The 55,872-nt window shown below is 52.1% G+C and carries 59 protein-coding genes and 4 riboswitches (2 of these 63 cut by a window edge); of the genes, 25 read left to right on the top strand and 34 right to left on the bottom strand.

The window, feature by feature from the left end; all coding sequences use genetic code 11:
• On the top strand, positions 1-595 hold the 3' portion of the coding sequence (locus NSQ80_RS06165) for an alpha/beta hydrolase (protein WP_260069814.1). Its footprint begins 356 nt before the window's first position; only the last 595 of its 951 coding nucleotides appear in the window; its start codon lies beyond the left edge, outside the window; its stop codon occupies positions 593-595.
• Between the two features lie 81 nt (positions 596-676).
• Here NSQ80_RS06165 and NSQ80_RS06160 read toward each other — a convergent pair whose 3' ends face one another.
• On the bottom strand, positions 677-2,488 hold the full coding sequence (locus tag NSQ80_RS06160; RefSeq protein WP_339301797.1) for a B12-binding domain-containing radical SAM protein: 1,812 nt from the start codon (positions 2,486-2,488) through the stop codon (positions 677-679).
• A 12-nt stretch (positions 2,489-2,500) separates the two neighbouring features.
• Positions 2,501-4,333, bottom strand: coding sequence for a DNA helicase RecQ (gene recQ, locus NSQ80_RS06155; protein WP_009226108.1), 1,833 nt, complete (start codon positions 4,331-4,333; stop codon positions 2,501-2,503).
• 189 nt (positions 4,334-4,522) lie between these two features.
• On the opposite strand from recQ, the gene NSQ80_RS06150 reads away from it, so the two are divergent.
• The 3 genes from NSQ80_RS06150 (at position 4,523) to rlmD (ending at position 6,753) form a co-directional block, all read left to right on the top strand.
• Positions 4,523-4,780 carry a hypothetical protein gene (locus tag NSQ80_RS06150; protein WP_339301795.1) on the top strand — a complete coding sequence of 86 codons (258 nt, stop codon included), beginning with the start codon at positions 4,523-4,525 and terminating at the stop codon, positions 4,778-4,780.
• Between the two features lie 223 nt (positions 4,781-5,003).
• On the top strand, positions 5,004-5,315 hold the full coding sequence (locus NSQ80_RS06145) for a CLC_0170 family protein (RefSeq protein ID WP_009226106.1): 312 nt from the start codon (positions 5,004-5,006) through the stop codon (positions 5,313-5,315).
• The gene (rlmD, locus tag NSQ80_RS06140; protein WP_339301793.1) at positions 5,302-6,753 is read left to right on the top strand and encodes a 23S rRNA (uracil(1939)-C(5))-methyltransferase RlmD; all 1,452 of its coding nucleotides are present in this window, start codon (positions 5,302-5,304) and stop codon (positions 6,751-6,753) included. Before NSQ80_RS06145 ends, rlmD begins: the two co-directional genes overlap by 14 nt.
• A gap of 711 nt (positions 6,754-7,464) precedes the next feature.
• Here rlmD and NSQ80_RS06135 read toward each other — a convergent pair.
• The 3 genes from NSQ80_RS06135 to NSQ80_RS06125 form a co-directional block, all read right to left on the bottom strand.
• Positions 7,465-8,472, bottom strand: a complete 1,008-nt coding sequence (locus NSQ80_RS06135; RefSeq protein ID WP_323076082.1) for an HD-GYP domain-containing protein — start codon at positions 8,470-8,472, stop codon at positions 7,465-7,467.
• 9 nt (positions 8,473-8,481) lie between these two features.
• Positions 8,482-10,347 carry a FapA family protein gene (locus tag NSQ80_RS06130; protein ID WP_323076081.1) on the bottom strand — a complete coding sequence of 622 codons (1,866 nt, stop codon included), beginning with the start codon at positions 10,345-10,347 and terminating at the stop codon, positions 8,482-8,484.
• A gap of 179 nt (positions 10,348-10,526) precedes the next feature.
• Positions 10,527-10,682 carry a hypothetical protein gene (locus NSQ80_RS06125; protein WP_339301790.1) on the bottom strand — a complete coding sequence of 52 codons (156 nt, stop codon included), beginning with the start codon at positions 10,680-10,682 and terminating at the stop codon, positions 10,527-10,529.
• 69 nt (positions 10,683-10,751) lie between these two features.
• Positions 10,752-10,837, bottom strand: a riboswitch (cyclic di-GMP riboswitch).
• Between the two features lie 216 nt (positions 10,838-11,053).
• Between NSQ80_RS06125 and NSQ80_RS06120 the strand changes: the two genes are divergently transcribed.
• Positions 11,054-11,296, top strand: coding sequence for a helix-turn-helix transcriptional regulator (locus NSQ80_RS06120; protein WP_323076078.1), 243 nt, complete (start codon positions 11,054-11,056; stop codon positions 11,294-11,296).
• Positions 11,297-11,516: 220 nt separating this feature from the next.
• Here the strand turns inward: NSQ80_RS06120 and NSQ80_RS06115 are convergent, their stop codons facing one another.
• Entirely contained in the window at positions 11,517-11,789 is a 273-nt protein-coding gene (locus NSQ80_RS06115) for a hypothetical protein (protein WP_009226103.1), read from the bottom strand.
• Between the two features lie 479 nt (positions 11,790-12,268).
• On the opposite strand from NSQ80_RS06115, the gene NSQ80_RS06110 reads away from it, so the two are divergent.
• On the top strand, positions 12,269-12,448 hold the full coding sequence (locus NSQ80_RS06110) for a hypothetical protein (RefSeq protein WP_232282331.1): 180 nt from the start codon (positions 12,269-12,271) through the stop codon (positions 12,446-12,448).
• A 28-nt stretch (positions 12,449-12,476) separates the two neighbouring features.
• Here the strand turns inward: NSQ80_RS06110 and NSQ80_RS06105 are convergent, their stop codons facing one another.
• Both NSQ80_RS06105 and NSQ80_RS06100 read right to left on the bottom strand, forming a co-directional pair.
• Positions 12,477-12,785, bottom strand: a complete 309-nt coding sequence (locus NSQ80_RS06105) for an IS3 family transposase (protein WP_157273487.1) — start codon at positions 12,783-12,785, stop codon at positions 12,477-12,479.
• A complete protein-coding gene (locus tag NSQ80_RS06100; RefSeq protein WP_339301788.1) occupies positions 12,782-13,180 on the bottom strand; it encodes a transposase in 399 nt (132 codons plus the stop codon). The genes NSQ80_RS06105 and NSQ80_RS06100 overlap by 4 nt, the downstream gene beginning before the upstream one ends.
• 171 nt (positions 13,181-13,351) lie before the next feature.
• Here NSQ80_RS06100 and NSQ80_RS06095 point away from each other — a divergent pair, with 171 nt between their 5' ends.
• Together NSQ80_RS06095 and NSQ80_RS06090 are read left to right on the top strand one after the other, a co-directional pair.
• Positions 13,352-14,521, top strand: a complete 1,170-nt coding sequence (locus NSQ80_RS06095; RefSeq protein ID WP_036645972.1) for a DUF4317 domain-containing protein — start codon at positions 13,352-13,354, stop codon at positions 14,519-14,521.
• Positions 14,522-14,558: 37 nt separating this feature from the next.
• Positions 14,559-15,125 carry a DUF4256 domain-containing protein gene (locus tag NSQ80_RS06090; RefSeq protein WP_036646008.1) on the top strand — a complete coding sequence of 189 codons (567 nt, stop codon included), beginning with the start codon at positions 14,559-14,561 and terminating at the stop codon, positions 15,123-15,125.
• Positions 15,126-15,206: 81 nt separating this feature from the next.
• On the opposite strand, the gene NSQ80_RS06085 is transcribed toward NSQ80_RS06090, so the two are convergent.
• Entirely contained in the window at positions 15,207-15,710 is a 504-nt protein-coding gene (locus NSQ80_RS06085) for a CarD family transcriptional regulator (RefSeq protein WP_009226099.1), read from the bottom strand.
• Positions 15,711-15,860: 150 nt separating this feature from the next.
• On the opposite strand from NSQ80_RS06085, the gene NSQ80_RS06080 reads away from it, so the two are divergent.
• On the top strand, positions 15,861-16,310 hold the full coding sequence (locus NSQ80_RS06080; protein WP_260069820.1) for a MarR family winged helix-turn-helix transcriptional regulator: 450 nt from the start codon (positions 15,861-15,863) through the stop codon (positions 16,308-16,310).
• Between the two features lie 51 nt (positions 16,311-16,361).
• On the opposite strand, the gene NSQ80_RS06075 is transcribed toward NSQ80_RS06080, so the two are convergent.
• A complete protein-coding gene (locus tag NSQ80_RS06075; RefSeq protein WP_260069821.1) occupies positions 16,362-17,252 on the bottom strand; it encodes a LysR family transcriptional regulator in 891 nt (296 codons plus the stop codon).
• Positions 17,253-17,441: 189 nt separating this feature from the next.
• Here NSQ80_RS06075 and zwf point away from each other — a divergent pair, with 189 nt between their 5' ends.
• The 3 genes from zwf to gndA all read left to right on the top strand — a co-directional run bounded on the left by zwf (position 17,442) and on the right by gndA (position 21,168).
• On the top strand, positions 17,442-18,974 hold the full coding sequence (zwf, locus tag NSQ80_RS06070; RefSeq protein WP_339301785.1) for a glucose-6-phosphate dehydrogenase: 1,533 nt from the start codon (positions 17,442-17,444) through the stop codon (positions 18,972-18,974).
• Between the two features lie 67 nt (positions 18,975-19,041).
• Positions 19,042-19,707: a fructose-6-phosphate aldolase gene (gene fsa / locus NSQ80_RS06065; RefSeq protein WP_323076074.1), complete on the top strand. Its 666-nt coding sequence runs from the start codon at positions 19,042-19,044 to the stop codon at positions 19,705-19,707.
• A 48-nt stretch (positions 19,708-19,755) separates the two neighbouring features.
• Positions 19,756-21,168, top strand: coding sequence for an NADP-dependent phosphogluconate dehydrogenase (gene gndA / locus NSQ80_RS06060; RefSeq protein WP_260069824.1), 1,413 nt, complete (start codon positions 19,756-19,758; stop codon positions 21,166-21,168).
• A gap of 40 nt (positions 21,169-21,208) precedes the next feature.
• Here the strand turns inward: gndA and NSQ80_RS06055 are convergent, their stop codons facing one another.
• Positions 21,209-22,627 carry a DHA2 family efflux MFS transporter permease subunit gene (locus tag NSQ80_RS06055; RefSeq protein WP_339301783.1) on the bottom strand — a complete coding sequence of 473 codons (1,419 nt, stop codon included), beginning with the start codon at positions 22,625-22,627 and terminating at the stop codon, positions 21,209-21,211.
• Positions 22,628-22,784: 157 nt separating this feature from the next.
• Positions 22,785-23,267, bottom strand: a complete 483-nt coding sequence (locus tag NSQ80_RS06050; protein WP_009226092.1) for a MarR family transcriptional regulator — start codon at positions 23,265-23,267, stop codon at positions 22,785-22,787.
• 157 nt (positions 23,268-23,424) lie between these two features.
• Here NSQ80_RS06050 and NSQ80_RS06045 point away from each other — a divergent pair, with 157 nt between their 5' ends.
• On the top strand, positions 23,425-24,099 hold the full coding sequence (locus tag NSQ80_RS06045; protein ID WP_323076072.1) for a uracil-DNA glycosylase: 675 nt from the start codon (positions 23,425-23,427) through the stop codon (positions 24,097-24,099).
• A gap of 158 nt (positions 24,100-24,257) precedes the next feature.
• Positions 24,258-24,938 (top strand): LysM peptidoglycan-binding domain-containing protein, encoded by a 681-nt coding sequence (locus NSQ80_RS06040; protein WP_339301780.1) that lies wholly within the window; start codon positions 24,258-24,260, stop codon positions 24,936-24,938.
• Positions 24,939-25,021: 83 nt separating this feature from the next.
• On the opposite strand, the gene NSQ80_RS06035 is transcribed toward NSQ80_RS06040, so the two are convergent.
• From NSQ80_RS06035 to NSQ80_RS06025, 3 genes are all read right to left on the bottom strand, one after another.
• Positions 25,022-25,765 carry an amino acid ABC transporter ATP-binding protein gene (locus NSQ80_RS06035; protein WP_009226089.1) on the bottom strand — a complete coding sequence of 248 codons (744 nt, stop codon included), beginning with the start codon at positions 25,763-25,765 and terminating at the stop codon, positions 25,022-25,024.
• 18 nt (positions 25,766-25,783) lie between these two features.
• On the bottom strand, positions 25,784-26,497 hold the full coding sequence (locus NSQ80_RS06030; RefSeq protein ID WP_036645970.1) for an amino acid ABC transporter permease: 714 nt from the start codon (positions 26,495-26,497) through the stop codon (positions 25,784-25,786).
• Positions 26,498-26,567: 70 nt separating this feature from the next.
• A complete protein-coding gene (locus tag NSQ80_RS06025) occupies positions 26,568-27,392 on the bottom strand; it encodes a transporter substrate-binding domain-containing protein (RefSeq protein ID WP_009226087.1) in 825 nt (274 codons plus the stop codon).
• A gap of 119 nt (positions 27,393-27,511) precedes the next feature.
• Positions 27,512-27,694: riboswitch (Lysine riboswitch) on the bottom strand.
• 239 nt (positions 27,695-27,933) lie between these two features.
• Between NSQ80_RS06025 and speD the strand changes: the two genes are divergently transcribed.
• Entirely contained in the window at positions 27,934-28,740 is an 807-nt protein-coding gene (speD, locus tag NSQ80_RS06020) for an adenosylmethionine decarboxylase (protein WP_009226086.1), read from the top strand.
• Positions 28,741-28,814: 74 nt separating this feature from the next.
• Here speD and NSQ80_RS06015 read toward each other — a convergent pair whose 3' ends face one another.
• The 5 genes from NSQ80_RS06015 to NSQ80_RS05995 form a co-directional block, all read right to left on the bottom strand.
• Positions 28,815-29,945 (bottom strand): metal ABC transporter substrate-binding protein, encoded by a 1,131-nt coding sequence (locus NSQ80_RS06015; RefSeq protein WP_316009833.1) that lies wholly within the window; start codon positions 29,943-29,945, stop codon positions 28,815-28,817.
• A gap of 25 nt (positions 29,946-29,970) precedes the next feature.
• A complete protein-coding gene (locus tag NSQ80_RS06010; protein WP_260069829.1) occupies positions 29,971-30,864 on the bottom strand; it encodes a metal ABC transporter permease in 894 nt (297 codons plus the stop codon).
• Complete coding sequence (locus NSQ80_RS06005; protein WP_009226083.1) at positions 30,810-31,517, bottom strand: metal ABC transporter ATP-binding protein; 708 nt, start codon at positions 31,515-31,517, stop codon at positions 30,810-30,812. Before NSQ80_RS06005 ends, NSQ80_RS06010 begins: the two co-directional genes overlap by 55 nt.
• An 87-nt stretch (positions 31,518-31,604) precedes the next feature.
• Positions 31,605-31,754 (bottom strand): 50S ribosomal protein L33, encoded by a 150-nt coding sequence (rpmG, locus tag NSQ80_RS06000; RefSeq protein ID WP_009226082.1) that lies wholly within the window; start codon positions 31,752-31,754, stop codon positions 31,605-31,607.
• A 26-nt stretch (positions 31,755-31,780) separates the two neighbouring features.
• Complete coding sequence (locus NSQ80_RS05995; protein WP_339301774.1) at positions 31,781-33,001, bottom strand: GTP-binding protein; 1,221 nt, start codon at positions 32,999-33,001, stop codon at positions 31,781-31,783.
• A 216-nt stretch (positions 33,002-33,217) separates the two neighbouring features.
• Here NSQ80_RS05995 and NSQ80_RS05990 point away from each other — a divergent pair, with 216 nt between their 5' ends.
• The gene (locus NSQ80_RS05990; protein ID WP_009226080.1) at positions 33,218-33,445 is read left to right on the top strand and encodes a hypothetical protein; all 228 of its coding nucleotides are present in this window, start codon (positions 33,218-33,220) and stop codon (positions 33,443-33,445) included.
• Positions 33,446-33,621: 176 nt separating this feature from the next.
• Here the strand turns inward: NSQ80_RS05990 and NSQ80_RS05985 are convergent, their stop codons facing one another.
• The 4 genes from NSQ80_RS05985 to NSQ80_RS05970 all read right to left on the bottom strand — a co-directional run bounded on the left by NSQ80_RS05985 (position 33,622) and on the right by NSQ80_RS05970 (position 36,898).
• Positions 33,622-34,029, bottom strand: a complete 408-nt coding sequence (locus NSQ80_RS05985; RefSeq protein ID WP_009226078.1) for a NusG domain II-containing protein — start codon at positions 34,027-34,029, stop codon at positions 33,622-33,624.
• A gap of 262 nt (positions 34,030-34,291) precedes the next feature.
• Complete coding sequence (locus NSQ80_RS05980; protein WP_009226077.1) at positions 34,292-35,323, bottom strand: ABC transporter substrate-binding protein; 1,032 nt, start codon at positions 35,321-35,323, stop codon at positions 34,292-34,294.
• Between the two features lie 153 nt (positions 35,324-35,476).
• Positions 35,477-36,160: a copper amine oxidase N-terminal domain-containing protein gene (locus NSQ80_RS05975; RefSeq protein WP_260069833.1), complete on the bottom strand. Its 684-nt coding sequence runs from the start codon at positions 36,158-36,160 to the stop codon at positions 35,477-35,479.
• Between the two features lie 57 nt (positions 36,161-36,217).
• Positions 36,218-36,898 carry a hypothetical protein gene (locus NSQ80_RS05970; RefSeq protein WP_339301770.1) on the bottom strand — a complete coding sequence of 227 codons (681 nt, stop codon included), beginning with the start codon at positions 36,896-36,898 and terminating at the stop codon, positions 36,218-36,220.
• Between the two features lie 59 nt (positions 36,899-36,957).
• Between NSQ80_RS05970 and NSQ80_RS05965 the strand changes: the two genes are divergently transcribed.
• From NSQ80_RS05965 to NSQ80_RS05935, 7 genes are all read left to right on the top strand, one after another.
• Positions 36,958-37,503 carry a hypothetical protein gene (locus NSQ80_RS05965; protein WP_260069835.1) on the top strand — a complete coding sequence of 182 codons (546 nt, stop codon included), beginning with the start codon at positions 36,958-36,960 and terminating at the stop codon, positions 37,501-37,503.
• Positions 37,504-37,632: 129 nt separating this feature from the next.
• Entirely contained in the window at positions 37,633-38,106 is a 474-nt protein-coding gene (locus NSQ80_RS05960) for a DinB family protein (protein ID WP_339301768.1), read from the top strand.
• 465 nt (positions 38,107-38,571) lie between these two features.
• Positions 38,572-38,615: riboswitch (PreQ1 riboswitch) on the top strand.
• A 199-nt stretch (positions 38,616-38,814) separates the two neighbouring features.
• Positions 38,815-39,483, top strand: a complete 669-nt coding sequence (gene queC, locus NSQ80_RS05955) for a 7-cyano-7-deazaguanine synthase QueC (protein WP_009226072.1) — start codon at positions 38,815-38,817, stop codon at positions 39,481-39,483.
• Complete coding sequence (gene queD / locus NSQ80_RS05950; RefSeq protein ID WP_009226071.1) at positions 39,480-39,974, top strand: 6-carboxytetrahydropterin synthase QueD; 495 nt, start codon at positions 39,480-39,482, stop codon at positions 39,972-39,974. Before queC ends, queD begins: the two co-directional genes overlap by 4 nt.
• Positions 39,967-40,728, top strand: coding sequence for a 7-carboxy-7-deazaguanine synthase QueE (queE, locus tag NSQ80_RS05945; RefSeq protein WP_009226070.1), 762 nt, complete (start codon positions 39,967-39,969; stop codon positions 40,726-40,728). Before queD ends, queE begins: the two co-directional genes overlap by 8 nt.
• Before the next feature lie 501 nt (positions 40,729-41,229).
• Positions 41,230-41,727: a preQ(1) synthase gene (queF, locus tag NSQ80_RS05940; RefSeq protein WP_009226069.1), complete on the top strand. Its 498-nt coding sequence runs from the start codon at positions 41,230-41,232 to the stop codon at positions 41,725-41,727.
• Between the two features lie 59 nt (positions 41,728-41,786).
• Complete coding sequence (locus NSQ80_RS05935; RefSeq protein WP_009226068.1) at positions 41,787-42,785, top strand: D-glycerate dehydrogenase; 999 nt, start codon at positions 41,787-41,789, stop codon at positions 42,783-42,785.
• Between the two features lie 62 nt (positions 42,786-42,847).
• On the opposite strand, the gene NSQ80_RS05930 is transcribed toward NSQ80_RS05935, so the two are convergent.
• A complete protein-coding gene (locus NSQ80_RS05930) occupies positions 42,848-43,429 on the bottom strand; it encodes a PadR family transcriptional regulator (protein ID WP_009226067.1) in 582 nt (193 codons plus the stop codon).
• Positions 43,430-43,435: 6 nt separating this feature from the next.
• A complete protein-coding gene (locus tag NSQ80_RS05925) occupies positions 43,436-44,959 on the bottom strand; it encodes an MDR family MFS transporter (protein WP_009226066.1) in 1,524 nt (507 codons plus the stop codon).
• Between the two features lie 202 nt (positions 44,960-45,161).
• Here NSQ80_RS05925 and NSQ80_RS05920 point away from each other — a divergent pair, with 202 nt between their 5' ends.
• Positions 45,162-46,247: a Xaa-Pro peptidase family protein gene (locus NSQ80_RS05920; RefSeq protein WP_323076059.1), complete on the top strand. Its 1,086-nt coding sequence runs from the start codon at positions 45,162-45,164 to the stop codon at positions 46,245-46,247.
• 258 nt (positions 46,248-46,505) lie between these two features.
• Entirely contained in the window at positions 46,506-48,197 is a 1,692-nt protein-coding gene (locus NSQ80_RS05915; protein WP_260069839.1) for a HAMP domain-containing methyl-accepting chemotaxis protein, read from the top strand.
• 64 nt (positions 48,198-48,261) lie between these two features.
• On the opposite strand, the gene NSQ80_RS05910 is transcribed toward NSQ80_RS05915, so the two are convergent.
• From NSQ80_RS05910 to NSQ80_RS05875, 8 genes are all read right to left on the bottom strand, one after another.
• Complete coding sequence (locus NSQ80_RS05910; RefSeq protein ID WP_339301763.1) at positions 48,262-49,431, bottom strand: KamA family radical SAM protein; 1,170 nt, start codon at positions 49,429-49,431, stop codon at positions 48,262-48,264.
• Positions 49,432-49,592: 161 nt separating this feature from the next.
• A riboswitch (cyclic di-AMP (ydaO/yuaA leader) is annotated at positions 49,593-49,735 on the bottom strand.
• A 23-nt stretch (positions 49,736-49,758) separates the two neighbouring features.
• Positions 49,759-51,342 (bottom strand): cobyric acid synthase, encoded by a 1,584-nt coding sequence (locus NSQ80_RS05905; RefSeq protein WP_036646002.1) that lies wholly within the window; start codon positions 51,340-51,342, stop codon positions 49,759-49,761.
• A gap of 55 nt (positions 51,343-51,397) precedes the next feature.
• Complete coding sequence (locus tag NSQ80_RS05900) at positions 51,398-51,607, bottom strand: hypothetical protein (RefSeq protein WP_157273486.1); 210 nt, start codon at positions 51,605-51,607, stop codon at positions 51,398-51,400.
• 174 nt (positions 51,608-51,781) lie between these two features.
• Positions 51,782-52,642: an adenosylcobinamide-GDP ribazoletransferase gene (cobS, locus tag NSQ80_RS05895; RefSeq protein ID WP_339301761.1), complete on the bottom strand. Its 861-nt coding sequence runs from the start codon at positions 52,640-52,642 to the stop codon at positions 51,782-51,784.
• Complete coding sequence (gene cobU / locus NSQ80_RS05890; RefSeq protein ID WP_016313048.1) at positions 52,639-53,229, bottom strand: bifunctional adenosylcobinamide kinase/adenosylcobinamide-phosphate guanylyltransferase; 591 nt, start codon at positions 53,227-53,229, stop codon at positions 52,639-52,641. Before cobU ends, cobS begins: the two co-directional genes overlap by 4 nt.
• A complete protein-coding gene (gene cobT / locus NSQ80_RS05885) occupies positions 53,229-54,308 on the bottom strand; it encodes a nicotinate-nucleotide--dimethylbenzimidazole phosphoribosyltransferase (RefSeq protein ID WP_009226059.1) in 1,080 nt (359 codons plus the stop codon). The genes cobU and cobT overlap by 1 nt, the downstream gene beginning before the upstream one ends.
• Before the next feature lie 38 nt (positions 54,309-54,346).
• Positions 54,347-55,138: an ABC transporter ATP-binding protein gene (locus tag NSQ80_RS05880; protein WP_036645964.1), complete on the bottom strand. Its 792-nt coding sequence runs from the start codon at positions 55,136-55,138 to the stop codon at positions 54,347-54,349.
• Positions 55,135-55,872, bottom strand: partial view of an iron ABC transporter permease gene (locus NSQ80_RS05875; RefSeq protein ID WP_028538549.1) — the 3' portion only. The gene runs 312 nt beyond the window's last position; only the last 738 of its 1,050 coding nucleotides appear in the window; the start codon falls outside the window, past its right edge; the stop codon is at positions 55,135-55,137. The genes NSQ80_RS05880 and NSQ80_RS05875 overlap by 4 nt, the downstream gene beginning before the upstream one ends.

Below are 55,872 nucleotides of genomic sequence, written 5' to 3'. Positions count from 1 at the left end.
CTTTCTGACGCAGAAGGTCATGTACCTAGCCCCGGAGCCTTATACTGGATTTATTCTCTCGGGAACAGATGGTCCCCGGGGGCTGCTGGGCCTGGGGCGAAGCCTCGCCCGCTTACAAAGCCTGCTGCAAGGCGAGACCCATCCCAGCCTGCTGATGAACGCGGTGACCTTCGGGAGCTTTAACCGTAACTTCCTCCCGGCGCGGACGCCCTTCGACTGGCTCTCCCGGGACGAGGCCGAGGTGGATAAATACATCGCCGACCCGCACTGCGGCTTCTTGTGCAGCGCCGGCTTCTTTTACGGCTTCTTTGGCCTGCTGCAGGAGATTCACCGCCCGGAGAAGATGCGCTCCATCCCTAAGGATAAGCCGGTTTATATCTTTGGCGGCGACCTCGATCCGGTCGGCCAAAACGGCGCCGGCGTCCGGCGTCTCGCCGGACTGTACCATCAGCTGGGCCTCAAGGACGTTGAGGTGCGGCTGTATCCCGGCGGCCGTCATGAAATGCTGAACGAAATCAACCGCGACGAAGTGATGTCGGATGTGTTGAATTGGCTGGAGTGGCATCTGCCGCCCGAAGCAGCGAACGCAGAATAAACAAATAAAGCGAGCCTGCTGAACCGGCTCCTCGGGAAGAGGAAGCCGGTTTGCAGGCTCGCTTTTTCGTTATTGCTCTCCTCACTTGACCAGGGTGCAATGCTCCGGGGACCAAGCGCTTAAAGGGGCGTGGAAATACACCGGCCGCTCGTCCGCTTCCTGCTGGTAGAGGACAACAAGCAGCGTGCCTTGCGGCTCATCCCCTGCGTTCGCCGGGCTTGCTGGCGCTTCTGACCCTTCCGCTCGCAGTACATCGCCCAGCGCAAACGGCAGCTCTTCGATGCACGCATACTTCTGCAGCTCGCGTTCATCCAGGCCGTATGCCGCAAATTGCTCTGACAAAGCAGCAGGGGCTTCTGCGAGCGCACGGAAATACGCGCTGCGCCGGTCTTTGTCCACCCGGTCCTCCCACCAGATTTTCCGCGGCTTATACTTGTGTCCAAGCAGGTAGTCGAGCTTCATTAAACCAAGCACAACCTCCGGCTCTTTCAAAGTGCGTCCGCTTAGGAACGCGTGAAGCCGAGTGAACAAATCCTCAAGCTGATGGCCGATCCGCTGCCAGCCTTGTTCCTCCCAATAGTCGCCAAACTCCTGGAAGAAGTCAAACGGCGAATCGAACTCGTGAGTGACCAGATACTCCACGGTGTGATCCATGCGGTGCGCATTCCAATACTTCTCCAACACGTCCTCCAGTCGCTTCAGTCGGATCACGTCCTCAAACGGCAGCACGTTATTGCTCAAGATTTCATAAGGCGCATGGTCCATGAACACGTAGTTGTATTTCTCCGCGTCATTCCGCAGCCCGGTTCCGCGCAGCATCTTCAGGAAGCCAAGCTGCAGCTCCTCGGGACGCAAAGCAAACACGTCGTTAAACGTTTTGCGGAACGTGGCATAGTCCTCTTCCGGCAATCCGGCGATCAAATCCAGATGCTGGGCGATTTTGCCGCTTTCCTTGATTTTGGTGACGGTCCGGGTCAGCTTCGTAAAGTTCTGGCGGCGTTTCACCAGCTCGTTGGTTGGATCGTTTGTCGACTGCACGCCAATCTCGAAGCGGAAGATGCCGGGCGGCGCGTTCTCCGCCAAATAGTCCAGCACCTCCGGCCGCATGATGTCCGCCGTGATTTCGAACTGGAACACGCAACCCTGGTGGTTGTTGATCAGAAATTCGAACATCTCCATCGCGTAATTGCGGTTAATGTTAAACGTGCGGTCCAGAAATTTAATGATCTTCGCGCCATGCTCGATGAGGTACAGGATGTCCGACTTCACCCGTTCGATATCGTAATACCGCACGCCCACCTCAATACTTGAGAGGCAAAACTGGCAGCTGAACGGGCAACCGCGGCTGGTCTCGAAATACACGATCCGTTTGCCGAGATTCGGAATATCCTCGGGAAAACGATGCGGCGACGGCAGCGTGTTCAGATCGGATTTTGGCCGAGGCGGATTCAGTACGACCTCTTCTCCTTTGCGATAGGCCGCGCCAAACACGAAGTGGAACTTCTGCTCCCCGGACAGTTCCTGCAGCAAATGGTGGAATGTCTCCTCACCGTCCCCCATGACGATAAAATCCACCTCCGGGATGCGCTCCATCCAGTATTTCGTGTCGTAGCTAACCTCGGGGCCGCCCAGTACAATCTTCACTTCCGGCAGCACTTTCTTCAGCAAGGCCACCACTCGAATCGTCTCTTCGATATTCCAGATATAGCAGGAGAACCCGATGACATCCGGCTTCCGCTTAAACAGATCCGACACGATATTCATCACCGGGTCCTTGATCGTATATTCGGCCAGATCGATGTCAAACTCGTTGCCGCTGTAGGCTTTGAGCAGCCGGATCGCCAGCGAGGTATGAATAAATTTTGCGTTCAGCGTTGCCAATATGACTTTCACATGCTCACAACCCTACTCCATATTTTGAAAAAACTCCAGAAACGGCTTTCCGTACTTACGGTACTTCACTTCGCCGACGCCCTTGATTCTCAGCATATCCGCTTCGCTGGTCGGACAGACCACACTCATCTCGCGCAGCGTCGCATCGTTGAAAATAATATAGGAAGGCACCCGCTCCTTCTCGGCCAAATCGCGGCGGATCAAGCGCAGCTGCTCGAACACCGTCTCGTTGACGGCGGACGGCCCTTCATCATACTTGCGGCGCCGCGAGCTAGATGACGATGAGGACGCGGCGGCAGTCTCCGGCGCACGGAGCATCACCTGATGGCGGCTCTTCAGCACCTCAACCGCCAACGGCTGCAGCCTTACGACCGGGTATTGCCCTTCGGACAAGGCTAAATACCCTTCCGCAATAAACACATTGATCAGTTCAGAAATTTCCTTCTCGGTGCGCGTGCGCAGCATGCCATAGGTAGGCAACTGATTAAAGCCGTACTGCAGCACCTTTTTGTTCTGCGAACCTTTGAGCACCGAAGCGACCAGCGAGACGCCAAACCGCTCCCGCATCCGGTGGATACAGGAGAAGACGATCTGCGCGTCGCGCGTCATGTCGACGAGCTCCCGTTCGTCCCGGCAGGAGCTGCAAACACCGCAAGGCGTGCGGTCGTGAGCCTCACCGAAATAATCCAGCATTGCCCAGCGCAGGCAGCTCGTCTGGTAGCAATATTCAACCATCTGCTGCAGCTTGCGGTACTCGTTGCGTTTGCGTTCTCCATCCTGCGGGTTTTGCTCGATCAGGAATTTCTGCGTCATGATGTCCTGCGGACTAAACAGCAGGATACATTCGCTGGGCTCGCCGTCCCGGCCAGCCCGGCCCGCTTCCTGAACATAAGCCTCCATGTTCTTCGGCATATTGTAGTGGATCACGTAACGGACGTTCGATTTGTCGATCCCCATCCCAAAGGCGTTGGTCGCCACCATCACGCGAATGTCGTCATAGAGAAAAGCCTCCTGGCTCTCCTCCCGCTCCTTGTCGGACAAGCCGGCATGGTAGCGGCCGGCAGGGATGCCGGCGCGGCGCAGGCGCTCGTACAGGTCGTCAACCTCCTTGCGGGTTGCGGCGTAGACGATCCCGGGCTGATGCGCATGGGTCGTCGCGTAATTCAGGACGAATTCGCGCTTGTTCTCACCGCGCAGCACCGACATCGCCAGGTTATCCCGACCGAGGCCGGTGACGAACACGGCCGGATTCGCAAGGCGCAGCAGACGGACCATGTCGTCCATGACCTCCGGCGTGGCCGTGGCTGTAAAGGCTGCGAGGATCGGCCGTTGCGGCAGCGATTCCACAAACGGGGAGACCGCCAGATAGCTTGTCCGGAAGTCATGGCCCCACTGCGAGACGCAGTGCGCTTCGTCGACGGCGACGCAGGAGATCGATAGACCGCTCATTTCCTCGCGGAACCAGTCCAGCTCCAGCCGCTCCGGCGCAACATAGAGCAGCTTCAGCTCACCGCGGCGCGCCGCCCGGATGCGGTCGTTCACTTCCTTGCCCGACAGCGTGCTGTTGATGTAGGCGGCGGAGATGCCCATCGCCGTGAGCGCATCGACCTGGTCCTTCATCAACGAGATCAACGGGGACACAACCAGCGTCAGACCCGGCAACATCAGAGCCGGGATCTGGTAACAGATCGATTTGCCTCCGCCCGTCGGCATAATGCCCAGCGTATCCGCGCCGGACAATACGCTCTCGACGATTCTCCGCTGCCCTTCGCGGAAATCGGGATATCCGTAATATTTCTGCAGCAGCTGCTGCGCATGTTCCATCGTAAGTGCTTCCGTGCTCATTTCGCTTGATTTCTCCTAACTTCCCAATCGGCCGTCGTCCTCCCGGATTTTCGGGACAGACCGGCTTTATGCACTTTTTTAGTTTACCGGGGTTTGGAGAATTGGGCAACCGCCGCAAACGCTACATGAACTTTTCCAAAAAGTCCAACACTCTCTAATAATCCTACAATTCGTCCGGAGGCGGCAGATATGCTGGATTGGAAATCCAAATACGAAGCGTATGAGAAGAAGCATCCTTCAAAACCATCACCTTCGTCTTCTTCCTCGAACAGTTGGGATGCGCTGATTGTCCCGGCGCTGTTCAACCAGTTTTTTCAAACCATTGACGATTATTCATGCGCTTCAATTTGCCTATGTTCACCTGATTTATTGGCCGTTTGTCATCTTCCCCTTCTTGTTTGTTATCATGATGTCGATGAAATCAGTTCATCTCTTAAATTGGCTTGAAGTCGGTCATGCTGGGCATCGCCGTCAGCGCCAGCTTGTACTTGTTGCTCGTGCTCTCCACGATTGGGATCTACGGGGTTCGGGAAACCCTTGTTCTGTTATATCCTAGCACATTCACCAGAAAAGCGACTGGGGACAGATGTATGCGAACATCCCGGGATCCGTGAAACTCAGTGTTTCGATCCGTCGAACCGGCTTAAAAGCGAATTAGGAGGTGCATGTCATGAATCAGGTGCATGTGATGAATCACGTGTTTGCTTTTACCGCTTCCATCTCACTCTTTTCCGGACTTGTCTTGCTTCTGGTGGATCAAACGATTTATAAGGTTCAGCAGAAGCAAAAGGAACAGAAATACGCCAAAATCTTTGGTTGGATCAACCTCTCGCTTGCTGGCACCGGTTTCTGGTTTTTCTGTTATTGCAGCTGCCATAACCCTTCGTCGATGCAGGTCATGGTATCCCTTGGATTCCCATGGTATATTGAGTCTAGTACAAACCTAACAGGATGGAGAATCAGGATTCATGAAAGAACGTAACTATTCCGGCAACCGCCCGGGCAACAAAACGCAATCGCGGCCCAAGCCGCCGATCGCCAAGCGGGAACAGGCCGATGAGGTACGTACCGGCGACCGGATCGTCGTGACGATCAAGCGGCTGGGCATTAACGGCGAAGGCGTCGGCTATTATCGGCGGAAAGCCGTGTTCGTCGAAGGCGGTATTCCCGGTGAGGTCATACATGCAGAGGTTACCCGCGTGGAGCCTAAATATATCGCTGCCGTGATTCGAAAGATCGAGAAGCGCTCTCCGCATCGGTTGGAGGCGCCATGCCCGGTGTTCGGCATCTGCGGCGGCTGCCAGATCCAGCATCTGTCCTACGAGGGACAGTTAGCCGGCAAAGAGGAGATCATCCGGGAGGCGTTTGCGCGTTACGCCGGCCTGCAGGACGTGCGGTTGAAGCCGATGCTGGGCATGGATCACCCTTGGGGCTACCGTAACAAGGCGCAGCTGCAATTAGGCATGTCCCAAGAGGGCATGATCGCCGGCTTGTATGCGGCCGACTCCCATAAGCTGATCGATATTACCGGTTGTCCCATTCAACACCCGAAGGTGAACGAGGTGGTGGACAAGACCCGGGACGTGCTTCAACGACTAGGTATTCCAGTATATAAGGAAAAAAGCAACCAAGGGCTGGTCCGTACGATTGTCGTCCGCGTTGGCTTCCAATCCGGGCAGCTGCAAGTCACGCTAGTCACCGCCAACGACAAGCTGCCGCGCCGGGAGCAGCTGGTCAAGGAGCTGCGACTGGCGATGCCCGAGCTGACCAGCATCGCAATGAACGTGAATCCGAAGAACACCTCGCTCGTATTTGGCAACCGGACAGAGATCTTGTGGGGCGCAGACAGCATTCAGGAATCGCTGGGTGATCTGGAATTCACGCTATCGCCCCGCGCCTTCTTCCAGCTGAACCCGCTGCAAACGGTCAAGCTGTATGAATCCGTGCGTGCAGCTGCGGGTCTGACGGGTAAAGAAACCGTCGTTGATGCCTACTGCGGCACCGGCACGATCGGCCTGTGGCTAGCACCTTACGCGAAGGAGGTTCGCGGCATCGAATCGATCCCCGAAGCCGTCGAGGACGCCAAAGCGAATGCAGCCCGGAACGGCCGGGATAACGCTCAGTTTTACACCGGTTACGCCGAGGAGTTACTCCCCCGCTGGGTCAAGTCCGGATTCGCCCCGGACGTCATCGTCGCTGACCCGCCGCGCACCGGGCTGGATCCCCGCTTCCTCGAAGCGGTGCTAAAGACGAAACCGAAGCGCTTCGTCTACGTCTCCTGCAACCCGTCCACCCTGGCAAAGGATTGCAAAGCGCTGCTGGACGGCGGATATGCGCTGGAATGGGTGCAGCCGGTGGATATGTTTCCGCAGACGAGTCATGTGGAGTGTGTAGTGTCAACACATCGTATTGACAAATAATAGGGCGCCTAAACCAGTTGTCAAAACGAAAAGCAGCCTAACCCTTTAAAAACATCATCGGGGTTAGGCTGGTAACTTCAACAAGATAATTCAAATTGTTGAGAGCGTAGAAAATGCTCAGGGTAATGGACATTTTCGGAGTCTGTCAAGAATTTTCGTATTATGAGGTTAGCCAGCTTAATCTGGTTAGCCTCTTTTTGATTTATGATAGCTGTAGTCGGGAGAGAACGATCAAGAATTGGGGCGAACAAGCCCGTTACACAAACTGTTCACCCACTATTGCGCAAACCATGATTAAGCTGGTTGAGACACTTCTGATCTCGTATCACACGCGAAGCTATGGACGTGCAATGGTTAGTGGGCCACCGGCAAATCACCTGTTAAAGTCACCTTGCTAATCTGGAAAATCGTTGTCTTTAATGAAGGCCTTCACTTGATCTCTGCTGAACTTTGGGGCCACTGTGTTCATCCTTTCCATCCAACCTTTCTCCTAGTTTAATAGATTGGTTGGAGAGTTTACACAGTTTATTTTACAGCCCCTATTACATAGGTTGTACATACCTCTCATCTCAATTACTGTTTTTCAATGCCGAGTCTTTTTCCGTTCAATGCCTTTGCCCGTTTCCGCTTCTCTTTATACAGCGCAATATTCGCATGTTTAAAGAGTTCCTTTAATGCACCCGAAATATCAGAATTTTCCCAACCTCGTCGTTACTGGTTGCTGGTAAAGCCCAAGATTTTATTTTTAGAATGCCGCAGATCATAAAATTGCCCTTGAAACTCAACCAGCGGATTGATCAAGTCATCTGGATGCAGCATAACTATGCGAGCCACTTGACCATCTGATAAGAGAACTGAATCCCCGATCATTCTGTTCATTACGTTGGTAATAAAACATTGAACAATGATCGGATCGAATAATCCGAATGCACGTTGATAGATTTCTTGAAACACTTGGTATAAGGGAACTGGCTTCTTATATACCCGCTCTGAAACCATCGTATGGAACACATCGGCAACGGCTACAATTTTGCTGAAGTAAGTGATCTTATCACCGCTGACCCCGAAAGGATAGCCGCTGCCATCTTCCCGTTCATGATGCTGAAGGGCAACCAATGCTTGTTGTTCCGACATGCCTGGAAGATTGCTAACCATTTCATACCCAAAGTGAGTATGGCGTTTCATTTCAGAATACTCTTCCACACTGAGTTTGCCTGGTTTTTTCAAGATCGAATCAGGGATCTTGGTCTTTCCAAGGTCATGAAGCAACCCCGCTACGGCGAGGTCATTCAGTTCCTCTTCTTTCAGCCCCAACCATTTACCAATTAAGTAGGAGAGGATTGCAACACCGATACAATGTCGATAAGTGTAATGATCTTTCTTGCTTAAGTCCAATATGACGTTTGAAAGGTTATTATTGAAACAAATTTCTTGAATTTTCGGCATAACAATATGACGGATAACTTGATTTGAAAGTTGACTGGAATTTTGGTGTATCTTTTCATAAATCGACTGAACTTCAGATATCGCTTCATCAACGATTACTTCGGTGACCAACTCGGTATCTTCTGCCCCAATCTCGATTCCATGTTGACGTAGAAGATCAAGATGGCGAGTGTTCAAAATACTGTTCTTTGGCAGAAGCAAACTGCCTTGCTTGGAATAGATATTGTTGTTTAATCTTCTCCCAATAAACCATGTATTATCAATAAGAATCACCCCGTTTTCTTATGCCATTTGTCTAATGGTATTGCGGTCAAACGTCATTTCTTCAACTGGTTCAAAGATATCCATACTATACCGGTCCACAATGATTTTGCCTTCAAACATTTTCTTCACAATAACTTTCTTTGCAGCTTTAAGGCTTGTCCATACTCCAGTAGTCCCTCCAACATACATAGCTGAGATGGTGTCTCCCGCCTCAAGTTTGGAACCCCGACATACGGAATTGTCCAATAAGAAGATGATGTTCCCTGCTGAATAGAGATCGCATTGGATCACTCCTTCTTTACGAATGAGAATATCTCCATTCGACTTGAGAATTGATTTTTGCCCCTGATTGATGACAATTTGCACATTCGTTTCTTGACTTAATGCGACTCTCATATATGCTTCTTTCAGAATACGCAAGAAATCTTCCATTTTCGGTGCGGTCATTACCTCAATTATTTTTGTTGGTTGCAGAAATAACTCCAAGTAATAGTTCAACTGCTGTAAATCATTTTTATTGTAAGATTGAATACTAGAAATTACGCCTAACAATTCTTTCACAACATCCCCGACTTGCTGATATTTGTTTTCCGTAATCAGCACTAAGACTTGTCCATAACGTACCTGCATATTTTTCTTGGCCAACTCATGAAGCAATAACTTCGCACTTTCCATCATTTTTTCAAGTATTTCGATCAATTGTTTAGAACTGTTATAGAGTCGGTTGTAAAGCATTCCGAAATACCCTGAATAAAGATTACTTCCTATTACGTTTCCCTTGACTGCGATACTGCCAGTCGCGGTTAATGTTGCATTGAAAACACTGCCAGCCACATAAATGTTTCCAAGTGATTCAATGATCATGTTGTCCGTGACATCGCCATACACGATCACATCACCAGCAAACACAATATTTCCCGTCTGCATATCAACGTTTCCTGGTACGATAAATGCCGTGTTGATATCAAAGTATTTGATCCGATTTCCTGTAACTCTAGGTCGCCCTTCCTTTAGAGCAATGACGATGGAATCGGGTGTTATCTCCACATTATCCTTTCCTGCAATACGAATGTCCTTGACTGGTTCTGGGAGCAACACGTTTCCGAAAACATCATACCCCGCCTGGCCTTCGACAGGAGGGGTCTTTTTGGCGATAACATCTCCGCTCTTGACGGAAGGAATTTTCATATGATTTTTATAGTCGATATAACCCCTGACCTCAGTAAATATGTTCTCGATATTTTCAGAGAAATATAGATCAAGTTGTGCATCCCGACCTTGGACTGGGGCTTTACCCCTAGCAATGGTTACAGGTCGAAAAGAAGGTCGGAGGATCTCCGTTTGAATCGCCACAACATCAAGATTCATTTTTATCTTCATATTTTCAACAGCCGTAATAATATCTTGTAAACTCAAGGTTTCCAATATAATTGTAAGATCTTCCTCAGCAGTCAAAGTCACATTTAATGAAGGAGTCTTATCTGCTAATATCCACGCATATCTTTGTGTCCGATTAATAGTTAGATATGCTTCTATTTTGTCATCCGATACAGTTATCTCAAATAAAGGCTTTTCTTCAATCTCCCATTTGATCACGCTTTCAGATGTAACCTTCGTCTCTTTATCGATCTGTTTTCCATCCACCATTAACTTGACTGGTGGAGTCGCATTAATAGCCGGAAACTTACCACCATTGGTGGGGTTTCCAACCGTAATCTTGCCTTGTTCAACCTTAATAAACCCATCAGTGACCACAGCATTTGCGTCTACTCCTTGAGTAGTAGATGAGAATGATCCAGCCTCTTCACATACCTGAGAACTAGGAGCTTCGTCAAGTTTTTTCAACAAATTAATGATTTCTTGTTCACTGATATGTTCTGACATTGGAAACACCTCACTACAAGCCAGATAATATCTGAATTTTCGGATATTTAGTATGAGTCTTATGTGTGAGAGGTCCTTGAATCTATTTTCCTATCAACTATGGTTGGCTAAGGTTGTGGCAATAGATTCGAAAAACTCATTGACATCAAATGGTTTTGAAAGTACTTTTACATCCTTTTTCAGTCTAATAAATCGGGATTCGTTTCGTGGTATGCGTTTAGTGCCTCGAGTCCGTCTTTAGCTTGTAAGACAACCTCATGGCTTGCTTCGGTAACTAAGGCTGAGATCAAGAAACGAATAGAAGGGCTGTCGTCAGCGATCAGGATTCTTGCCATATTTGTCCCTCCCGAGTAAAAATAAAAAAACATCCATAGGAGTGATGTTTTAGATACATTCACCTCACTCTTGGCAACTTGGCGACCGTAGAATCAACTTCCTTAGGTCCATAGTTTTGCGTCCCTATTTTTCAATAGGTTTGCCCTTCGATATGAGAAATATGAAGTTCACGTCATCTTTCAACAATTATCCGCATAATAGACTAAATGCGACAATGCCTATAACAGTTAGTGTCATTTTGAGTCTTTAGAACTATTCGTAGTTCAATATTACTACAAAGTTATCCCAAAATAAACCCCATTTGTAGAGTATACTACGTGGAAATTGCTCCCATACTGAATAATAATAGAAAATTTAAGGGGGCGTGTTTATGACTTTAGAATTATCATTCGCCAAAGTTCTTAAGTCCTTGAGAGTTACCAAAAAGATGTCCCAAGAGGAACTTGCCTTCAGGAGTGACCTTGACCGGACATACATTTCAATGTTGGAAAGAAGTATTTATCAACCGACCCTTACAACGATATTTGCATTGTCGAAGGCTCTTAACACTACGCCTTCAGAGATGATCAAACTTGTTGAAAATGAATATGGCGAGGTTGATGATAAGGAATAACAATCCTCAGCGGAACGACATCTTTAACAGATGGTCGGAAGGATTTTGCTGTCGCCAACCCCTCTCTGGAATAACAGAGAGGACTGGCTATTGCTGTCGTAACCGATACTCAACTTGAATGTCAGAGTCCAACATCAATCGAAGAATCCAAAATAAAGATCGTATTGATAAGGAAAATCCAATATCAAAACGATCTTTTATCAAATTGCCTTATGGCAGACTATAGTAACTCTCTCAACAACTGAACCCCATCCTTTAGTCCAGCAAAGTATAACTGCTGTATTATGAGAGTATTGCGATAATTGATGATCTCTTCCATCTCAAGATATAACTCATACTGGGCTTGTGATAACTCACTTTTTAGTAAATTCTCAAGTTCTCGATGCCTGTTTTGTAATTGATCAATCTCCCGCTGCATACCCGCTTGCCTCACCAATTCATTAAACCTATGATCAAAAGCCGGTTTTAACCATTCTGGACCGAATTGTTGCATGAATACATCTCCTCCATCTAAATGTTTTGAATTAATCGAAGTTTGATGGTACATCGGGAAGGAGAGTATGACAAGCTTCCATCCTATGGTTTAAAGCCTCCATCATGTCACAAACCAAAAGCGGAATCTACGACCTGTCGAATCCAATATTCGATAAAGATCGTGATATGGTACAACAGGCATACGAGATACTCGGAATTTCCAGCAATGAATTGATTGAAGAGAAGAAAAAATTAAGCCGCCTTTGCTTTTTGGTCAAGCCCCCGTTTAGTGGACATTGGAAAAAGCCCCTAGGCTACGAGCTGGCGTCGAAACTCACTCGACGTCAGCTTGTTTAGTTTTCTTTGTGGTCGTTTGTTGTTGTAAAACTCAATATATTCTTCAATTCGCCTTTGTGTCTCGTCTAGAGTTCGGATATGATAGGGATAGAGCCCTTCTGTTTTGAGATGCGAGAAGAAGCTCTCCATAGAGGCTTTGTCATGACAATTGCCTCGTCTAGACATGCTGATTCGGGCGCCAACCTTCAGCAGCATGTCGTGGTAGGCGTGAGGCGTGTACTGGAATCCTTGATCGCTGTGAACGATCAATCCCGTCACGTCTTTCGTTTGATTCAAGGCCTTCTTAAAGGTTTGAAGTACAAGCTGATTATCATTACGTAGACTCATGTGATACGCTACGATTTCATTATTAAATAAGTCTTACCCATTTCTGGTTAGGGGCATCCGCCTTAAATTGACGTTGCAGCGTATTCTCAGCGACGCGGCTGCCTACATTCGAAGCATAGTTAAAACGGTGCTTACGTCGAATGTGTGAACGTAGCCCTAATTGTTGCATTAAACGAAGAACCTTTTTATGATTCATCCACACCTCCTCGTCTTGCAGTAGGAAGAGTTGAATTTGTCGATAGCCGTAGATACCACGATAGCGATTATATACGGCTTGGATTAAGGCTTTTGCATCGTGATCCCGATCAATCATCTTCAATTGACGTTTCAAATAAGCGTAGTATCCACTTCTGGAGACACCAAACAACTTGCACAAGCTGCTGATGTTGTACCCTTGTGAGGCTTTCCGAATGGATGCATACCTTTGTTCTTTACCTCCTGTTTCCAGATTTCCAAACACTTTTTTAGCATTTCATTCTCCCGTTGTAACTGCTTCGTATAGCGGTCCTGATCCACATATTCCTTTCGTCTCCCCCTTTGGTCGAGTAGACCAAACTCCCCCTGTTCGCGATATTTTCGCATCCAGCGTTTCATCCGATCCTTATCTTGAATCCCTAAGTGCTCATTAATCTGCCGATACGTCCATTTTGCCTCCAAATAAAGACGTATCGCCTCCAACTTCAGTTCCTCAGAGTATGATTTAAATCGTTGTCCTTTGATTGCCATAAAAAATGCACCCCCTAGAATTCATCGGAATAACCAGGGGTTTTTCCAATGTCTATTCTAAGGGGTGCACTTCATTAACGGTTTGGGTCTTTTTCATTTTTTACGTATCATGACAGGTGACGAGCATTATAGTACAATGCAAATATTGAATTTTTGCAAAGGGGAATTATCTTGATCAAGAAGGAACTCGCTTATATCCGCAAGCAATTCAAACTGGATCATGAAAGACTAAGTATTTACGACATTCTGAACGTCTATATTATGAAGGAAACGAACGAAATCTATCATTTTGAGCGTACACCGTTTGAGCTGTTGGAGAGAGAAAAGCAGGAATTGCATATGGGCAATTTCAAAAGACTGCTGTCCGGAGAATTGGATCAGAAGCTGTTCGAGCTAAAGTTCCAGGATCACCCGGAAACGGACAAGCCTTCGCAGGAGCTGCTGCATCAAGCTCTCGTGACCGGTGATGCCGACGAATGGCATGATTTGATGCTTCTGCTGGTAGAGAAAATGCTGGAGGATACGACGTATGAACGGGATACGGTAATCACCTTCGTCCGCGGGCAATACTACAAGCCCACCAAGGAGCGCAATGAGGAAGCCGAGGAAAGCGAAACTGATGAGATGTTTGCGAATCCGTTTATTTTGTGCAGCATCAATTCAACCGAACCGCAGCGAAAAACGCTTATGTTCGACTATGTCGAACGCGAGTTCAAGTACAACGTGATCGTTGATCCAATCATCAAGCTGCGCTCGCCGGAGCAAGGCTTCTTCTATCCCAGCATTACGGACGGCTTCTCTGATGTGAATCGGGTACTCTATTGCGCGGGCAAAGCGAATGATCCAAATCAGCATTTTATCGATCAGGTCCTAAACGCCGAGAAGACGGTAACCGCGCTGGAAGAGAGAGCGATCTTTGAGGACATCGTCAAGGAAATTGCCGGAGATCAGCTTGACGCCTCCACGATTGCGAGCGTATACGAAGAAATTCAGCAGGTGATTGAAACCCACGAGGAGGAAGAACCGCCGAAGCTGGATTATAGGGATGTGGAGCGCGTGCTGACAGCCAGCGGCGTGGAGAACGTTACGACGGAAAAGGTGGAGCTGGCGTACCAAACGGTTGTTGACGACAAAAACTATGAGATCAAAGCAAGCAGCGTCGTGCCGAAGTTTACTTCGAAATCGATCAAGATCGAAACGAAGGTAGCCACGATCTCGGTCAGCCCTCAAGATCTAAAGTACCTGAAGCAAGTCAATTATCACGGCAAACGCTGCATTCTGATTGAGGTTGATGAGGACGCGGTGATTGAAGGTTTTACGCTAAGCACGGAAGAACTGTAGAGGTGAAAATCAACAAGTTTTGAGGAGGTTGCTCATGATGAACAAAGAACTCAAGGTTTTAGCACCGGAACAAAGTGAAGAATTGCTCCAGGTTTTAAGCAAGCGTTTTGAGGCAAACATGAATCGCCATCCCGAGTTGGCATGGGCTCAGGTCCAAGCGAAGCTGGAGGCGCAGCCCGATAAACTGTGGTCGCTCCATGAAATGGAACGGACCGGCGGCGAGCCGGACGTTATTGGATACGATGAGCAAACCGATCAAATCTTATTCGTAGATTGTTCGGCGGAATCGCCCAAGGGCCGCAGAAGCGTCTGTTACGACCATGAAGCCCTGGAATCGAGAAAGCAGCATAAGCCGGAAGACAGCGCGATGAACATGGCGGCTGCTATGGGAATTGAGCTGTTAACGGAAGAGCAATACCGGGAACTGCAGAAGCTGGGGAAATTTGATTTGAAGACCTCCAGTTGGGTGCAAACCCCTGCTTCCATCCGTAAGCTTGGCGGCGCCCTCTTCTGCGACCGTCGTTACGACACAGTCTTTGTGTACCATAACGGGGCGGAATCCTATTATGGCGCCAGAGGGTTCCGCGGCATGCTAAAGGTTTAGAAATCAATGTTATCAATAAGCCCAAAAAGAGAGGTGCAGCTGCACCTCTCTTTCCTCGTATAACTCGTATAAAGAACCCGTTTATGACTGATTCACGGCAACCTTCTCCTGGACAGCCTGCAAAACGTCATCGTATGTGGTCTTTAACACGATGGCCATTTCGTTAAATGAAGTGTTCTGTATGCCCAATAACAGCTGGTTGTCTTGATTGCCGAGTTTCTTATGATTTTGCTCAGACCATTGTTTCCTGCGCATCAACGTATTGGCAACCTTCGCGATTCCCTCCCGGTCGCCTGTCTTGACAATCGCACTGTAATTGTGATGCCGTTCATGATTGTTATCGATCCATGGAATGCCCGGTGCCATAAAAGAGTCGATTAACGCCATCGCTTCCTCCGGCCCCATCAATTTCTGCAATTGCAAGGGCGCCCTATCGACCGGAATGCTGATTTTTAAGGTCTCATTGCTCAGCGGATGCAGTTCATAATAAGTCTTGGAAACACCGGCCAGCGATTTTACGCAAACCTCGTCGATGCGGCAAACGCCATGCACCGAATAACTGATCAAATCCCCCTTATCAAACATGGCCGTGATCCCGCCCCTCTATTTTGTCAACTAAGTTGACTATTGTTAATATACTCCTTTTCCGTTAATTTGTCAACTAAATTGACAACTTCCGGCCGTCTTTGTATAGTGTAGGAGAACTAGCAACAGGAACGGAAATGGAGGGATTCCATGCATCCCAAATTTGAATCTTTGAACCTGATCGATCTGATTAGCGAACGTCATGTCCAGCTTCGCTCCCTCTGTGAGCAGGTGTGGAACGAACGGAACGAGATATATATCTCCAACTCAGAATGGTTTATCATGGCAAGGATTTATCAGCAAAATCCAACGATTTCGCAGGTAACAAGACAGGTGGATATTTCGCGGCAGGCGACCCACAAATTCATTAAGAGCTTGGAAGCCAAAGGGTTGGTTGAGGTCATACCAGCCCAGCATAACAAGAAGGAAAAAAGCTTGAAATTAACGCCGTTGGGCGAAAGCTGTTATGAGAAGAACGCCACCATCAAGGCAGCGCTGGAGCAGATCGTCGCGAACGCTCTTGGAAACGAGCAGATTGAATGGTTAAAGAAGCTGCTAATAGCCGATTGGGGGAACTTAAACGAGCTATTCACAACATGAAGAAAGGAAGAGATTCCTTACTAGCAATTCCCTCCCTTCTTGTTATTATAGTTATTTTCGAAATAACTGGAATTCCTCCATAAACTTCTGGGCTGCAGTCGTAAGCGGCACGTTCCGCATATTCATAATGCCCACCTGGGACGGTGGCAGCTCTACGTCCAGTTTGATTTCAAACAGCGAGCCGTCCTCCAGTTCCTTCGACACGAACTCCCGGGCCACATAAGAAATTCCCAGTCCTTTGCGCGCCAATTCGATCAGCAGGTCGACGCTGCCAACCTCAATTTCAGGCTTCAGCTCGTAGCCATATTCATAGAACAGCTCGGTGATCGCCATGCGGGCGCGGCTGTTGCGCGAGAACAAGATCAGCGGGTGCTCCAGCAGCGTTTCCAGCGAAATCACTTTGTCCTTGAGATTGGCATAGGCACAGCCGGCCACAAAGCAGTCCTGCAGCTGAATGCCCTCCCGCACCTCGATATGCGGATCGACGATCGGCATCCGGGCTACGCCCAGGTCGATCTTCCCCTCCTTCAAGAAACCCATGATCTCCGGAGTTGTCCCGTGAAGCAGCTGAATCCCGACGTCCGGATACCGTCGATGAAAATCCTCCAAATACGGAAGCAAGTAATGCTTAAACAACGAGTCACTGCCGCCGATCCGCAGAACACCGGTCTCGAGGTTTTTGAGCTCGGCCATCTTTTTCTCCGCCAGGGAGATCAAGATCTGCGATTGCTCGATATACGAGTACAAGATCGCGCCCTCCTGCGTCAGCGACACTCCTTTGGAGTTACGGTAAAACAACGAAAGGCCAAAGCTTTCCTCCAGCTGCTTGATGGCATGGCTGACGCTGGGCTGCGTCAGGAACAACGCATTGGCTGCTTGGGTTAAGCTGCCGGTTTTCGCTGCCCAATAAAACACTTTATATAGTTCATAATTGTTTGTCATAAACCTGGTCTATAGCTCCTGTCAAATATATTAATTTCACCTATGGTGATATTCGTATTATATTGGAGTCATTCCAAATAATCCATAGCTTAGAGGTTGGGAATGGGCAACATCCCGGATCCCACAAACAGAGAACCTGTATTCCATTAATGGATAAGAGAAAAGCTATGCTGAGAGGAGAGAACCTAGATGGATGCCAATACGTTTGTATTGTTTGGGGCAACTGGGGATCTAGCGAAACGCAAAATTTACCCTGCCTTGTTTAATTTGTTTTTGGATGGAAAGCTGCCGGAAGTTTTTAGCGTAATCGGCTTGGGCCGCAGAGAATGGTCCGATGAAACCTTTAAGGCAAACATCGAACGATCTCTGCACAGCTTTTCACGACGGGAAGCCAGCGATGCAGAGGCTGTGAACAAATTTCTCAGCTTCTTCCGCTATCATGTCCTGAACGTCGACCGCAAGGAAGACTATCAAAGCCTGCTGAAGCTCGTTGAAGAACGCGAACAGGCCCTAGGGGCGGAGCCCAATCGGTTATTTTATCTGTCGGTTGGTCCAGAGCTGTTCGAGACGATTGCAAACCATATTCAAGACAGCGGACTAGGCGACACGAAAGGCTGGAAACGGCTTGTCATTGAAAAACCGTTTGGCCGCGATCTCCAATCCGCCCGCGATTTCAATGCACAGCTTAGCAAAGCTTTTACCGAAGAGGAAATTTTCCGCATCGACCACTACCTCGGCAAACCGATGGTACAGAAGCTTCATCTGCTGCAGCAAACGAATCCGGTGCTCCAGGCTTCCTGGAATAACCGTTACATCGCAAACGTGCAAATTACGGCCAGCGAAACCGTTGGCGTTGAGGAAAGAGCCGGGTATTACGACCATTCCGGTGCCTTGCGCGATATGTTCCAGAATCATATGCTGCAGCTGCTGATGATGCTTGCCGCCCATCTGCCGAAAGGCGACGATTCGGAGCAAGTGCGCTCGAAGAAGAAGCATGTGATGCAATCACTGGAGCCGCTGCTGCGTCAAGACGTCCCAACCCAAGTGGTCCGCGGTCAATATACAAGCGGGACCATTCAAGGGAAACCGGTTGTCGGTTATAAAGACGAAGCCGGGATCCCGCAGGATTCCCAAAACGATACCTTCATCGCAGCCAAACTGCAAATCGATGACGATTTCTGGCGCGGAATTCCGATTTACATCCGTACCGGCAAACGCATGAAGGAGAAAGCCACACGGATCGTCATTGAGTTCCGCGAGCCGGTGAAGCAAGTCTCCACAGCCAACAACGGCGGTAAACCGAATTTGCTCGTGTTCGAAATCAGCCCGAACGAGAGCATTTACCTGCGTCTGAATACGGAAGGCGAAGCTCAGCAACAGGATCTCACGAAGGTGCTGATCGGCTCCCATAAGAGCGGCAGTGAAGTGCCTGAAGCCTATGAGAACCTGATTTATGACGCACTTCGCGGCGACTCCTCCTTCTTTGCGCATTGGGATGAGGTCGAGTTGTCCTGGAAATGGGTGCAGCCAATCCTGGATGCTTACGCTGCGAATGAGGTGCCGTTATATCCATATCCGGCAGGCAGCTTCGGTCCGCAAGCGGCCTACGAGCTGCTGGCCAAAGACGGGTTCGAGTGGTGGTTCGACCGCGATAGCGAAGCGGCAACCTCCGCAGAGAGCACCGGTAACCCATCGTCTCAAGAGTCCTTGTCCATCAAATAAGGGGGAATACGGAACTTTTTGTCCCTGATCGTTCAAATCTAAAATTTATAAATTTGGAGGGATTACGATGAAATTTTTTGTTGACACGGCCAATCTGGAAGACATTAAAAAAGCCCATAAAATCGGCGTCTTATCCGGGGTGACAACCAATCCTTCCCTCGTCGCCAAAGAAGGCGTCAAGTTCGAGGACCGCATTGAGGAAATCTTGAAGGCCGTCCCCGACGTGGAGTCCGTTTCGGCGGAAGTCACGCCGGATGCAGTCACAGCCGAAGAGATGATTGCCCAAGCGGAAGAGCTGATCAAAATCAACAACCATGATCCACGAATCACGATTAAGCTGCCAATGACGCTGGCAGGTCTCGAAGCAACCAAATATTTGGCGCAAAAAGGTGTCAAGACCAACGTCACCTTGATCTTTACGGTCAACCAGGCTTTGCTGGCCGCTCGTGCAGGCGCTACTTATGTATCGCCGTTCCTCGGCCGCTTGGACGACATTTCCGAAGACGGCGTGCAGCTAGTATCGAAAGTTGCGGAGCTGTTCCGTGTGCATACCCTGGATACGCAAATCATCGCCGCTTCTGTCCGCCATCCGGATCACGTTACCCGCGTAGCTTTAGCCGGAGCGCATATCGCTACTATTCCGTTCGCGGTCATCGAACAACTGGCCAAACATCCGTTGACGGATCAAGGGCTGGAGAAGTTCGCGGCCGATTGGAAGAAATCCGTAAAATAAGAGCTTTACCTCATAGATTAGAGAGGATAGGTTTGGAGGTAGGTATATATGAAAAAACAACAAATCGGCGTGATTGGTCTCGCCGTCATGGGCAAGAACCTCGCGCTTAACATCGAAAGCAAAGGCTTCTCCGTTGCATTGTATAATCGTTCGCCTGAGAAAACCAAAGAACTGCTGGAGGAAGCGCCGGGCAAAAATTTCGTTGGCACCTACAGCATCGAGGAATTTGTGCAATCGCTGGAAACGCCGCGTAAAATTCTAATTATGGTGAAAGCCGGCAAGCCAACCGACGACACGATCAACCAACTGGTCCCTTACCTTGAGAAAGGGGACATCTTGATCGACGGCGGGAACGCCCACTTCCCGGACACCCAGCGCCGCAACAAGCTGCTGGAAGCCCAAGGCATCCGCTTTATCGGCGCCGGCGTATCCGGCGGCGAGGAAGGCGCGCTGAAAGGCCCGGCGATCATGCCTGGCGGCCAACGGGACGCCTACGAATTGGTTGAGCCAATCTTGACGGCGATTTCGGCCAAAGTGAACGGCGATCCCTGCTCCACCTACATCGGCCCGGACGGTGCCGGCCACTACGTGAAAATGGTTCACAACGGGATCGAGTACGGGGATATGCAGCTAATCGGCGAAGCGTACCATTTGTTGAAGGATGTGCTGGGGCTGAGCGTTGATGAACTGCACAAGATTTTTACGGAATGGAATAGCGGTGAGCTGGACAGCTACCTGATCGAAATCACGGCAGACATCTTTGGCAAGAAGGATCCAGCTACCGGCAAACCGATGGTGGACGTGATCCTGGACTCCGCCGGCCAGAAAGGTACTGGCAAATGGACGAGCCAAAGCGCCCTCGATCTTGGCGTACCGCTGTCGATCATCACCGAGTCGGTGTTTGCCCGCTTCATCTCCGCAATGAAGAGCGAACGCGTGGCCGCCAGCAAACGGTTGAACGGTCCGGCCACCCAGCCGTATGACGGCGATAAGGAAGCATTCATTGAAGCGGTCCGCAAGGCGCTGTACGCCAGCAAGATCGCATCGTACGCCCAAGGCTTCGCGCAAATGCGTCTCGCTTCCGAGGAATATGGCTGGGATCTGAATTATGGCGCCATCGCCATGATCTTCCGCGGCGGTTGCATCATTCGGGCTCGCTTCCTGCAAAATATTAAAGATGCGTACGATCGCGACCCGAATCTGAAAAACCTGCTGCTCGACGATTACTTCAAGAATGTCGTCGAGAACTACCAAGACGCTTGGAGACAAGTGGTTGCCACTGCTGTAACCCGCGGCATTCCGGTACCGGCCTTCTCCTCCGCTCTGGCTTACTACGACAGCTACCGTTCCGAGCGGTTGCCTGCTAACCTGCTGCAAGCCCAACGCGACTACTTCGGCGCCCATACGTTCGAACGCGTTGACCAAGAAGGCACCTTCCATTTCCAATGGCTTGATAAATAAAGAATGAACTGAAGCCGCGAGGAGAACCTCGCGGCTTGTTTTATGCGCTCATCGCCCTCTTCTTATGGGTGAGGAACAGCCCGGGGATAAAAATCAGAATGAGGACGAGGGTGGAAACCAGGAATCCGGCGTGATAGCCCTTTAAGCTATTTGCCACCGTGGGTTGCAGGCCTTGGACGACTGTTGCAACAACAGTGGCGATCACCGCTGAGCCAAAGCTGGCACCCAGGTTCTCGATGATATTGATCCCAACGCCGGCTTCCGAAAGCTGATGATCGTTTAGTCCCGTATAGGCGTCACTCGTTAACGGGAGATTAATGCCCCCGATGCTGGATCCCCGAATAAACAAGACAAGGGAAATCCATACCATGCTCGTTTGATCAGTGATAAAGATCAGCGGAACGGACCCGATCAGCGATAGAATCAGGCTCACTATCACCACGTATTTCGCGCCAATCCGATCGATCATTTTGCCGATCAACGGACGGGTAACGAGCATCCCTAGGCCTTGGGGAATTAACGCAAGCGCAGCTTCAATGGCCGTGAAATGCCGGAAATTTTGAAAGAACAACGGCAAGATGAGCATCGGTCCCATAATGGCCATATTCGCCAGAAACAGTCCAACACTGGAAGCCAGAAAACTCCGATGCACAAACAGGTTCAAAGGGAGTACGGTTTGATTGTTCGTGAAACGGTTGTACGCGAAATAGATAACGGCTAAAGCAAGGCCGATGCCCACCCATAACAAAGTCTCGGGATTGTTAAACGAGGCATGGTCCGCCGCCTTTGTAATGCCATAGATCAAAGCAGCGCTCATGAAGGACAAGCAGGCGATCCCAATGACATCTAGTTTGCTGTCTCGGTTGAACGGCTCGAAGTTGGGGATTTTTCTCATCATCAGCGGTGCGGAGATCAGAACAATCAACACATTAATGAAAAAAATCCATTGCCAGGACGCCCATTGAACGATGAAGCCTCCGATGACCGGTCCCAGGATGGGGCCAAAAATCATCGGTGTGCTGACGATCGCCATCACTCGCCCCAGATAATCCGGCCCTGCGGTTTTGACTAGAAGCGTGAACATCAGCGTGGTAATGATCCCGGCGCTAAATCCTTGCACCAAGCGAAAAAATATAAAGCTGAAGACATTCCAACTGAAGCCGACAAAGACGGAGATAATGCCAAAAGCAACAACGGCGCCGACAAAAATCTTCTTCCCGTTAAATTGGTTCATCAGCCAGCCGGAGACCGGTACCGCCATCGCAAGGGCAAGCACATAACCAGTGATGGACCATTGAATAATATCCAGCGTCGTCTGAAAATCTTTGGTGAGGATATCGATCGCGATATTCACCATCGTTGAATCAAGCATAGGAGCAATGGCTCCAAGGGCAATTGCCCAGGCAGCCATGAGGATTTCTCTAGGTAACTCTCTTCCTTTCTCTTTTACGTTCTGCATGGGATTCTCCTCTCGGATGTTATTATAGTCATTTTGTTTCTGTGTCAACAAAAACATAACGTATTATTGTTTCCTTGTCAACAATTATCGAAACAAAAAAAAGCAGTCGCTCCTAATCGAGTGGACTGCCTGGAATTTAACTATGTGTTGTGCCAAATCACTTCCTGCTGATGTCGTGCAGGGAGATCCCTTGTTTCTTCATTTCCTCATCTAAGTGTCGGCTATATCGTTCAATAAAGTGCAGCATCTGATCAAATTGCTCCTCCGTCACCTGCTCAAATACGGCTTGATCGCGCGCTTGCAGTTCCTCATGCAACTCTTCGTGGATATCAAAAATGTTCTGACCTTGCGCGGTCAGTTTAAAATAGATTTCTTTCTTGTTGTCCGGCTTCTGATAGCTTTCGATCAGACCTTTGTCCATCAGCTTCTTCGTTAATTTCGTAATGGCTCCTCGCGTCATATAGAGGGTCTCAGCAAGCCGAGTCACATTGGGCTCCGCCTGCTTCCCAATCGCCTCGATACAATGGACTTCGGAAGGCTTAACCCCTTTCAGTCGGTCTTCTATTTTCATTTTATTGAGCCAGACCAGTTTATTAAATAAATTCCTGAATTCCAGGAGTACCTGTTCCTGCTTATTCATCGCCTGTCCTCCCGCCCGTTAGTACATTACCTCTATTATATTGAATTCTAGCACGGTGTTCCAAGCAAGCGAGCGCCTTCGCACGCGTCAAGGAGGAACTAGGCTCGCTGATGTCGAAGTCTACTTAAGCATTCTAGAACTTGCGAGGTGACTCGGCTTGACGATTCTTCACAATGATTGGGCCCCCTTCCTGGAGCCCGAATTCAAGAAACCGTACTATTTGCAGCTGCGCCAGTTTCTGGCGAATGAATACCGTACCCGAACGATTTATCCCGATATGTATGATATATTTAACGCGCTCCATTATACGTCCTTCGCCGACACCAAAGTGGTGATTCTCGGCCAGGATCCATACCACGGCCCAGGACAAGCACATGGGCTCAGCTTCTCCGTCAAACCGGGGGTCAAAGCTCCGCCTTCCCTGCAGAACATGTTCAAGGAACTGCGGGACGATTTGGGCTGCCGTATCCCTAACAACGGCTATTTGGTCCCATGGGCAAAGCAAGGCGTGCTGCTGCTCAACACCGTCCTGACCGTGCGGGCCGATACCCCGAACTCCCATAAGGACATCGGGTGGGAGACATTCACTGACAAGGTGATCGAAACGCTCAACCAGAAGCGGGAGCCGGTCGTGTTCCTGCTGTGGGGCAGCCATGCCCAGAAAAAAGCGGCCCTGATCACAAACCGCGAGCATCATTTGATCAAGTCACCGCACCCCAGCCCTTTGTCGGCTCATCGGGGATTTCTGGGCAGTCGGCCGTTTTCGCGGGCCAATCAATTTTTGCGCTCGAAAGGTTTAGCTGAAATCGATTGGCAGATTCCGGATTTGTAAGGAACTCAAACGATGCTGCGCACCAAGCCTCCGTCGATCCGCAATGCAGCCCCATTGATTGCCGAAGACAGCGGCCCGTCCGCAGCGAGATTCCAGTAACCGACGCCCAAGCATCGCATACGGTATAGGAAGAAGCCTAAACGAAAGGGGAAGTTCTATTGTTTAACTCCCATTATTATCGACAATGCCCCGCAGAGCACTACCCCTACACGGTGCAGCCTGGGGATACGCTGAACATCATCGCGTTCCGGCTGGAATCAAGCGTCACGCGCATCTTAGCCGCGAACCCGGGCCTTGACCCGAACAACCTGCAAATCGGCCAGGTGATCTGCATCCCCTCCTGCCCGCCGAATCATGTGTCCCGCGTCATCGAACGCGGCGATACGCTGTATCAGATCGCGCAGGAATACGGCGTTACCGTCGCCAGCATCCTGGAAGCGAACCCGGGAGTGGATCCGAACTCGCTGCGGGTGGGACAACGGCTCTGCATCCCGCAGATTGGCGGAGCTCCCGATGTGACCGGCCTGCGAGAAACGATCACCGCGATGCAAAGCGACATCAATATGCTAAAAGCGGATAGCAGCGTCCAGCAAAAGCATGAGAGCAACTATGGCAACTCCACGCAGACGACCCATGTTCTGAGCGTAACCCCCCGCGAGATCCGGTTTGAGATTGTGCCGGTAACGTTTGCCGGCGCGTACCGCGGTCATTTTACCGCCAGCCGCCGTTACCCTTACTACGTCGATGCCTCCATGGGCGGGAGACGCACGATCAACGTCAAGGATAACTTTGGGGTTTGGCATTCCTTCAATTACAGGGAGCAAACGCCGCGATCCTGATCGATGCCCGCACGAATGGGGACAAAAAAAGGCGGAGCCCAGATCTACATCCAGGTTCCGCCGCTATCTCCATTTGACTCGTCTTACCCTTCCCGATTTAACGTCCGCTTCAGGAACTCTCTCGTCCGCTCCTGCTTCGGTGCATTAAAGATCTGCTCTGGCGTTCCCTCTTCGGCGATGACCCCCTGGTCCATAAACACGACCCGATCGGACACCTCCCGAGCGAACTCCATCTCGTGGGTAACGACGATCATCGTTAGTCCAGAGTAGGCCAGCTCCTTCATAACCTTCAGCACCTCGCCCACCATCTCGGGATCCAGCGCCGAGGTCGGCTCGTCGAACAGCAGTACGTCCGGGTCCATCGACAAGGCGCGGGCGATGGCTACCCGCTGCTTTTGTCCGCCGGAGAGCTGTTTCGGTTTGGCATGAATGTATTGCTCCATCCCGACATCCCGCAAATATTTCATCGCGATTTCAGTCGCTTCTTCCTTGGAGCGCTTCAGCACCTTGACTTGTCCCACGACGCAGTTGCTCAGCGCGTCATGATTGTTGAACAGGTTAAACTGCTGAAACACCATCCCCAAATGCCGGCGGTACAACGAGGCCTTCTGCAGATCCTCCAAAATATTGTTGCCATTGTAGATAATCTCCCCGCCGCTCGGCTTCTCCAACAGATTGATGCAGCGGAGCAGCGTGGATTTGCCGGAACCGGAGGAGCCGATGATGCTGACGACTTCTCCTTTGCTGACCGACAGATTGATATCCTTAAGCACCTCGTGGGTACCAAAAAATTTGCTCAAATGCCGAATTTCGATTACCTTGTCCATCCTCACTCCTGCTTTCTGCTAGCGCTGCAGCGTATAGCTTTCGGGGCCGTCCAGCCTTTTTTCGATACGCTGTAAAATTTTCGTTACGGTTAACGTCATGATCAAATACAACACGCTGGCCACAAAGAACGATTCAAAGTACCGGAAGTTGTTCCCGGCAATCGACTTGGTCATAAAGTACAGTTCCGACACGGAAATGACGTTCAGCACCGAGGTATCCTTGATGTTAATAATAAATTGATTGCCCGTCGCCGGCAAAATATGGCGAATGACCTGCGGCAGCACCACGTTGCGCATCGTCTGCCAATGGGTCATCCCAATCGCATGGGCGGCTTCAAATTGCCCTTTGTCCACCGAATAGATGCCCCCGCGCACGATCTCGGCCATATAAGCTCCCGTATTAATGGAAACGATGAAGATCGCCGCAAACGTCCGGTCCATATCGTAATTGAACAGCAGGGACGATCCGTAAAAAATCGCCATCGCCTGAACGATCATCGGCGTTCCCCGGAAGCATTCAATGTAAATGGTCAGCAGGCCGTTAACGATCTTCAGCAGCCAGTGTTTGAGCCCGCGTTCCGGCACCGGAATGGTTCGGATCACGCCGGCCAGCAGACCAATCGCCGCACCGATCATCGTGCCGATGAGCGAGATATATAACGTTACCCCGGCTCCACGCAAAAACATGGGCCAGTTATCGGTAATAATTTGGATGATCCACTCGTAAGTCATTTGATTTCCTCCCGCACCGCATAAAACCGACTGCAATCCCATTGCAGCCGGCTTATGTCCCGTGCTTTATTTAGTTCGCTGCAGGTTGGTTCTTAATCGCATCGTTCATAATCGCGGACCGTTCATCTTCGGAAATGCCCGCGAGAATTTCGTTGATTTTCGCCGTCAAGTCGCTGCCCTTCTCGAGCCCAACCGCGATGGCGGTGTCATCATCCGAGGTGGTGAAGCCGTCCTGGAATTCCACGTAAGCGAAATTCTCATTCGCGGTTGCGGCGCTGACGCCTTCCGGAAGCTCGGATACATAACCGTCAATCGTTCCGGATTCCAAGGCCACGCGCATTGCCGGGAAGTTATCCATCGCCGGTTGCTTGTTCACCCCGTTGATTTGGTCGATCACGGAATAGTGGAACGTATTCAGTTGGGCCGTAATTTTCGCGCCGCTGAAATCTTGGATCGAGGTAGCTCCTTCATAAGGGCCTCCCTTTTTCACCACCATAATCAGGTTTGATTTATAGTAGTTATCCGAGAAATCAATCGTCTTCTTACGCTCTTCGGTCGGGGACATCCCGGCAATAATGGCATCGATCTTACCGGAGGTCAACGCCGGAACCAGACCGTCCCATTCCGTCTTGACGATCACCAGCTTCTTGCCGAGGCCGTCGGCAATCTTCTTGGCGATTTCCACATCGTAGCCGCCCGCGTATTCGGAGCTGCCGTCAATCGGAACCGCGCCGTTGGAATCATCGTTTTGCGTCCAGTTAAACGGAGCGTACCCCGCTTCGAGCCCTACTTTAAACGTATTATCGTCTTTGCCGCCGGAGGAAGAGCCGCACCCTGCAAGGATCAGCACCGCCGACAATAACATGAGGATGGATAACGACCAGGTTTTTCTCATTTTTCTTCACTCTCCATACAAAATAATGAATCGATAAAAACAGAAACAAAAAAACGACTTCGGATACACACCGAGGCCGTTTGATGGGTTCATTTCCGTCCTGACACCCACTTTCCCCTCGACGAGATAGCGCAACTTGATAGATCGGGTCATCTACCAAGACAGTCCTGCAGCTATTAACTGCAGGCCCAGCAGCATACAGCGAGCCTGTATACCGCTTCGGCGACATTTCCTTCTCCCCGGGCTCATCGCCTGCTCAAGCTCCACCGAAGACTGTTAAATATCGCGCCTCTACCCCACCATTGCTAGAAAGTGAGGTCTAATTCAATTTGATTGTAGGATACAATATGAATGCTATTTCTGTCAAACTAACATAAGGTGGGAATCATAGGGAAGGAAGACATCTCCAGCAGATTCGATTCAGGACCCGAAAGACTAGACATCGATTCACCAGATGGGGATACAGCAGCAGCGGAACGTTTTATTTCCAGAAGAAAAGGGAATAACCAATAGGGTACACCTATGCTAAGGGGGATCTCTCATGAAGTTGACGCCGGAGCAGCGCATTCAGCTGCATGAGTTCAACAACCTGACCAAAACGTTAAGCTTTAATATGTACGATGTCTGTTACACCCGGACCAAACAGGAACGCGAAGCCTATATCGCCTATATCGACGACCAGTACAATTCCGACCGCCTGACGAAAATTCTCAGCACCGTCTCCGAAATTATTGGCGCTCATATTTTGAATATCGCGAACCAGGATTACGTTCCGCAGGGGGCCAGTGTAACGATGCTGATTTCTGAAGGCCCCGTGGTGGAGGTGCCCACCGAGTCGTTTGACGAATCGCCCGGACCGCTGCCGGAATCTGTGGTGATACAGCTCGACAAAAGCCACATCACCGTCCACACGTATCCTGAATACGATCCGAAAGAGAGCATCAGCACGTTCCGCGCCGACATCGACGTTTCGACCTGCGGGGAGATCTCGCCGCTGAAGGCGCTAAACTACCTGATCCATTCCTTCGAGGCGGACATCATGACCATCGATTACCGCGTGCGCGGTTTTACCCGCGACATTAACGGCCACAAGCTGTTCATCGACCACGATATCAGCTCGATCCAGAACTATATTCCCGATGAAGTAATCGAGAAGTATCAGATGATTGATGTTAATGTGTACCCGGAGCATATTTTTCACACGAAATGCAAGTTGAAGCAATTTGATTTAAACAACTATCTGTTTGGGTACACGAAGGACGATCTGTCTCCCGCAGAGCAAAAGCAGATTACCGAGATGCTGGTCACCGAAATGGATGAAATCTTCTATGGTAAAAACATTCGTTAGAAAAAGAAAGCAGCCCTTGCCTAATGTGGCTTTGGGCTGCTTTGCTTATGGAGCACATATCGTATCCAGTGAAGTTACTCGTTTAACGCAGCTTTCAAAGCTTCAAGATTTTGACGCATCAGCGACAGATAGTCCCGGCCAGCTGCTTCGTCTTCGGCCGTCAGTCCTTCGATCGGGTTCAGGACCGCTGTCTTCGCTCCAATTTCCCGGGCAATCGTCTCGGCTACTTTGGAAGAAACCAACGTCTCGAAGAAAATCGTCTTCACCTGATGCTCCTTGGCGAACTTCACGATCTCCGTCATCTGCGCCGCTGACGGCTCCTGGTCAGGGGATAACCCGGCGATCGGCACTTGAGTCAGCCCGTACTCCTGAGCCAAATAACCAAATGCCGCATGTTGTGTGATAAAATCCTTGCGTTTCGCATTAGCGAACGCGTTGGCGAAATCTTGATCCAATTGCTCTAGCTGGGCAACGTATGCGTCGGCGTTTTGCTTATAGTTCGCGGCGTTCTCCGGGTCAGCCTTCGCCAAGGCGGCTTCAATGTTGCGAACCTCTTGGACTGCCAGCGCCGGTGACAACCAAACATGCGGGTCCAGCCCGCCGTGATCGTGGCCATGATCATGATCGGAGTCGTGAGCGGCTTCTCCAGCTTCGGCTTCATGATCTGCGTCGTGATCCGCAGCGTGATCTGCGTCATGCTCATCCCCGTCGGCATGCTCTTCTTCGGCTGCATGCTCCTCGTCATGCCCATGCTCCTCTTCTTCTCCGCCTTCCATCAGCGTAATCCCTTCACTGGCCTCAATGATCTCCGGCTTGCCGCCGGATGCAGAGGCCTCCACCTGCTCCAGCCAGCTTTCCATTCCGGCACCGTTTACGATAAGCAGATCGGATTCCGTCAGCTTCCGAATATCCTGAGGACTAGGCTCCCAATCGTGGGGTTCCACACCGCCGGGAACGAGCAGCTCAACCGTCGCCAGATCGCCAGCCACCTGCTTCGTAAATTCGTAGATCGGGTAAAAGCTCGTTTGAATCCGCAACGGCTGTTTCGCATTCACCGCTTCGTTATTGCCTGCTGTCTTCTCTGCGGCATTCGCCGAATTGGCAGCATTCCCTGCGGGCTGTCCACCCCCGCCGCAACCGGCGATCACCAGCATCAAGCTCAGGGCCGCCGCAGTGGCGAACCTTTTCACATATTGTAAATTCATTCTCATCTCTCCCTTTGATTCCACACTAAATTCTTCCGCCTTCTTCCGACGGCAAGGTTATAGACTCCCCTTGGCTTCTCGCCGCCTGCCTCACGCTGCGCCCGTTCCTCCGAGCTAGGGATCCCCGTACCTTCTGCCCCGCGATGCCGGCTAATAAAAACAGCAGCAAAATCAACGCAATCGTCCCGCCGGGCGGCATATCCAAGTAATACGAAGCGGTTAGCCCGCTGAAGATCCCCGTTAGGCCGGAGGCAACTGCGATGACAATCGCTGCCGCAAACCCGCGGGCCAACCGCAGCGCCAGCGAGGCTGGCAACACGATCAGCGAGGACACCAACAGCACGCCAACAATTGGGATCGCCGCCGCCACCGCCATGCCGGTAAACACCGCGAAGGAGAACGACAGCCACTTCACCGGGATCCCGCTGATTCGAGCGGTTTCTTCGTCAAAAGTCAGGCTGTACAGCGGTCTTCGCAGCACGATGAAATACGCGGCGCCTAGCAAAGCGACGCCAGCCATCAACACCAGTTGTGTGTCGCTCACCGCGACGATCGAGCCAAACAGGTACGCGCTGAAGCTTTGGCTCAGGTTGCTTCGTAAGCTCATCAGCACGACGGCGAGTGCCAGCCCCGAAGTCATGACGATCGCAACCGGCATCTCGCTATACGCTCGGTAGCTCCGACGCAACTGCTCGATGAGCAGCCCGCCGAGGATGGCAGCGACAAAGCCGGCCAAGGCCGGGTTCCAGCCCAGCACAGCCCCGAGGGCTACACCAGCCAGCGAAACGTGGGACAACGTATCGGCCATCAGCGCCTGGCGCCGCAGCATCAGGAAGACGCCGATGACCGGGGCGATGCTGCCGATCAAAGCGCCGGCCCAAAACGCACGCTGCATGAACGCGTAGTCAAGCATTGCCATTCCTCGCTTTCCTGTTGCTCCAGGGATATGATGCGGTCCAGATACGCCTCCGCTTCCTCCGGGCCGTGGGTCACCATGATCACCGTCAATCCGTGTTGGTCCGTCATGTGCCGCAGCAGCTGATAAAATCCTTGGCGGCTTTGCCGGTCCATGCCCGTCGTGGGTTCATCCAGAACCAGCACCCGAGGCTGCCCGGCCAAGGCTCGAGCAATGCAAATCCGCTGCTTCTGTCCGCCTGACAGCTCGCCGATTTTCCGGTATCGTTGCTCCCACATCCCCACTTGCTTCAAGCTGCGTTCGACGATCTGCTGCTCCTCTGCACCAAACCGGCGAAACAAACCGAGCCGGGGATAACACCCCGACTTCACCAGCTCCAGCACCCGGCTAGGGAACCCGCTGTTAAACGCGGCGACTTGCTGCGGGACGTAACCTACGTTCAGCCGGCCCTCCACCAACGCTTCCTCGTTGATTTTCACGCTCCCGCTCCACGGCTTCAGCAGACCGAGCAACAGCTTGAGCAGCGTCGTCTTGGCCGCACCGTTAGGTCCGGTAATGCCAACGAACTCGCCGGCATGGATTTCGAGGGACACCCCGTCAATGACCGGTTTGTCGCCATACCCAAACACGACGTTTTCCATCGAGGATAAAATCATGTTACCCCTTCTTCTCTAAAGCGTAATTTTTACGATTAACAAAGACGACAAATCGCCCTCCAACGGTACCAACTCTCCCAAGCTCAATTAGCGCGTCTCCCGATGAATCGTGTATTTACGCAGCCGAGGCGAGTATTTCCGCAGTTCCAGACGTTCGGGATGGGTCTTTTTATTTTTGGTTGTCGTATAGTTTCGATCCCCGCACTCCGTACAAGCTAATGTGATGACCACTCGCATGTCTATTCCTCCTCAAGAATTAGTCTTTAGTTGGCGCCCGCCAGCTCTTCCGCCGAAATCCACGGCAGCGGATTGGGGAAGTTCGCCCAATTCATCTGCATCTCTTCGTCGCTTAACAAGCAAGCATTAAGCTCCCGTTCAATCCCGGCGCGATCCATTCCAATGCCGATAAACACCAGTTCATTGATCCGGTCGCCCGTCACATCGTCCCATTTACGCCGCAGCTCCGGCTCTTCGTTAAACAGCTCCTCCCGCTCACGATCAGACAGTGAGGCTAGCCAATAACCAGCCGCACCAAATTGAATCGACGGCCCGGCCTGACTCAAATTCGCCGCCATATCGGACTCCGTTGCGATCCAAACGAGCCCTTTCGCCCGCACCACTTCCTCTGGCCACTGGCTCATAAACTGCGCCAATCGCTCTGGATGAAACGGCCGTCTCCGCCGGTACACAAACGAACCGATACCGTATTCCTCCGTTTCCGGCGTATGGTTTTCCAACTCCAGTTCCCGGATCCATCCGGCCGATTGGCTGGCTTTCTCGAAATCGAACAAGCCTGTGTTCAAAATTTCCTGCGGATCCACGCAGCCCATCGTGGAGCGGATAAACTTGGCGGTTGGCTGCAGTTTACGCAGGACACCCTCCAGTTCCTTCAACTCCTCCTCGTCTACCAGGTCGCATTTATTCAAAATTAAAATGCTGCAGGTCTCGATTTGATCGATCAACAAATCAACCACATCGCGATTGTCGCCTTCTCCTGCTTGCTGCCCTCGTTCCAGAAGTGTCTCTCCGGAGGAGAAATCATGCCAGAACCGGTAGGCGTCCACTACGGTAACCAGGCAGTCCAGCTTGGCGATCCCCGTCAAATCAATCCCTGTCTCGGCATCCGCATAAGTAAACGTTTGGGCGATCGGTACCGGTTCACTGATCCCTGTTGACTCGATTAATATGTAATCGAACCGCCCCTCCGCTGCCAGCTTCTGCACCTCTCTGAGCAAATCCTCGCGCAGCGTACAGCAAATGCAGCCGTTCGACAACTCCACCAGCTTCTCTTCCGTGCGTGACAAACTCCCGCCGGCGCTGATCAGCTCCGCATCGACGTTAATCTCGCTCATATCATTGACGATCACCGCCACCTTCAGCCCCTGGCGATTGCTCAAGACGTGGTTCAGCAGCGTTGTTTTGCCCGAACCCAAATATCCGCACAGCACCGTAACGGGAATCGGGCGCGCAATATGTTCATTCATTTCGTTTCATCCCCTTTCGTATGCAAGACCAGATGCCCGCTCTGGCTTATTCGTAATTATTACGATTAACAATCAATACTATATCTTCCTTCCCTGGGCTTTGTCAACTATCGATACGAATCTGCGAACGAATCTATCAACTTCGTTCTGAAACGCCTTGGAAAATAATAGTATAATACTGCACTAGATCCTGATTTTGTCTAAAAGGAGTACGCCATGAATAAACAAGCCATCACCCGAATGCTGCCGATTCTTGTGCCGGCCGCTTTCGCGCTCGCCTGCCTGACGGTCCTATACCCGTCGCTGATTCGACAGGTCCCGCTTGACGAGCTGCAAACGTTCAAAACCAGCTTTCTCAGCATCTTGCTGGAAGCGCTGCCTTTCGTGCTGATCGGAGCGCGTTTGGGCTCGTGGTCACCTCCGACCAGCCGCTTGTTGAGCTGACTAAAGACAGCTGGCTTGAGGTGGAAGGAACCATTGAGCCGCAAACGCGGGAGGGCAAGGCGATCCTTACCGTTAACGCGGAGCGCATCCGAGAAATTCCAAGATCACAAACGACCCTACGTCTATCCTAGCGAGGATTCGGTGAAAACATGGGAGGATCTGTCGGGGATGGAAAACTAGCGGATATAGGCGTCTACGCCGTTATCATCCGGGCCTGGAGCGCCGCTGCGGACGATCTCCACATACACACGGTTGGGCACACAGATGATCGTCTCGCCGGGCCGGGAGATGAAGCCCATCTGCATGGAGATTTTTTTCGGGCAGTCGGCGTACATCATTTGGATCCCCCCGTCAAAGACCTTTAGCGTATTGTTCCCGTATTTCGAGTGGATTTCGATGGTCTCCTCCCCGACGTCCAAGGGGACGCTGCGGTAGGATTCGCCGTCCACCTGGATTTCGGCGCGAAGCGTTGCCGGGTCTACCGTCTCCCGGCTTTCCAGCACCTGGCGCAGGAAGAGCCACGTCGAACCCAACAAGACCAGAACAACGATCAGCAGGACGTCGCCCCGTTTCATTTTTAGCATATCGATCCATCCTATTCTTGGGTATTAAACGTAATCATTACGAATAAACATATCTTAGAAACTAGCGTCTTCTTTGTCAATGATCCACTTATCTCATGTTGATTGGCGATCTCCTTCCCGAGCGCATGATCGCGGAGGAATGGGCGTTGGCCATCCACCGGCAGATCTTGTAAGCTGGCTTGCCGGCTGGCGCTAGACATGAAAAAGCCGTTCTGGCGCATCGGCAAACGACGCGAGGAACGGCCCTCTTGGGTTGGTTGTTTTATTTTTGATTTTGGCTGACGACGAGGTCCACGAGAATATCCAGCTGCTTCTCCAGATTCAGTCCGTCCACCATCCAGAACTCTTTGTAGTTCAGCAAGTACACGTGGTTATTTTTCACGGCAGGGATGTTTTTCCACACCGGTCCATTCATGACTTCCTCTGCGCGTTCCTTCCCGCCGTCCGGTTCATACACCGTCACGAACATATGGTCCGCAGCATATTCCGGAACGACCTCCAAAGAAATATCCGCGCCTGTGGTCGGGAATACCTCTTTCTCGATCTTCTCCTGCGGCTTCAAGCCAAACATTTCGTACAGGTTATAGCCGGCATCCCGGGTTTTTGGCCATACCCAGAAGTTCTTCGCCCAGATCGAATACGTGCCCACGGTTTCGTCGGGTCCGATCACCTCGCTGAGCTTGGCTTTGGCCTCCTCGGCTTTTTGCTTATACCGGGTAATAAATTCCTCCGCCTGTTGCTCACGGCCCAGCATTTCACCCACCGTCTTCACTTCCTCCAGCGGGTCAATTCCCTCCCAGCCTGTGGTGGCCAGGGTGACAACCGGACCAATTTTCTTTAATTGCTCAACGATATCGGCCGGTGTATAGGTCGGGACAATAATCAGGTCCGGCTGAAGCTCCAGCACTTTCTCTACTGAGATATCACCGACGCTTTCCACGCCTTCCAGTTCCTTATTCAGCAGAACCGAGTTTTCCAGAGCAAGCGAGCCCGCCCCAACCGGCTTCACGCCGAGAGCCAGCAGATCACCCAGATGCGTAATGGATACAATCCGCTGCGGATTGGTTGGAATCTCAACCTCTTGCCCGGTATAGTCCTTGTAAACCTTCGTTGCCGCTTGTCCTTCGGCGGAATCGTTGGTTCCGTTGCCGGATTGCGCGCTTCCCGCTGCATTATGGTTCGACGCCGCCGCATCGTTTGCCGTATTGCCGCCGTTTTGGCCGCAAGCCGCAAGCACAACTGTCAGCAACAGAACCGTTGCCACCGCAAGAAATCGATGTTTGAACACCTTCATTTGTATTGCTCCCCCATTTTCTACTGATAATGATTATCATTATACACAGGCTAGGACAATTAATCAATCGTCAGCCCAAAATAAAGGACCTTCCCTTTGCCATCATCAGGATAGCTTGGGAAGGTCCCTCCATTATCGTTTTGATTGCACCGCTTATTCTCTAACGATAGTGATCCAACCGTCAGCGTCGAAGTCTACGGATGCGCTAAGCGCCTCTGCCAGGAATCGGAGCGGCACGTAAGTCAACCCGTCCTTATGGACAAAGGCTGGCTGGCTCAGCGTTACCACCTTGCCATCCACCGCCGCTTTCTTCGAGCCGACCTTGAGAACGATCTCCTTGCCGGTCAGGTCATCGATCACGACAATCTGGCCAGACCCCGGCGTCCACTTCACTTCGGCGTCTAACTGCTCAGCCAAGTAACGCAACTGTACAAAGGAGATGCCGTTCTTCGTGATCAATCCATAGTAGTCGCTTTGGGTATCGAGCACAAGCTGTCTATGGGTCAAATTAAGGTCTTCTTTGAGCAATTTGTACAGCGGAGCGGAACCCTGGAAATTGCGCAAAATTTGCCCTGGGGTCAACTCCGTTTCCGTCACGTCGATAACACCGACACTCGTATCCACTTGATCCGCGGTTACTGTCCCGCCGATGTTCCACATTTCGCTGTCGCTGCGCACCTTAATCGCAGAGATCGGAAGCTCCTCGGAAGCTGGAAGCGCAATGTTCAAATCCATCGACTGCTTGCGGATGTTCAGCTTGCCGTCAAAATACAGGTCCAGCTTCAACACCGTATCCTTGCCGAATACCGTCGCCAGCTCCGGCGTATTCTCGAACAATTCGTCTACCGTTTCGTCGTAAGAGGCCAGCAGCTCTTCAATACCTTGCTGAAGCTTTTACAGTTCATCCACGGCTTCCTTCTTCGCTTCCTGCGCCTGCTCCGGCGTGATTTCGGCATCCTCTTCGTCCCCCGGCAGGTTCAGGAACGGCATCAGCAGAACGTAATAATCCCCAATCAGGTCTCTGAGCCCTTGCTCATCCTTCACCGCGCTGGCGAGGAACGGCTTAATCAGCCCAAACAGCTCGTCGCCGCGCACTTCCGCATGCAGGTTCGTCAAGCTCAACGTCTCCCCGTTTACCTGCGAGGAAGTTTGCTTCACGGTCAATACCGAAGGGTTCGGGAAATGCTTCAGCACGAATTCCGCCAGTTTGACGGTCAGCTCCTGCGCCCCGGCTTCCAATTCGCTCGTGTCAGGCAGCGTCACGCCCTCAATGGACTGAGGTATGTACAACGGCTGCTTCGCGCCTTCAACCTGCAGCGCAATCCCCTTGTCGTCCATGAAGAAGAGGAACGGAATCTTCTCTCCCTTCAAGCCGACGGAGCCTTTCATCGAAATATGTTTGGTATCCTGCACCTTTGCACTATCGATATTCAGAGAGAAAGAATTAATAAGATCAATTGCTTTTTGGTCCTCCGCAGTCAGCTTGGCCGATTCAGCCGGAACAACTTCGACGGTAACCGTCTGTTTCGACTCACTGCTCGTCGTCTTTGCGCTGTTGGCCAGCGCTTTGGCCACGTCAAACCCGCCGACCGCCTGGCATCCCGTGAGCGCTACCAGCAGGTAAGGAAAGATATTTGCTGGAAGGAAATCAGTTATGGCATGAAGATGAGAACGGAAGGTATGTCGACCGAGCACAGGAAATGGGCATTCAGCAATCGGGATGGGCCTGGGGAGCTCGCTTCTTCGATGCGGATAACAGCGGAAATATGAGCTTGATGGTGACGAACGGTTTTATATCGGCAGATGAGGAGGAGGAGTACTGGTTCGACATGGGGACGCTTGCGACTACGCCAGGTTATATCGTCGAGGATGCGGCCAGTTGGCCTGCATTTCATAACAAAAGCATGTCGGGCTATGAATCCAAGCCCTTATTCTTGAATGATGGCAACGTGTTCACCGACGTGTCCAAGGATGTTGGCATTACCTTTACGGATGACAGCCGGGGCGTGGCAGCTGTCGATCTGTTCAACCGCGGTGTCAACGATCTTGTGTTCGCGAATCAGGGTGCTAAAACGAAGGTATACAAGAGTGAGGTCAGCAATGGGCATCATTGGATCAAGCTGGATCTGATCGGTACCTTTCCGAGCAATCGTGACGCAGTTCAGGAGTCCGTTGATTGAATAAAAGAAGCGGAAGGTTCGATAGGCTTAGCGGGGCGCATTTATGGCGCTCCTATTTTTTCGAAATAAAAGGATTTTATATTTTTTCACATAATTATATTAAGATATCAGAATCTGGGAGGTATTTCGATGGAAAGAAGACATGAGGTATTGTTTGAGCAGCTGCATACATACCGCAGAGAGCTGATGAAGGTGGTTGAAGACGTGTCGGAAGACGAGGCTGACATTGTACCGGATGGTTTCAACAACAATATCAGATGGAATCTGGGGCATGTGGTTCTGGATCAGTATTTATGGATACGCGTGCTTACGAAAGAGGATATGCCGGTCCCGATGAGCTTTAATCAATGGTTCGGTTACGGAACGAACCCATCGCATTTTACGGACGAAACCCCGTCATTGTCAGAATTGATATCACTGCTTCAGGAGCAGCCTCGCTTCATAGAGCAGCAGTACCGGGATCGGCTGGAGGAGGAGTATCCGCCAACGGATATGGGGATGCATACCCTTGAGCAGGTACTTGTGAGAACGATCTTCCATGAAGGACTTCATATGGGCGCCATTCAGGCCATCAAAAGACAGGCTGCAAACCGCTATCGGTGAGTTTCGCTCGTTTGTGAACCAAATTAGCTCAATTTCATTAAAAATAGTACACCCGACCCTCCCTTCCGTGTCAACTCATTTAAAAATGTTACCGAAGGATAGTGGTTCACTCACGTAATTTTGTTACCCAGTGGAGGCAGACGTTACGGGTTGGCAACCCAGCACCTTCACGGCATTATCAAGGATTACAGATTTTTCATTTCGCGATTTCGCTCTCTTGTATTGATCAGCCAAGGTACGGATCACTTCACGTCGTGTTTTCATGCTCAATTTCAACACACATCCCTTCGGTAACATTTCGATGTGAGTGAACCGATGCCTCCTTAGTAACATTTTAACTGAGTGATCGCGCCTTCACTTCCCCTCTGCGCAAAATATGTTATAATGGGGTTTGTGCCTGGAGGCCCGCTCCCCAGTGCATAACGAAATTGAAGAAGAAATCCGTGCTTATTCCTACGGGAATACACGGGAGAGGTTCGAGAACTCCCTCTATAAAAAACTATAAATGCCCTGCCTTGATTCGGCGGGTTCTTCGCGCTCGCATGCCCGTTTGCTGAACGGCAACGGAGTCGCAGCGCCAAGGACACCCTGCCGGTCGAAATGGGCTTGTTTTTTTGTGACCAGTTCAAGAACTCTCTTTCTTCTATCACAATGGGCCGGGAACGAAGGATTCCTGCTTCACTATTAAAGAAGACGGAGGGTTTTTTTATGCTTAAAAAGGAAAAAGCGGTTGTTGTGTTCAGCGGCGGTCAAGACAGCACAACCTGTCTGTTCTGGGCGATCCAGCAATTCGGCGAGGTTGAGGCCGTGACGTTTGATTATGGCCAACGCCATAAGCTGGAGATCGAATGCGCGAAATCGATTACCGCCGAGCTTGGCATCAAGCATACCGTGTTAGACATGAGCCTGCTTGGCCAATTAACGGCCAACGCTTTGACGCGCAGCGACATTGCGATCGAGCATCAGGAGGGGGAGCTGCCAAGCACGTTTGTGGACGGCCGCAACCATCTCTTCCTCAGCTTTGCTGCCGTACTCGCCAAAGGCGTAGGTGCCAAGCATATCGTTACCGGCGTCTGCGAGACCGACTTCAGCGGTTATCCCGACTGCCGCGACGTGTTTGTGAAATCGCTGAACGTGACTTTGAATTTGGCGATGGATTACGAGTTTGTGATCCATACGCCGCTCATGTGGATCGACAAAGCGGAGACCTGGAAGCTAGCCGATGAGCTTGGAGCCTTTGATTTCGTGCGCGAACGGACGCTCACCTGCTACAACGGTATCATCGGCGATGGCTGCGGCGAATGCCCGGCCTGCAAGCTGAGAAAAGCTGGACTGGACAAATACTTGCTGGAACGCCAGGAGGCGAATTCACGATGAACCGGACACCGGGGGAATTTCGCATCGTTGAAGCGCTGCAGAAGCTGGACCAGGACATCCGCCGGGACCAGCTACGTTACCACCGCCGCCGGGTGCTGGTGAGCAAGGAATTCACTTTTGATGCCGCGCACCACCTGCATGCGTATGACGGCAAATGCAAAAACCTGCACGGCCACACGTACAAAGTGGTGTTTGGCATCAGCGGCCGGCCGGATGAGATCGGCATGACCGTTGATTTTGGCACGATCAAGGAGATTTGGAAGAACGAAATTGAAGCTTATCTGGACCATCGTTACATTAATGAAACGCTGCCGCCGATGAATACCACCGCCGAAAATATGGTGGTGTGGCTGTTCGAGAAGATGGAGGAGGCGCTGCAATCGGAAGCTTATCGCAATCCGGTGCTGGAGGCCCGGACGGAGTTCGTCCGCCTCTATGAGACGCCAACCAGCTATGCGGAAGCGAGACGGGAGTGGATGCAGGATGAGTAAGGAAGCGACCACACAAGAGCACCGCGAGCTGCCGATCCCCGTCATGGAGATCTTTGGCCCCACCGTACAAGGCGAGGGTATGGTGATCGGACAGAAGACGATGTTCGTCCGCACCGCCGGCTGCGATTATCGCTGCTCTTGGTGCGACTCCGCCTTCACCTGGGACGGCAGCGCGAAGGAGATGATCCGCCGCCTGACCCCGGCGGAAATCCTTGGCGAGCTGCGCGACATCGGCGGCGACCGTTTCTCCCACGTCACCTTGTCCGGCGGCAACCCCGCCCTCCTGCCGCAGCTGGCCAGCTTGGTGGAGCTGCTTCACGCCGAAGGCATCACCGTCGCAGTCGAGACGCAAGGCTCGCGTTGGCAGGATTGGCTGGCCGAGGTCGACCAGGTGACTCTGTCGCCGAAGCCGCCAAGCTCGGGCATGGACACCAACTGGGACGTGCTGGACGATATCGTCGCTAGGCTGGCTGCCCGGCCTCACCCGCTCGCCGTCAGCTTGAAGGTCGTCGTGTTTGACGATGACGATCTGGCTTACGCCAAGCGGGTGCACACTCGCTACCCCAACGTGCCGATGTACGTGCAGGTGGGCAACCCGGACGTGAAGCGGATGGACATCCAGGAGCATGCGTCCGACCTGCTGCGCCGCTACGAAGCGCTCATCGACAAGGTAATGGCCACGCCGGACCTGAACAATGTCCGGGTGCTGCCGCAGCTCCACGCCCTCGTCTGGGGCAACAAACGCGGCGTGTAGCGGAAGTTCAAAAATCGGCTTTCGATCACGAGGCGAATTCGAGGGTGCAGGTTCGACGTCGAATCTTGAATTCAGCCGAGCCTTCCGTTGCTCACATAGCTCCTAGCTATGCTCCGCTACTCAGTCTCTAGCTTCATCCAACCTTCTCGGTGCTCCAAACCCGATTTTTGAACCTTCATTGAAACGGCAGTTCATCAATCGGCTTTCGATCACGAGGCGGATTCGAGGAGGCTGGTTCGGCATCGAATCTTGAATGCAGCCGAGACCTCCACCCCGCGGCTAACGGACACCAGAGACGTTATTTGAGGCTCCGAGGGAGCTTTCCAAATCTACCGGACTCAGTAGACCTTATTTTGATGTAAAACAGCACATCGGCTGCGATAAAAGCCAAATAAGGTCGCTGGAGTCCGTTACAACAGGAAATGTCCGGGAAAAAGGCAAATAAGGGCTGTACGGTCCGCTAGATTGCTTTAATGAATATATCTATAAGGAGGGCTTCACATGGCCGGAAGAAAACCCGAAGAAATGCAAGACGTGACCCTGCTGGGCAACCAGGGCGTCAAATACCCTTTTGACTACGCGCCTGAGGTATTAGAGACCTTTGACAATAAACATCCGTACCGTGATTATTTTGTAAAATTCAACTGCCCGGAGTTTACCAGCCTTTGCCCGATCACAGGACAGCCTGACTTCGCCACCATCTACATCAGCTATATTCCCGATATCAAAATGGTGGAAAGCAAGTCGTTAAAGCTCTATCTGTTCAGCTTCCGCAACCATGGCGATTTCCATGAGGACTGTGTGAACATCATTATGAACGATTTGATCAAGCTCATGGATCCGAAGTACATCGAAGTCTGGGGCAAATTTACGCCGCGCGGCGGCATCTCCATCGATCCTTACTGCAACTATGGCCGTCCCGGCACCAAGTACGAAGCGATGGCGGAACATCGCCTGCTTAATCATGATATGTATCCGGAAAAAGTCGATAATCGCTAAATCCTTGTCTACGTGGTGTGCGTAACAATGGATCTATCCCCCTGAGAGAGGAGAACCTCATGAAACCAAAAGTGTTTATCTCCCGGCCGATCCCCCCGGAAGTCGAACATTATCTGGCCGAGCATTGTGAAATCCGCAAATGGGAAGGCGACGAACCGATCACCCGCGCCCAACTTCTAGCCAGCTTAAGCGACGTCGAGGGATTGTTGACCGCGGACCGCAGCATCAATCAGGAGCTGTTGGATCATGCCCCCAAATTAAAAGTTGTCAGCAATATCAGCGTTGGCTACAACAACTTTGATCTCGAGGCGATGAAAGCCCGCGGCGTGCTGGGAACCAACACCTCGGCCGTCCTGAACGACACCGTCGCCGACTTGATTTTCGCCCTGATGCTGGACGTCGCCCGCCGGGTATCGGAACTGGACCGATACGTGAAGGCAGGGAAATGGAAACGCGGTGACGGCCAAAACCTGTTTGGTCTCGACGTCCACCACAAGAAGCTTGGCATCATCGGGATGGGGGAAATCGGCGAAGCGGTGGCCCATCGGGGGCAATTCGGCTTTGGGATGCAGGTGCTGTATCACAACCGCAGCCGGAAACCGGAAGCCGAAGCTAGGCTGGGTGCCGTTTATTGCACCCTGGATGAGCTGCTGAAGGAAGCGGATTTTATCGTGCTGATCACGCCGCTCACACCGGAAACGCGCAAGCTGATCGGCGCTCGGGAATTTGCCTTGATGAAGCCGACGGCTGTGTTCGTCAACGCCTCCAGAGGGGCTACCGTTGACGAGCAGGCGCTGACCGCCGCTTTGCAGAACCGTCAAATCTACGGCGCGGGATTGGATGTGTTCGAGAAGGAACCGATCGATCCGGACCATCCGCTGCTGAAGCTGCCAAACGTAGTGACCTTGCCGCATATCGGATCAGCGACAGACCAAACTCGCCGGCAAATGGCGATGCGGGCCGCTGAAAACCTGGTGGCCGCCCTCGAAGGCCGAACGCCGCCAAGCTTGGTCAAAGAACTGCGGCCGGATGCACCAGACCAAAACTCAAATAGATAAACCTAAAAAAACTCCCCGGATACCGTCAGCGAAAATCGCACACGGTGCCCGGGGAGTTTCTTTTATTCCTCTTCGTTTAGCAAATCAACCGGATCGCGGTCCCCCAACCGTCCGGCCTCGGCGTCTTTGAGCAGCCGCCGCAGCCAATTGAGCTCCGTCCGGGCATGCTCGTAACGTCCGACCATCAGGTGCAGCACGCTCCTTGGTACGATCCCCCGATGTTCTTCGTAAACCTGATAGCTCAAATTGACCTCATGCTCCGCTTTCCGAATCCGGTCCTGCAACATGGCGATCAGCTTCTCCCGGTCCCCATACCTGGCAAAGACCAAAGCAACATGCAGCGGATGATATCCGGACACTTCCTCCTGGAACCGATCGATCAGCAACTTCTGAAAATACTCCCGGCCCTTGTCCGTGATCCGATAGACCGTCTTGTCCGGACGGCCCTCGCCATAAATCGTCTCCACCGCCTCGATATGCCCCGATTTGGCCAACTGGTCGACGGCGTAATACAGCGAACCGATTTTGAAATTGCCGTGCTGGTCGAGGAACCGATCCCGGATACGGATGAGCATCTCATAAGGATGCTGATCCTCCTCGAGCAGCAGACCCAAAATACAAAGACGGATCGCTAAAGCTTTCATTGCTGCTTACCCCCGCTGATTCGACGGCTTTAACGCCTTGCGCTCGATTCGGTCCTTCGGCATGGCGAGCACGACCAGCACTGCGCAAACGGTCGGAATGAGGGCCCACATAAACGTATGGGCGATCGAAATGGACAACGCCTCTGTAATTTTGTCCAAAATCGCCGGCGGAATCAGCGCTCTTTTCTCCGGACTCAGCGCTTCCCGGGTATCGCCGAAATTCCCGCCGCCTTGTCCCATTCCAGCAAACGCATCGGCCATGGCCCCCGACATCAGGTTGCGTTGCACGATACCAAAGATCGTAATCCCCAGCGTCATGCCCAGCGAACGGAGGAACGAGTTGGTTGATGTCGCCGCTCCGCGCTGTCGCATGTCAAAGTGATGCACGGACGCCATACTAAGCACCGAGAAGGAGAAGCCAACGCCAAAGCCGGTCAGGATGCTGTAAAGCGTAAGCAGCATGCGAGACGAATCATTCGTTAACGTGCTAAGCGCAAAGATACCGCCGACGAAGCAAACCACCGACAAGGCCATCACCGTGCGGTATGGTATGCGGGAAGCGAGCATCCCGCCCAGCATGCTGCCGACCACCGAACCGATCATCATCGGCATCAGAATAATGCCGGAGTTGGTCGCCGATCCGCCGTAGACGCCCTGCACGAAGATCGGGATATATACCGTAGCAACGATAAATACACTCCCGTAAAATAAAGCCAACAAACAGCTTGTCGCGTAAAGCCGATTTTTAAACATATCAAACGATATGATTGGCTCTTGCGCTTTCGTTTCGAGCAGCAGGAACGCGGCAAACAACACGGCAAATCCCGCAAACAAGCCCAAAATCACGCTGGAATTCCATGCGTATTTCTCGCCGCCCAGCTCCAAGGCAAACATTAGGCACACCACAGCGCCAACCAAAGTAAATGCCCCGCCCCAGTCGATCTGCTGCTTCGCGTGCGTCAGCGACTCCTTATAGTAGAAGATAATCAACACCAACGACACGATACCGATCGGCACATTAATGTAGAAAACCCAATGCCAACTTAGCGAGTCGGTGATAAACGCGCCCAACAATGGGCCAAAAATACTCGACGTGCCAAACACGGCACCCATGAGTCCGGTCATTTTCCCCCGCTGCTCCACTGGGAAGATATCGTAAATGATCGTAAACGCAATCGGCATCAGCGCTCCCCCGCCGATCCCCTGGATCGCGCGGAAAATACTCAGCTGCACGATGCTTCCGGCGAGCCCGCACAACACGGAGCCAAGCAGGAACATCGCGATGCCAAATAAGAAGAAGCGTTTCCGGCCATACATATCCGACAGCTTGCCGAAAATCGGCGTCCCCGCCATCACCGTCACCATATAGGCCGAAGTCACCCAAACGAACTGCTCCATCCCGCCGAGATCGGCAACAATCGTCCCCATGGCCGTCGTCACGATCGTGTTGTCCATCGCTGACATCAGAATCCCCAGCATTAATCCGAACAAGATGAGCCGGGTAGAATTTTTCGTTGCAGTAGCCAACATCTTCTCTCCTTTGTTTCATATTCAAATTTGAATAATCTAACTTCTTCCTATTTTATTGAAAATATTTAAAAAGTAAACCTTTTACCTAAAAAAGCAATCCGTCCCGCCCTGGCCCGCCCGGCGCAACGATCCTAACTATCGTTCCTCCCCGCATTGGCCTATAATGGAACAAGAGACTGAACGAAAGGAAGTTTTTTGCAAAATGAATGATAAATGGACTGCATTAGAACGCAAAATGCGTGAATCCGGCGTCAACACGCTGCTGATCACTGATCCGAAGCATGTGTATTACCTTACCGGCTTTCTGAGCAATCCGCATGAACGCTTCCTCGGCGCCGTCCTTCAGGCGGGAAGCGAGCCTTTTCTGGTCGTCCCTGCGCTGGATGAAGAGGCAGCCCGCAAAGCCGCGGACTTAACGGAGATCATCACCCATAGCGATACGGACGACCCTTACGCCCTCTTGAAGCAACGCCTCGCGGGCTCGCTGGGTACGCTGGGCTTTGAGAAGGAGCAGGTCTCCGTGGCCAACTTCGAGCGAATGCAGGAGAAGCTCTCGTTCTCCGAATCTGTAGATGTTGGATCTTGGCTTCGGGACATGCGGGTGCGGAAAAGCCCAGAAGAAGTCAGCAAGATCAAGCACGCCGTACATCTGATCGAACAGGTGCTTAGCGAATCGCTGAAAAAAGCAACGGAAGGCGTAAGCGAAAACGAGCTTGTTGCGGAAGTCGAGTACCAAATCCGCAAGCTCGGCGCAGACGGGCCTTCCTTCGATTCCATGGTGCTGTCCGGCGAGAAAACTGCCCTGCCGCATGGCGTCCCCGGCGACCGGCAAATCCGGCGCGGCGATCTGCTGATGTTTGACATCGGCGTTTATGCGAATGGCTACGCATCCGACATCACGCGTACCTTCGCGGTTGGCGAGCTGACCAAGGAACTCGTCCGGATTTATGAAACGGTGCTGGCAGCCAATGAAGCTGCGATTGCCGCCATCCGGCCGGGCGTCACCTTCGCCTCCATTGACCGCGCCGCCCGCGAAGTAATCGAAGCTGCCGGCTATGGACCTTATTTTATCCATCGCCTTGGCCATGGGCTGGGGATCGACGTGCACGAGTTCCCTTCGGTTCATGGGGAGAACGAATTTCTCCTCGCAGAAGGCCACGTCTTTACGGTTGAACCTGGCATTTATGTGCCAGGCATCGGAGGAGTTCGTATCGAAGATGATGTGCTAGTCACAGCAACCGGCGTTGAAGTGCTCACATCTTATCCGAAACAATTAACTTATATCTAACATGTAATGTGATATTTATACTCGAAGAGCCCTGGCGATCTCCAAAAAATGATTCGCAGGGCTCTCTTTTTAGCTTTTTCCGATAGATTTAGACGTTTTTTTTGAAACTTTTTACGAAAACCAAAAAATGTAGGAATTTTTCGTTTTCAAAGGACCTTTTTTCCTATAAAATGATATTTATGAACCGCTGGTTAAAAAGAAAAGAGAGACAGCCAGGCGTATACTTCACATTTTTTAAGGGGAACGGAGAGGATTTTCGTGTTCAAGGTCATTAATCGCTCCATCAGCCGCAGATTGATGAGTACCTATGCGGTGATTATTGTCGTATCTTCACTTTTATTTAGCGTCAGCTTTTATAACATCTCTATGGGGATCATTGAGCAAAATGTGCTGCCACAGTTCGATAAAGTGCTGCAAACTAGTACTCAAGACATCTTCAAACGGTTAGATACGACCCAATCCCTGCAATTGCTCAGCGGTAAAGATAACTCCCGTTTTGCGGTGGAATCGTATTTGACGAAGAGCACTAAGGACTACAACTTGAGCACTGCTTATTTACTACATATTCAAGATGACGGCGCTACAGTTCTGGCGACGAATGAGAACTCGGAGATGACCCCCGGCGACAAGCTGGAGCTTCAGCCGGCCATGACCGCTGCGGCCAATGGCGGGGTACAAATCAGTGAGTTGTATACCGACAAATTCGGCTCGCACAAAACAGCTTTCATCGCGATTCCCGGCAGCAAAGCGATGCTCGCCGTGGGCCTTGACGCTACCTTCATCGATAAGAAGAAAGACCAAATTTTATACATCTGTATCGGCATCACCTTGCTTGTCATTGTGGCGGGCATGGCGGCAGCTTACTTTGTTAGTACGCGAATCACGAAGCCGATCCGAAAGCTCGTGACGGTCACGGAACAAATGGCTGGCGGGGACTTCCGCCATACCATCGAAGTGAAAGGAAATGACGAAATCGCCCAATTAGCCGGGAGCTTCCAAACGATGACTCATCAGCTCAAAGACATGTTCGCTGCCGTGATGCAAACGTCCCGGGCGGTCGTCGACGGCTCAGAGAACTTGTCCCGTTCGGTTACGACGTTTGAGGATCTGATCGCCCGTTCCAATGTAGCGACGAAGGAAATCGAAGCCGGCAGCATGACGATTGCGTCCGCAGCGGCCGAAAACGCCCGTGCGATGGAAGAAATTTCGCAAGGTGTACAGCACATTGCCGCTTCGTCTGCCGAAGTCACCGAACAGATTGGACAAGCTGCGGATGAAGCCGGTGCCGGGAATACTTTGGCACAAACGGCGGTTACGCAGATGCAGCATGTAGAAGATGCGGCTAATCGGACGCTGGGGCATATCCGCACGCTGAATGATCGCTCGGAGTCAATTTCAAACGTTGTCGTAACCATTACGGAAATTACGAAGCAAATTAATATTCTGGCACTGAATGCGGCGATCGAAGCGGCACGAGCCGGCGAGCACGGCAAAGGGTTTGCTGTCGTCGCCGAAGAAGTCCGTAAGCTGGCTGAGCAGTCCCGCCAGGCGATGGAGGAAATCGGTGAGAACCTGCTCAGTATTCGAGAAGAATCGGAAAACTCCGTCAACGCTATGCAACGGGCCAGCGAGGAAATCGTCTCCGGAACAGAACGGGTGAAGCAAGCTGGTCAGGCGTTTGAACAATTAACTAAGCTGATTCAGAACGTGAACTTGACGATTCAATCGGTCTCAGCATCCACCCAAGAGGTATCCGCCGGTACCGAGGAAGTGACCGCATCGGTGGAGGAATCCGCCAATATTACCGCCAAGTCGCTCGCTAACATGGAGCAAATCAGCAGCTATTCGCAGCAACAACTGAGCGAAATGGAAAATCACGCGCGTACGGTTCGTTCGCTGCATGAGCAGGCGTTGGCGCTGCAGGAGTCGATCGCAAAATTCCGGATCTGACTCTAAAAACAAAACGTACCCTTCACGCTCCCCTGATCGGGGAAGCGGAAGGGTACGTTTTGTTTTATCCCGTAATGGACACTGCGCTTGCAGCGTCTTCCGTTGGCTGATCCGACTGCGTATCCAGCTTCGATTCCGGCTTCTTCCAGTACGCTTCACTGCCTGGCAGATCGTCGAACCAGGTAGCATCATCCGGGCAAGGCAAAATCATAAATTTGCCGTATTCACCGTCCCGGGACTGATGATATTTGAGATAAGCCTGCCCGTTTTCAATGGCCAGGATTTCGATTTTTCCCGAAGAATGGCTCATTGAAAACCGCACGCGTTTGCCAAGCCCCGATGTACGGGCTTTCGCTTCCTCCACCAGTTGATATGCTCGTTTCAGCGGGATCACGAAATCAGCATTTCCGGCAACGGGACGATTGATAAAGAAATAGTACGGAGTGACGCCGGCCCACGATAAGCGGTCCAGCAATTCGCCAAGCACGGCCGCATCATCATTGATGCCTTTGAGAATCGGCGTTTGATTAACCACGATAGCCCCAGCGTCGTGTAACGCCTGGAACCCTCTTTGGGCTTCAGGGGTAATTTCGCGCGGATGATTGATATGCGCCATGACATAAATCCGTTGGTCTACAGTGGAGAACTCCCTAATCAGATCCAGCAATTCCGGATCTTCATAAATACGCATAGGATTAAAAACAGGAATTTTGGAGCCGAGTCGGATGATTTTTACATGCTCAATGGCTCTTAGCCGTTCGAGAATCGAACGCAGTTTCTTTGTAGCCAAAATCAAGCTGTCACCGCCGGTTAACAGGACGTTGTTGATCTCCGGATGCTGGGCGATATACTCGATGCCAGGCGTGACATCCGCCATCGCTTCCTTCACATCGTTGCGAAACAACCGTTTACGGAAGCAATACCGGCAATAGGAGCCGCAAACCTCGGACACGATCAGCAGCGCGGTCGTGCGGTATTTATGCTGGCAGCCAGGCACCACATAGTTCGCCGCTTCGTCGGAAGCGTCCCAACGCCCGTATTCCTTCAGCTCTCCCGTATTGGGGATCACCAACTTGCGGATCGGGTCCTCTGGATCATTCCAGTCGATCAAATTCAAATAGTAGTCATTCACCCGAAAAACGAATTTGTCCGTAATCGGTTTCAACTCCTGCCGCTCCTGCTCGGACAACTGGCTCACCTTGGCAATATCGGTGATGTACTTCGGACTAGCCATAAATCCTCTCCTCCTTTAATAGTGCGATGCGTAAAGAAGAAGCTCGAAACTTGCAGTGAATGCGAGTACTCCGCCGAATGCTCGGGTCAAAGGTCTTGCAGAACGCAAAAAGACCCCGCTTCAAAGAACAGGGTCATTAATTGATGACTGAAATAATATTAAAATGACCCATCCACTGCAAACGAGGTTAGCTGACGGGCTCGGGAAAGATGGTTCCCTACGTTAATCCTACAACGATTCGCCCCAAAAGATTGGTTCCCCCGCTTTTCGACTTTACCCATCGAAAATTAAGCGTACTTTTATCCTACCCTAACATCACCCGATTTGTCAAAGCTTACCTTGGATCCCGGCGATGTCGTAAATGAGATCCATGCGCAAATGCCTGCGAACCTGCTCCGCTAACCGATCGAAGGCTTCCTCCTTCCGCGAGGAAGAAACAAAGGTGACGCTCAAAGGTTCGAGCCCTTTGCTCGTACGCAGTCCGTCCAGCCAAGCACGTCGCCAGGCATCATTATGAAACACTCCGTGCAGATACGTCCCAAACACCCTGCCATCGGCGCGGGCTGCGCCTTCCGGATGTGTTTGCGTCTCAGCCTGTTCTAACTCCGGGGCTGTCCCTGACCCTTGTACTGGCTCCTCATTGACCCGAAGCATAAATAAGGGACGAGTGTCCCGCAGCTGCTGGGTCGAGCCGGCATGAATCTCATAGCCTGAGATCGGCAGCCGGCGGTTCTTAGAGTGCAGCGATATCGGCTGGTCCTCGCACGTATAGCCGTGCACCCGTACCGTTTTTTTGCCTGGGAGGAAGGTTGTTGCCAAGGGGAGCAGGCCCAATCCTAACGCAGACCTCGGTTCATTGGACTCCACGCCTTCGGGGTCATGCAGTTGTTCTCCCAGCATTTGATATCCGCCGCAGATTCCGACCAGCTGGGTGCGCGTCTCCTCTTCAATCAGGCTGCAAATAGCCTCCGCCAGCCCTTGCCTACGCAAAAATTCCAGATCGCTGATCGTATCCTTGGTCCCCGGTAAAATCACCGCATCGGGATGCCCAAGCTCCGACAGCTTGCTTACATAACGTAGCGACACGTCCGGTTCGGCGGCCAACGGATCAAAATCGGTGAAGTTGGAAATATGCGGGTAACGGATGACTGCGATGTCCAGTTCCTTACTTGGCGCTTGCTCTGGATGGGCAGGATAGGTATCCAGGACAACGGAATCCTCTGCTTCGATATCCAGATCAGGCAGAAAGGGGAGCACTCCTAGTACGGGAATTCCGGTCCGCTGCTCCAGCCAATCCAGCCCGGGCTGCAATAGAGACAAATCGCCGCGGAACTTGTTGATAATGAACCCTTTTACGCGGGCGCGTTCGTGTGGCTCAAGCAGCTCCAGGGTACCAACGAGAAAAGCAAAAACGCCGCCGCGGTCAATATCCCCCACCAAGATCACGGGAGCATCCGCCCATTCAGCCAAGTTCATGTTGACGATATCCCGTTGCTTCAGGTTGATTTCGGCCGGGCTCCCAGCCCCCTCGATCACCACAATGCCATGCTTGTCGCGGAGCCGGCTGAGCGCTTCCATCACCAGCGGCTTGGCTTTAGGCAAAAATTCCTCACGATAATCAGATGCGCTTAAGTGGCGGTAAGGACGCCCATGAACAACGATCTGCGAATGCATGTCCCCAGTTGGCTTGATCAGTACCGGATTCATGTCGGTGGTGGCGGCAATGCCGCAAGCCTCCGCCTGAATGCCTTGGGCCCGTCCAATCTCTTGGCCGTCCGCTGTAACATACGAGTTCAAAGCCATATTTTGCGACTTAAACGGAGCTGGTCTAAGCCCATCCTGCGCAAAAATACGGCACAGCGCCGTCACGATCACGCTCTTGCCCACGTCAGACGCCGTCCCTTGAACCATGAGTACAGCACCTGATGCTGATGCGCTTTTTTCCTGATCCTGATCCAGAAGCTTCTTATGATTTTCGCCCATCGCGTTCCCCTCCTTTCCAAACCGTGCAGCAGTGTAGTATCTTGCCAGGGCCTTTTACACCATTATCCCCTTCGATCAGGTGGTGGTGATGACGCTCGACCTTTCCACCATTATCCCTCTCGATCAGGTGGTGGTGATGACGCTCGACCTTTCCACCATTATCCCTTTCATTCAGCATACGGTGATAATGCACGATTTTGATTCTCCGCTACTTAACAGTCGACCTGTTTCTCTTAGGATTCTCGATTAATCTGTCCAGCTCTAACCTTCTTCTTTTCTCCTTGGTTCTGATTCAAGGGGATAATGATGCAAAAGCGCTCGCCGTAGAAGGTCCCCTCCCCCAAGAGCACCTCCGCTCCGCGAGTTATCAATGGGCAAAAATCAGCACTGCAAGCAGCAACAGGACAGCTTCCAACCCTTCGCCCAGCGCCCCGTAGGTATCGCCGGTCAAACCGCCGAGCTTGGCATTGATTCGTCGAGCGGCCCAAGTTCCCGCCGCCCAGGCGATAAAGGGAGACAGGCCGATAAACAGCAGCGATCGCAGCAAAGCCGATTCCTCCATTCCTCCCAGCAACACGAGCAAAGTGAGCAGCAACACTACAACGGATATCGTCACCGCCATGATGGTGCTCCCCCAGGCATCCCGTTCGCTGAAGCCGTGGAATTGCGCAGCCAATCCCTCACCTTGCCGGGCCATGGGCCAGCGGTGCATCGCCCGGGTCATAAACCACCGGCTCCACAGAGGTGCCAGCCATATCGCCAGCCCTGACGTCAGCAGGCCCCCTTGGAAGAGCGAGGTCAGCAGCGAGGCTTTGAGCATCAGCAATAGGACGCAGGCCAGCACGCCCATGGCGCCTACCCGGCTGTCTTTCATGATCTCAAGCATCTTGTCGCGTGACCGGTAGCTCAGCAGTCCGTCGGCCGTATCCATCCAACCGTCCAAATGCAAACCTCCAGTTAATCCAACCCAAATCAATAAGGAAAGGATGGCTGCCGGGTACGAAGGAAGCAGCCAGTCGGCAAGCAAGCCGCCTGCCCAGACGACAGCGCCGATTGCTGCTCCGACAAGCGGATAATAGGGGATACTGCGCCGCAGCAAGTCCGTTGTAAAATCCAGTTCAGCCCGTACCGGAAAGCGTGACAGAAACTGGAAGGCCGCCAAGATCGGCTGCAGAGCTCCATGCTTACCCGCCCCGGAGGGCGCTTTGTGCTCTGGTCCGTTCGTCATAAGCGATACTCCCTGCTTTTCAACTCGATGGGGATGCCGGCGGTAACCAGAAACACCTGATTCGCGATCGACGCCATCGTTCGGTTCAGCAGCCCGGCCCAATCCCGATATTGCCGGCCAAGCGGATACTCCGGCACGATCCCGCTGCCGACCTCATTTGTAACCATCACCAAAGTGCCGGGAAAAGCCTCGGCCGCAGCGGTCAACCGCTCAATTTCCCGCGTCAAAACGGCGTCCACACCATCGGCCTGTTCCGATGCGCTCAGCAGCACGTTCGACAACCATAACGTCAGGCAGTCGACCAGCACAACCGGACCCGCGGCTTCGGCGGCCGCGCCCTCCTTTGCAACGGGCCGCTTACCTAACTCCTGCAGCATCTCTGCTAGTTCAAGCGGCGCTTCATGCGTCGTCCAGGTGAACCCGCTTTGCTCCCGCTGGAGCTGGTGCAACCTGATACGGGCCTTCATCTCATCGTCAAACGCTTGCGCCGTTGCAACGTAATCAGCGGATGTTGCCTGTTTCATGACCCAACGTTCAGCGAATGTGCTTTTGCCGCTGCGGGCTCCGCCGGTCACCAGGATCTTCATCACTCGGTCCCCCCACCATTTCCTTCACCGGACGCGACGCCCGCGCTTTCGAACGTCGCCATTTCAGCAACGATCCGGCAAGCCGCATCTACAAGATGGAGCGCCAGCACGCCGCCTGTGCCTTCCCCAAGCCGCATATCCAGCTCCAGCATCGGGTTAAGGCCAAGCTCCTGCAGGAGCGCACGGTGTCCCTGCTCGTGGGAGACGTGCGAAGCAATAATATAGTCGGCCACATTCGGCTGTATACGTACCGCCAGCAGCGCGGACACAGTTGAAATAAAGCCGTCGATCACGACCGGGCAGCGATGAGCTGCGGCTCCCAGAATGACGCCAGTCATTCCGGCAATCTCCAGCCCGCCGACTTTAGCTAGCACGTCCAGCGGATCGTTGGCATTCGGGCGATTGACCTCCAGCGCCCGCTCCACGACGGAAATTTTGTGCCGAAGCCGTTCATCGTTGACCCCGGTTCCACGCCCAACGCTCTGCTGCGGTGCGATCCCCGTCAGACTGCTCATGATCGCAGCGCTGGCTGTGGTGTTTCCGATACCCATCTCCCCGGTGACGAACAGTCGAACGCCTTGGGACACCGCATCAGCCACCACCTCGGCCCCAACTCGAATGGCGGCTTCGGCTTCCTCCCGGCTCATCGCCGGTCCCTTGGCCATATTTCCTGTCCCGTAACGCAACTTACGTTGCAGCAGCCCCGGATGTGACATCTCTGCATTCACCCCGATATCCACGCAAACGACGTCAGCCGAAGCCTGGCGTGCCAGCACATTCACCGCTGCGCCGCCGGCCAAAAAGTTATGCACCATCTGCGGCGTCACTTCTGCCGGAAACGCGCTGACCCCTTCCTCACAAACGCCATGGTCCGCCGCCATTACGATTACCGACCGTTTTGGAAACTCCGGACGAATGATTCCCGTGATGCCTGCCAGCTTCACTGCCAATCCTTCCAACTTCCCGAGACTTCCCGGCGGCTTCGTCAACTGGTCCAAATGGACCTGCGCCGCTTTCATCGCTGCTTCGTCCAAAGGAGTAATTGCTTGCGCAAGCTGTTCGACTGAATTGTATGCCATAACCATATTCCCCTTTTCTGTATTACTGACTCGTACCCTTAACCTAAACTTGCCCGGCGCAGCAATAGCTGCGGAACGTCCGAATCCGGATGAACCACTTGGTGGGCCTGAACTCCAAATACGGTTTCAACCAGCTCCGGTGACAAAATGCCGTCCGGCGCGCCTTGCGCCACAATTTGCCCGCCGCTCATCACTAAGAGATGGCTGCAAAACAAGGCAGCCAAATTCAAATCATGCATCACTGAAACGACGGTAAGTCCGGCATCGCGCTGCCATTCGGCCACCAGCTCCATAAATTGCATCTGGTAACGCAAATCCAAATAGGTTGTTGGTTCATCGAGCAGCACCAGCTCGGGCTGCTGAGCCATCACCTTCCCAAGTGCTACCCGCTGGCGTTGCCCCCCGCTAAGCGCACTCAGCGGACGATGCTCCAGCTCCTTCAGGTCGAGACGTTCCATAATTCCATCAATGAGGCGTTCGCCTGCCTTCGCCCCGCCGATCTCCTTGCCGCGCCAATCCTGATGGGCGAACCGCCCCATTTCCACCACTTCACGCACCGTAAAAGCCACAGCCGGAAGCCCGTCCTGCTGAAGGACGGCGACCTTGCGCGACAGCTCCTTGCGCGAATACGACGAAAGCGGTCGTCCGCTCAACGCAATCTCGCCGGCATCCGGCTTCTCCACGCCGGAGATCAAGTTGAGCAAGGTTGTTTTGCCGCTGCCGTTGGGTCCAATCAAGCCCCAAAACTCACCGGAGCCAACCTGCCAGTCCACACCGTGAAGCACCTCCAGCCGGCCAAACGCCTTGGCAACCCCAGACACCTTGATCAACGCAGCTCCTCCTCCCTCTGTTTCTTCTTCCGATACAACAGATACCCAAAGAAAGGCGCCCCCACAAAGGCGGTGACGATGCCCAGCGGGACCTCCGTTGGAGCCAGCAGCGAGCGAGCCGCCAAGTCGCTCCACATCATAAATATCCCGCCGCCCAGCGCCGACAAAGGAATGATCAGCCGATAATCCGGGCCGGTGATCAGACGGATCATATGCGGAACGACCAGGCCTACGAATCCGATTACCCCTGACACGGATACCGCAGCCGCCGTCATCAGTGTAGCAACGAGCAACACAGCTAGTTTGGTTCGTTCTACGGCCATCCCGGAATGGGAGGCTTGACGTTCACCTAAAGTCAGCAGGTTCAAATGTTTAGCCCGGCTCCAAAGGAATAAGGCTCCCAGCAGCAAATACGGCAAAAGGATGGCCGTATACGACCATCCGCGCAAGCTTAAACTGCCCATCGTCCAATAGTAAATTTCATTAATGGTTTTCTTCGACATTGCCGTTAAAAAGGAGACAACAGCCCCTAGGAACGATTGCATCACGACGCCGGACAAAACCAGACTTTCAATCGGCAGCCGTCCGTTCTCTCTAGCCAGCCAAATCACGATCCATAACGTAACCGCCCCCGCCAGGAACGCAACCATCGGAAGCGTAAAGATCCCAAACAGGGAAAACTGCCATCCGAAAAAGATCAGCACCGCCGCACCGATTGCCGAACCTGACGATAC

The sequence above is a fragment of the Paenibacillus sp. FSL K6-2441 genome (assembly GCF_037964765.1).
GTDB lineage: Bacteria > Bacillota > Bacilli > Paenibacillales > Paenibacillaceae > Fontibacillus > Fontibacillus phoenicis.
Note: the sequence above shows the minus strand (reverse complement) of the source record. Positions and strands in the feature narration are given on the sequence as shown.

Excerpts from the sequence above, each read along its gene's own strand:
- recQ (WP_009226108.1), bottom strand. The coding sequence starts at position 4,333 with ATGAGCACGGAAGCACTTACGATGGAACATGCGCAGCAGCTGCTGCAG.
- NSQ80_RS06150 (WP_339301795.1), top strand. The coding sequence starts at position 4,523 with ATGCTGGATTGGAAATCCAAATACGAAGCGTATGAGAAGAAGCATCCT.
- NSQ80_RS06145 (WP_009226106.1), top strand. The coding sequence starts at position 5,004 with ATGAATCAGGTGCATGTGATGAATCACGTGTTTGCTTTTACCGCTTCC.
- rlmD (WP_339301793.1), top strand. The coding sequence starts at position 5,302 with ATGAAAGAACGTAACTATTCCGGCAACCGCCCGGGCAACAAAACGCAA.
- NSQ80_RS06130 (WP_323076081.1), bottom strand. The coding sequence starts at position 10,347 with ATGTCAGAACATATCAGTGAACAAGAAATCATTAATTTGTTGAAAAAA.
- NSQ80_RS06125 (WP_339301790.1), bottom strand. The coding sequence starts at position 10,682 with ATGGCAAGAATCCTGATCGCTGACGACAGCCCTTCTATTCGTTTCTTG.
- NSQ80_RS06120 (WP_323076078.1), top strand. The coding sequence starts at position 11,054 with ATGACTTTAGAATTATCATTCGCCAAAGTTCTTAAGTCCTTGAGAGTT.
- NSQ80_RS06115 (WP_009226103.1), bottom strand. The coding sequence starts at position 11,789 with ATGCAACAATTCGGTCCAGAATGGTTAAAACCGGCTTTTGATCATAGG.
- NSQ80_RS06110 (WP_232282331.1), top strand. The coding sequence starts at position 12,269 with ATGACAATTGCCTCGTCTAGACATGCTGATTCGGGCGCCAACCTTCAG.
- NSQ80_RS06100 (WP_339301788.1), bottom strand. The coding sequence starts at position 13,180 with ATGGCAATCAAAGGACAACGATTTAAATCATACTCTGAGGAACTGAAG.
- NSQ80_RS06090 (WP_036646008.1), top strand. The coding sequence starts at position 14,559 with ATGAACAAAGAACTCAAGGTTTTAGCACCGGAACAAAGTGAAGAATTG.
- NSQ80_RS06085 (WP_009226099.1), bottom strand. The coding sequence starts at position 15,710 with ATGTTTGATAAGGGGGATTTGATCAGTTATTCGGTGCATGGCGTTTGC.
- NSQ80_RS06080 (WP_260069820.1), top strand. The coding sequence starts at position 15,861 with ATGCATCCCAAATTTGAATCTTTGAACCTGATCGATCTGATTAGCGAA.
- NSQ80_RS06075 (WP_260069821.1), bottom strand. The coding sequence starts at position 17,252 with ATGACAAACAATTATGAACTATATAAAGTGTTTTATTGGGCAGCGAAA.
- zwf (WP_339301785.1), top strand. The coding sequence starts at position 17,442 with ATGGATGCCAATACGTTTGTATTGTTTGGGGCAACTGGGGATCTAGCG.
- fsa (WP_323076074.1), top strand. The coding sequence starts at position 19,042 with ATGAAATTTTTTGTTGACACGGCCAATCTGGAAGACATTAAAAAAGCC.
- gndA (WP_260069824.1), top strand. The coding sequence starts at position 19,756 with ATGAAAAAACAACAAATCGGCGTGATTGGTCTCGCCGTCATGGGCAAG.
- NSQ80_RS06055 (WP_339301783.1), bottom strand. The coding sequence starts at position 22,627 with ATGCAGAACGTAAAAGAGAAAGGAAGAGAGTTACCTAGAGAAATCCTC.
- NSQ80_RS06050 (WP_009226092.1), bottom strand. The coding sequence starts at position 23,267 with ATGAATAAGCAGGAACAGGTACTCCTGGAATTCAGGAATTTATTTAAT.
- NSQ80_RS06035 (WP_009226089.1), bottom strand. The coding sequence starts at position 25,765 with ATGGACAAGGTAATCGAAATTCGGCATTTGAGCAAATTTTTTGGTACC.
- NSQ80_RS06030 (WP_036645970.1), bottom strand. The coding sequence starts at position 26,497 with ATGACTTACGAGTGGATCATCCAAATTATTACCGATAACTGGCCCATG.
- NSQ80_RS06025 (WP_009226087.1), bottom strand. The coding sequence starts at position 27,392 with ATGAGAAAAACCTGGTCGTTATCCATCCTCATGTTATTGTCGGCGGTG.
- speD (WP_009226086.1), top strand. The coding sequence starts at position 27,934 with ATGAAGTTGACGCCGGAGCAGCGCATTCAGCTGCATGAGTTCAACAAC.
- NSQ80_RS06015 (WP_316009833.1), bottom strand. The coding sequence starts at position 29,945 with ATGAATTTACAATATGTGAAAAGGTTCGCCACTGCGGCGGCCCTGAGC.
- NSQ80_RS06010 (WP_260069829.1), bottom strand. The coding sequence starts at position 30,864 with ATGGCAATGCTTGACTACGCGTTCATGCAGCGTGCGTTTTGGGCCGGC.
- NSQ80_RS06005 (WP_009226083.1), bottom strand. The coding sequence starts at position 31,517 with ATGATTTTATCCTCGATGGAAAACGTCGTGTTTGGGTATGGCGACAAA.
- rpmG (WP_009226082.1), bottom strand. The coding sequence starts at position 31,754 with ATGCGAGTGGTCATCACATTAGCTTGTACGGAGTGCGGGGATCGAAAC.
- NSQ80_RS05995 (WP_339301774.1), bottom strand. The coding sequence starts at position 33,001 with ATGAATGAACATATTGCGCGCCCGATTCCCGTTACGGTGCTGTGCGGA.
- NSQ80_RS05990 (WP_009226080.1), top strand. The coding sequence starts at position 33,218 with ATGAATAAACAAGCCATCACCCGAATGCTGCCGATTCTTGTGCCGGCC.
- NSQ80_RS05985 (WP_009226078.1), bottom strand. The coding sequence starts at position 34,029 with ATGCTAAAAATGAAACGGGGCGACGTCCTGCTGATCGTTGTTCTGGTC.
- NSQ80_RS05980 (WP_009226077.1), bottom strand. The coding sequence starts at position 35,323 with ATGAAGGTGTTCAAACATCGATTTCTTGCGGTGGCAACGGTTCTGTTG.
- NSQ80_RS05960 (WP_339301768.1), top strand. The coding sequence starts at position 37,633 with ATGGAAAGAAGACATGAGGTATTGTTTGAGCAGCTGCATACATACCGC.
- queC (WP_009226072.1), top strand. The coding sequence starts at position 38,815 with ATGCTTAAAAAGGAAAAAGCGGTTGTTGTGTTCAGCGGCGGTCAAGAC.
- queD (WP_009226071.1), top strand. The coding sequence starts at position 39,480 with ATGAACCGGACACCGGGGGAATTTCGCATCGTTGAAGCGCTGCAGAAG.
- queE (WP_009226070.1), top strand. The coding sequence starts at position 39,967 with ATGAGTAAGGAAGCGACCACACAAGAGCACCGCGAGCTGCCGATCCCC.
- queF (WP_009226069.1), top strand. The coding sequence starts at position 41,230 with ATGGCCGGAAGAAAACCCGAAGAAATGCAAGACGTGACCCTGCTGGGC.
- NSQ80_RS05935 (WP_009226068.1), top strand. The coding sequence starts at position 41,787 with ATGAAACCAAAAGTGTTTATCTCCCGGCCGATCCCCCCGGAAGTCGAA.
- NSQ80_RS05930 (WP_009226067.1), bottom strand. The coding sequence starts at position 43,429 with ATGAAAGCTTTAGCGATCCGTCTTTGTATTTTGGGTCTGCTGCTCGAG.
- NSQ80_RS05925 (WP_009226066.1), bottom strand. The coding sequence starts at position 44,959 with ATGTTGGCTACTGCAACGAAAAATTCTACCCGGCTCATCTTGTTCGGA.
- NSQ80_RS05920 (WP_323076059.1), top strand. The coding sequence starts at position 45,162 with ATGAATGATAAATGGACTGCATTAGAACGCAAAATGCGTGAATCCGGC.
- NSQ80_RS05910 (WP_339301763.1), bottom strand. The coding sequence starts at position 49,431 with ATGGCTAGTCCGAAGTACATCACCGATATTGCCAAGGTGAGCCAGTTG.
- NSQ80_RS05905 (WP_036646002.1), bottom strand. The coding sequence starts at position 51,342 with ATGGTTCAAGGGACGGCGTCTGACGTGGGCAAGAGCGTGATCGTGACG.
- cobS (WP_339301761.1), bottom strand. The coding sequence starts at position 52,642 with ATGACGAACGGACCAGAGCACAAAGCGCCCTCCGGGGCGGGTAAGCAT.
- cobU (WP_016313048.1), bottom strand. The coding sequence starts at position 53,229 with ATGAAGATCCTGGTGACCGGCGGAGCCCGCAGCGGCAAAAGCACATTC.
- cobT (WP_009226059.1), bottom strand. The coding sequence starts at position 54,308 with ATGGCATACAATTCAGTCGAACAGCTTGCGCAAGCAATTACTCCTTTG.